At 66.8% G+C, this 56,384-nt stretch carries 52 protein-coding genes and 1 riboswitch (2 of these 53 cut by a window edge); of the genes, 29 read left to right on the top strand and 23 right to left on the bottom strand.

Annotated features, from left to right (window positions below; translation table 11 throughout):
• A protein-coding gene (locus ASE66_RS08085; protein ID WP_057189105.1) for an acyl-CoA dehydrogenase family protein crosses the window boundary here: on the bottom strand, positions 1-1,523 show its 5' portion. 127 nt of this gene lie to the left of the window's left edge; only the first 1,523 of its 1,650 coding nucleotides appear in the window; its start codon is at positions 1,521-1,523; its stop codon lies beyond the left edge, outside the window.
• Positions 1,520-3,052, bottom strand: coding sequence for a 4-hydroxyphenylacetate 3-hydroxylase family protein (locus ASE66_RS08080; RefSeq protein ID WP_057189104.1), 1,533 nt, complete (start codon positions 3,050-3,052; stop codon positions 1,520-1,522). Before ASE66_RS08080 ends, ASE66_RS08085 begins: the two co-directional genes overlap by 4 nt.
• A gap of 81 nt (positions 3,053-3,133) precedes the next feature.
• On the opposite strand from ASE66_RS08080, the gene ASE66_RS08075 reads away from it, so the two are divergent.
• The 5 genes from ASE66_RS08075 to ASE66_RS08055 all read left to right on the top strand — a co-directional run bounded on the left by ASE66_RS08075 (position 3,134) and on the right by ASE66_RS08055 (position 6,428).
• Positions 3,134-3,766, top strand: a complete 633-nt coding sequence (locus ASE66_RS08075; RefSeq protein ID WP_057189103.1) for a TetR/AcrR family transcriptional regulator — start codon at positions 3,134-3,136, stop codon at positions 3,764-3,766.
• A gap of 6 nt (positions 3,767-3,772) precedes the next feature.
• Positions 3,773-4,303 (top strand): isochorismatase family protein, encoded by a 531-nt coding sequence (locus ASE66_RS08070; RefSeq protein WP_057189102.1) that lies wholly within the window; start codon positions 3,773-3,775, stop codon positions 4,301-4,303.
• Between the two features lie 7 nt (positions 4,304-4,310).
• Positions 4,311-4,946, top strand: a complete 636-nt coding sequence (locus ASE66_RS08065; RefSeq protein WP_057189101.1) for a 2-hydroxychromene-2-carboxylate isomerase — start codon at positions 4,311-4,313, stop codon at positions 4,944-4,946.
• 109 nt (positions 4,947-5,055) lie between these two features.
• Positions 5,056-6,063, top strand: a complete 1,008-nt coding sequence (locus ASE66_RS08060; protein WP_057189100.1) for a hypothetical protein — start codon at positions 5,056-5,058, stop codon at positions 6,061-6,063.
• Complete coding sequence (locus ASE66_RS08055) at positions 6,060-6,428, top strand: c-type cytochrome (protein ID WP_057189099.1); 369 nt, start codon at positions 6,060-6,062, stop codon at positions 6,426-6,428. Before ASE66_RS08060 ends, ASE66_RS08055 begins: the two co-directional genes overlap by 4 nt.
• Before the next feature lie 27 nt (positions 6,429-6,455).
• Here ASE66_RS08055 and ASE66_RS08050 read toward each other — a convergent pair whose 3' ends face one another.
• From ASE66_RS08050 to ASE66_RS08025, 6 genes are all read right to left on the bottom strand, one after another.
• Positions 6,456-7,445 carry a branched-chain amino acid ABC transporter permease gene (locus ASE66_RS08050; RefSeq protein WP_057189098.1) on the bottom strand — a complete coding sequence of 330 codons (990 nt, stop codon included), beginning with the start codon at positions 7,443-7,445 and terminating at the stop codon, positions 6,456-6,458.
• 19 nt (positions 7,446-7,464) lie between these two features.
• Positions 7,465-8,352, bottom strand: a complete 888-nt coding sequence (locus ASE66_RS08045) for a branched-chain amino acid ABC transporter permease (RefSeq protein ID WP_057189097.1) — start codon at positions 8,350-8,352, stop codon at positions 7,465-7,467.
• Positions 8,353-8,435: 83 nt separating this feature from the next.
• On the bottom strand, positions 8,436-9,638 hold the full coding sequence (locus ASE66_RS08040; RefSeq protein WP_057189096.1) for an ABC transporter substrate-binding protein: 1,203 nt from the start codon (positions 9,636-9,638) through the stop codon (positions 8,436-8,438).
• A gap of 56 nt (positions 9,639-9,694) precedes the next feature.
• The gene (locus tag ASE66_RS08035; RefSeq protein WP_057189095.1) at positions 9,695-10,453 is read right to left on the bottom strand and encodes an ABC transporter ATP-binding protein; all 759 of its coding nucleotides are present in this window, start codon (positions 10,451-10,453) and stop codon (positions 9,695-9,697) included.
• On the bottom strand, positions 10,443-11,207 hold the full coding sequence (locus tag ASE66_RS08030) for an ABC transporter ATP-binding protein (RefSeq protein ID WP_057189094.1): 765 nt from the start codon (positions 11,205-11,207) through the stop codon (positions 10,443-10,445). Before ASE66_RS08030 ends, ASE66_RS08035 begins: the two co-directional genes overlap by 11 nt.
• Positions 11,208-11,370: 163 nt before the next feature.
• Positions 11,371-11,988: a TetR/AcrR family transcriptional regulator gene (locus tag ASE66_RS08025; protein ID WP_057189093.1), complete on the bottom strand. Its 618-nt coding sequence runs from the start codon at positions 11,986-11,988 to the stop codon at positions 11,371-11,373.
• Positions 11,989-12,183: 195 nt separating this feature from the next.
• On the opposite strand from ASE66_RS08025, the gene ASE66_RS08020 reads away from it, so the two are divergent.
• The 3 genes from ASE66_RS08020 to ASE66_RS08010 are packed head-to-tail and all read left to right on the top strand — an operon-like array spanning position 12,184 to position 15,449.
• On the top strand, positions 12,184-12,645 hold the full coding sequence (locus ASE66_RS08020; protein WP_057189092.1) for a (2Fe-2S)-binding protein: 462 nt from the start codon (positions 12,184-12,186) through the stop codon (positions 12,643-12,645).
• A 3-nt stretch (positions 12,646-12,648) separates the two neighbouring features.
• Positions 12,649-14,823 (top strand): xanthine dehydrogenase family protein molybdopterin-binding subunit, encoded by a 2,175-nt coding sequence (locus ASE66_RS08015; protein WP_057189091.1) that lies wholly within the window; start codon positions 12,649-12,651, stop codon positions 14,821-14,823.
• The gene (locus tag ASE66_RS08010; protein WP_057189090.1) at positions 14,823-15,449 is read left to right on the top strand and encodes a hypothetical protein; all 627 of its coding nucleotides are present in this window, start codon (positions 14,823-14,825) and stop codon (positions 15,447-15,449) included. Before ASE66_RS08015 ends, ASE66_RS08010 begins: the two co-directional genes overlap by 1 nt.
• Positions 15,450-15,452: 3 nt before the next feature.
• On the opposite strand, the gene ASE66_RS08005 is transcribed toward ASE66_RS08010, so the two are convergent.
• Positions 15,453-16,907, bottom strand: coding sequence for an AMP nucleosidase (locus ASE66_RS08005; RefSeq protein WP_057189089.1), 1,455 nt, complete (start codon positions 16,905-16,907; stop codon positions 15,453-15,455).
• Positions 16,908-17,018: 111 nt separating this feature from the next.
• Here ASE66_RS08005 and ASE66_RS08000 point away from each other — a divergent pair, with 111 nt between their 5' ends.
• A complete protein-coding gene (locus ASE66_RS08000) occupies positions 17,019-17,678 on the top strand; it encodes a GntR family transcriptional regulator (protein ID WP_057189088.1) in 660 nt (219 codons plus the stop codon).
• A complete protein-coding gene (locus tag ASE66_RS07995; RefSeq protein WP_057189087.1) occupies positions 17,678-18,160 on the top strand; it encodes an OsmC family protein in 483 nt (160 codons plus the stop codon). The genes ASE66_RS08000 and ASE66_RS07995 overlap by 1 nt, the downstream gene beginning before the upstream one ends.
• A gap of 37 nt (positions 18,161-18,197) precedes the next feature.
• Here ASE66_RS07995 and ASE66_RS07990 read toward each other — a convergent pair whose 3' ends face one another.
• On the bottom strand, positions 18,198-19,415 hold the full coding sequence (locus ASE66_RS07990) for a glycosyltransferase (RefSeq protein ID WP_057189086.1): 1,218 nt from the start codon (positions 19,413-19,415) through the stop codon (positions 18,198-18,200).
• Complete coding sequence (locus tag ASE66_RS07985) at positions 19,364-19,984, bottom strand: MarR family transcriptional regulator (protein ID WP_082613280.1); 621 nt, start codon at positions 19,982-19,984, stop codon at positions 19,364-19,366. Before ASE66_RS07985 ends, ASE66_RS07990 begins: the two co-directional genes overlap by 52 nt.
• 324 nt (positions 19,985-20,308) lie before the next feature.
• Here ASE66_RS07985 and ASE66_RS07980 point away from each other — a divergent pair, with 324 nt between their 5' ends.
• The 16 genes from ASE66_RS07980 (at position 20,309) to ASE66_RS07905 (ending at position 41,628) form a co-directional block, all read left to right on the top strand.
• Positions 20,309-22,051, top strand: coding sequence for a type I secretion system permease/ATPase (locus ASE66_RS07980; RefSeq protein ID WP_057189085.1), 1,743 nt, complete (start codon positions 20,309-20,311; stop codon positions 22,049-22,051).
• Complete coding sequence (locus ASE66_RS07975; protein ID WP_057189084.1) at positions 22,048-23,403, top strand: HlyD family type I secretion periplasmic adaptor subunit; 1,356 nt, start codon at positions 22,048-22,050, stop codon at positions 23,401-23,403. The genes ASE66_RS07980 and ASE66_RS07975 overlap by 4 nt, the downstream gene beginning before the upstream one ends.
• A 314-nt stretch (positions 23,404-23,717) precedes the next feature.
• On the top strand, positions 23,718-24,512 hold the full coding sequence (locus ASE66_RS07970; RefSeq protein WP_057189083.1) for a calcium-binding protein: 795 nt from the start codon (positions 23,718-23,720) through the stop codon (positions 24,510-24,512).
• A gap of 70 nt (positions 24,513-24,582) precedes the next feature.
• A complete protein-coding gene (locus ASE66_RS07965; protein ID WP_057189082.1) occupies positions 24,583-26,895 on the top strand; it encodes a glycosyltransferase in 2,313 nt (770 codons plus the stop codon).
• Positions 26,892-27,725: a class I SAM-dependent methyltransferase gene (locus tag ASE66_RS07960; protein ID WP_082613279.1), complete on the top strand. Its 834-nt coding sequence runs from the start codon at positions 26,892-26,894 to the stop codon at positions 27,723-27,725. Before ASE66_RS07965 ends, ASE66_RS07960 begins: the two co-directional genes overlap by 4 nt.
• Positions 27,722-28,975, top strand: coding sequence for a glycosyltransferase family 4 protein (locus tag ASE66_RS07955; RefSeq protein ID WP_057189081.1), 1,254 nt, complete (start codon positions 27,722-27,724; stop codon positions 28,973-28,975). The genes ASE66_RS07960 and ASE66_RS07955 overlap by 4 nt, the downstream gene beginning before the upstream one ends.
• Positions 28,972-29,739, top strand: a complete 768-nt coding sequence (locus ASE66_RS07950; RefSeq protein WP_057189080.1) for a hypothetical protein — start codon at positions 28,972-28,974, stop codon at positions 29,737-29,739. The genes ASE66_RS07955 and ASE66_RS07950 overlap by 4 nt, the downstream gene beginning before the upstream one ends.
• A gap of 4 nt (positions 29,740-29,743) precedes the next feature.
• Positions 29,744-31,924, top strand: coding sequence for a hypothetical protein (locus ASE66_RS07945; RefSeq protein WP_057189079.1), 2,181 nt, complete (start codon positions 29,744-29,746; stop codon positions 31,922-31,924).
• 2 nt (positions 31,925-31,926) lie between these two features.
• Positions 31,927-33,231: a glycosyltransferase family 4 protein gene (locus tag ASE66_RS07940; RefSeq protein ID WP_413814253.1), complete on the top strand. Its 1,305-nt coding sequence runs from the start codon at positions 31,927-31,929 to the stop codon at positions 33,229-33,231.
• 32 nt (positions 33,232-33,263) lie between these two features.
• A complete protein-coding gene (locus ASE66_RS07935; protein WP_057189077.1) occupies positions 33,264-34,469 on the top strand; it encodes a polysaccharide pyruvyl transferase family protein in 1,206 nt (401 codons plus the stop codon).
• Positions 34,466-35,668, top strand: coding sequence for a hypothetical protein (locus ASE66_RS07930; RefSeq protein WP_057189076.1), 1,203 nt, complete (start codon positions 34,466-34,468; stop codon positions 35,666-35,668). The genes ASE66_RS07935 and ASE66_RS07930 overlap by 4 nt, the downstream gene beginning before the upstream one ends.
• Positions 35,665-37,125, top strand: coding sequence for a polysaccharide pyruvyl transferase family protein (locus tag ASE66_RS07925; protein ID WP_057189075.1), 1,461 nt, complete (start codon positions 35,665-35,667; stop codon positions 37,123-37,125). Before ASE66_RS07930 ends, ASE66_RS07925 begins: the two co-directional genes overlap by 4 nt.
• Positions 37,126-37,269: 144 nt before the next feature.
• Complete coding sequence (locus ASE66_RS07920; RefSeq protein ID WP_057189074.1) at positions 37,270-38,304, top strand: GSCFA domain-containing protein; 1,035 nt, start codon at positions 37,270-37,272, stop codon at positions 38,302-38,304.
• 126 nt (positions 38,305-38,430) lie between these two features.
• Complete coding sequence (locus tag ASE66_RS07915) at positions 38,431-38,712, top strand: hypothetical protein (protein ID WP_057189073.1); 282 nt, start codon at positions 38,431-38,433, stop codon at positions 38,710-38,712.
• Between the two features lie 70 nt (positions 38,713-38,782).
• Positions 38,783-40,942, top strand: a complete 2,160-nt coding sequence (locus ASE66_RS07910) for a protein-disulfide reductase DsbD family protein (RefSeq protein ID WP_057189072.1) — start codon at positions 38,783-38,785, stop codon at positions 40,940-40,942.
• 47 nt (positions 40,943-40,989) lie between these two features.
• Positions 40,990-41,628: a thioredoxin family protein gene (locus ASE66_RS07905; protein ID WP_057189071.1), complete on the top strand. Its 639-nt coding sequence runs from the start codon at positions 40,990-40,992 to the stop codon at positions 41,626-41,628.
• A gap of 125 nt (positions 41,629-41,753) precedes the next feature.
• On the opposite strand, the gene ASE66_RS07900 is transcribed toward ASE66_RS07905, so the two are convergent.
• The 5 genes from ASE66_RS07900 to ugpB form a co-directional block, all read right to left on the bottom strand.
• The gene (locus ASE66_RS07900; protein WP_057189070.1) at positions 41,754-42,833 is read right to left on the bottom strand and encodes a sn-glycerol-3-phosphate import ATP-binding protein UgpC; all 1,080 of its coding nucleotides are present in this window, start codon (positions 42,831-42,833) and stop codon (positions 41,754-41,756) included.
• 7 nt (positions 42,834-42,840) lie between these two features.
• Entirely contained in the window at positions 42,841-43,689 is an 849-nt protein-coding gene (ugpE, locus tag ASE66_RS07895) for a sn-glycerol-3-phosphate ABC transporter permease UgpE (protein ID WP_057189069.1), read from the bottom strand.
• Positions 43,689-44,447 (bottom strand): creatininase family protein, encoded by a 759-nt coding sequence (locus ASE66_RS07890; RefSeq protein WP_057189068.1) that lies wholly within the window; start codon positions 44,445-44,447, stop codon positions 43,689-43,691. Before ASE66_RS07890 ends, ugpE begins: the two co-directional genes overlap by 1 nt.
• Positions 44,447-45,328 carry a sn-glycerol-3-phosphate ABC transporter permease UgpA gene (ugpA, locus tag ASE66_RS07885; RefSeq protein WP_057189067.1) on the bottom strand — a complete coding sequence of 294 codons (882 nt, stop codon included), beginning with the start codon at positions 45,326-45,328 and terminating at the stop codon, positions 44,447-44,449. Before ugpA ends, ASE66_RS07890 begins: the two co-directional genes overlap by 1 nt.
• A 130-nt stretch (positions 45,329-45,458) precedes the next feature.
• The gene (gene ugpB, locus ASE66_RS07880) at positions 45,459-46,778 is read right to left on the bottom strand and encodes a sn-glycerol-3-phosphate ABC transporter substrate-binding protein UgpB (RefSeq protein ID WP_057189066.1); all 1,320 of its coding nucleotides are present in this window, start codon (positions 46,776-46,778) and stop codon (positions 45,459-45,461) included.
• Between the two features lie 202 nt (positions 46,779-46,980).
• Here ugpB and ASE66_RS07875 point away from each other — a divergent pair, with 202 nt between their 5' ends.
• From ASE66_RS07875 to ASE66_RS07865, 3 genes are all read left to right on the top strand, one after another.
• Positions 46,981-48,159, top strand: coding sequence for a fumarylacetoacetate hydrolase family protein (locus tag ASE66_RS07875; RefSeq protein ID WP_057189065.1), 1,179 nt, complete (start codon positions 46,981-46,983; stop codon positions 48,157-48,159).
• Positions 48,156-49,178, top strand: coding sequence for a proline racemase family protein (locus ASE66_RS07870; RefSeq protein WP_057189064.1), 1,023 nt, complete (start codon positions 48,156-48,158; stop codon positions 49,176-49,178). Before ASE66_RS07875 ends, ASE66_RS07870 begins: the two co-directional genes overlap by 4 nt.
• 139 nt (positions 49,179-49,317) lie before the next feature.
• Positions 49,318-51,024, top strand: a complete 1,707-nt coding sequence (locus ASE66_RS07865) for a hypothetical protein (RefSeq protein WP_057189063.1) — start codon at positions 49,318-49,320, stop codon at positions 51,022-51,024.
• Here the strand turns inward: ASE66_RS07865 and thiE are convergent, their stop codons facing one another.
• The 7 genes from thiE to ASE66_RS07830 all read right to left on the bottom strand — a co-directional run.
• Positions 51,025-51,693 carry a thiamine phosphate synthase gene (gene thiE, locus ASE66_RS07860; RefSeq protein ID WP_057189062.1) on the bottom strand — a complete coding sequence of 223 codons (669 nt, stop codon included), beginning with the start codon at positions 51,691-51,693 and terminating at the stop codon, positions 51,025-51,027.
• Positions 51,690-52,427, bottom strand: a complete 738-nt coding sequence (locus tag ASE66_RS07855) for a hydroxyethylthiazole kinase (protein WP_057189061.1) — start codon at positions 52,425-52,427, stop codon at positions 51,690-51,692. Before ASE66_RS07855 ends, thiE begins: the two co-directional genes overlap by 4 nt.
• 14 nt (positions 52,428-52,441) lie before the next feature.
• Positions 52,442-54,355 carry a phosphomethylpyrimidine synthase ThiC gene (thiC, locus tag ASE66_RS07850; protein WP_057189060.1) on the bottom strand — a complete coding sequence of 638 codons (1,914 nt, stop codon included), beginning with the start codon at positions 54,353-54,355 and terminating at the stop codon, positions 52,442-52,444.
• A gap of 78 nt (positions 54,356-54,433) precedes the next feature.
• Positions 54,434-54,537, bottom strand: a riboswitch (TPP riboswitch).
• A gap of 103 nt (positions 54,538-54,640) precedes the next feature.
• A complete protein-coding gene (locus ASE66_RS07845; RefSeq protein WP_156412061.1) occupies positions 54,641-54,841 on the bottom strand; it encodes a hypothetical protein in 201 nt (66 codons plus the stop codon).
• A 68-nt stretch (positions 54,842-54,909) separates the two neighbouring features.
• Positions 54,910-55,191: a hypothetical protein gene (locus ASE66_RS07840; RefSeq protein ID WP_057189058.1), complete on the bottom strand. Its 282-nt coding sequence runs from the start codon at positions 55,189-55,191 to the stop codon at positions 54,910-54,912.
• Between the two features lie 151 nt (positions 55,192-55,342).
• The gene (locus tag ASE66_RS07835; RefSeq protein ID WP_057189245.1) at positions 55,343-55,705 is read right to left on the bottom strand and encodes an SPW repeat protein; all 363 of its coding nucleotides are present in this window, start codon (positions 55,703-55,705) and stop codon (positions 55,343-55,345) included.
• A 202-nt stretch (positions 55,706-55,907) separates the two neighbouring features.
• A protein-coding gene (locus tag ASE66_RS07830; protein ID WP_057189057.1) for an esterase-like activity of phytase family protein crosses the window boundary here: on the bottom strand, positions 55,908-56,384 show its final stretch. The gene runs 882 nt beyond the window's last position; only the last 477 of its 1,359 coding nucleotides appear in the window; its start codon lies off the right edge, out of view; the stop codon is at positions 55,908-55,910.

Here is a 56,384-nt window from a genome sequence, read left to right as displayed (position 1 = left end):
TCGGCGTGCTTTTTCAGCTCCGACGCCTGCAGCGCATAGGCCATCAGATTGGCGAGCCGGCGGCCATGGCCGTCATCGTTGCGCGGCTTTGCCGCCTCGTCGCCGAGCCGGTCGAGCCAGCGGTCGAGGGCGCGGTTGGCGCCGCGCGCTGCGCTGACTTCGGTCATGAAGGCCTCCTTGGTGCGCGGCTCGCGGTTGAAGGCGCGCAGCACGTCCATGCACATCATGTTCGAGGTGCCCTCCCAGATCGCGTTTAGCGGCGCCTCGCGATAGAGCCGCGCCATCGGGTTTTCCTCGATGAAGCCGTTGCCGCCATGGCATTCCAGGGCCTCGACGACGAAGGCGGCGGCGCGCTTGCAGTTCCAGAACTTCGCCAGCGGGGTGGTGACGCGGGCAAGGTGACGCTCCTCCTCGGAAGTCTCCATCGCATCGGTCGCGGCGGCGACGCGGAAAGCCATCAGCGTCGAGGCCTCCGAGTCGATGGCGAGATCGGCGAGGATGTTGGTCATCATCGGCTGCTCGGCCAGCGACGAGCCAAAACCGCGGCGGGACTGGGTGTGGTTCAGCGCCAGCGTCAGCGCCTGGCGCATCAGCCCGGCCGAGCCCACCGCGAAATCGAGCCGGGTGAGATGGGCGTGGCTGAGGATTTCCTTGATGCCCGCGCCCTCCTCGCCGACGAGCCAGCCCAGGCACTCGCGAAACTCGACTTCCGAGGAAGCATTCGAGCGGTTGCCGGCCTTGTCCTTGAGGCGCTGGATCTGCAGGCGGTTGCGGCTGCCATCGGGCAGGAAACCGGGGCAGAACAGGCAGGAAACGCCGCTCTGCGTCTGCGCCAGGGTGAAGAACCCGTCCGATTGCGGCACCGAGAAGAACCATTTGTGTCCGGTGATCAGATAGACCCGGCCTTCCGGCGTATCCTCGAGGAAACGGGCGGTGGTCTGGGTCTGGCGCAGGTCGGAGCCGCCCTGCTTCTCGGTCATCGCATAGCCGATGCTGGCGCCCTCTTTAAGCGCCACCGGCAGCGGGCGCTTGTCGTAGCGGGCCGATGTGATCTTCTCGCGCCAGAGTGCGAACTCCGGCTGGGCGAGGCCGGGGAAGGCGGCATAGGTCATGCCGGTCGGACACCCGGTCCCGTGCTCGATCTGGTTCCAGAGATAGGACAGCACGGCGCGGCCGAGATGTCCGTTCGGCTCGCTCGTCGTCCAGGCGAGCGAAGGCACCTCATGGGCGAAGGCGAGCGCCATCAACTCGTGCCAGGCCGGGTGGAACTCGATCCAGTCGGTGCGATTGCCGTAGCGGTCATGGCTCCGCAACTCCGGCCCGTGGCGGTTGGCGAGGCGGGCGAGCTCCTGCACTTCTGCGTCGCCGGCATGAGCGCCCAGTGCCGCCGCCTTGGCGGCAACCCAGGGAGCGCCGCGCGCGACGATGCCCTGCAGCACAGCATCGCCGGAGAAGGCATTCCAGCCGGTGGCGGGCCGGGCCTGGTTGAGGACCTGATGGGTGGCGCCCGCTTGGATGTTCATTCCGCCGCCTCCGATGTCGTCATGCGCTCGGGCACCTCGCAACCGGTCACGCAGCAACGGCCGGGCTGCTTCGAGACGCGCGAGCCGTCGGCGAGCACGCCGCGATCGAGCAGGCTCTCGACCAGCGCGACCTTTTCCATGACGGGATAGTTGCGCCAGATCTCACGCTTCATCGCCTCGGGCGAGCCGCCGCCATGCAGCGAGATCACCGAATACCAGCCAGCCTCCTTGGAGACGGTGAGGTCCTCGATGAAGCGGGCCACCTCGGCGCGCTGCTCATAGGGAATGTCCTGCCGCCCGGTCAGCACGGCCGAGAGCGAGGCCGAGGTCTCGGGGTTGTGGTCCTCGTCCGGGCCAGGCAGCGCCACGATCAAGCCTCCCGAGACGTAATGAGCGATCCTGTGCATGTCGTAGATCTTGGTAGCCAGCAGCAGCTTGCCGATATTGGCGAAAACTGCGTCCGGCATCGCCACCCCGGATTCGTCCTTGCTGCAATAGACGGAGGCAGCGACACCGCAGGCGAAGAAGCCCTCGGTGATGGTGATCAATTCGACGAGTTGCTCGCGGACATGGGTGTGCCTGTCGGCGTCGAGCCCGTTGGCATGGGTCATCAGCGCGCCGGCGCCGATCAGGAGGTCGCCGAAGCCGGCCCGGGCGGCGATGCAGCTATGGCGGTGATGGGTGGCGTAGCTGGTGGTGAGATAGCCGGCCTCCTCGATCTCACCAGCCATGAACACCCGCTCCCAAGGCACGAAGACATCGTCGAACATCACCGCGCCGGTCGACTGGCCGTATTTCGCCGAGAACTTCGCGGCCGGATCGCCCGGCCGCCCGGCCGGGCGCGCGACGATGGTGATCCCCTCCGCATCGCAGGGCACGGCGCAGCAAACGGCGAAATCCTCATCGCCTTTGGCGTGGGTGCGGCAGGGCATCACCAGGAATTCATGGACGTAGGGCGCGCCGGTGACGATCGCCTTGGTGCCGCGGATGACGATGCCGTCGCTTCTGCGTTCCTTGATGTGAACATAGGAATCGCGATTGGCCTGCAGGCCCGGCCGCAACGAGCGGTCGCCCTTGGCGTCGGTCATGGCGACACCGCAGGTCAGGTCCTCGTCCTGGATGTGGTGCATATAGGCGAGGAAGCGCTGCCGGTAATCGGTGCCGTGGGTGGCGTCGGCCCGCACCGTCGCCTGCAGGATGCCGTTGAAGGCGTCATGCGTCAGATAGCGCTGGGCGCAGCCGGAGATCTTGCAGACCAGGCGGACCGCCTCGAGCTTGGCGAGCAGATCGCTGGACGACGCGTCGATATGGAGCATGCGGTTGACGGTGCGGCCGGAGGAGCCCTGCACTGCGGTCATGATCGGCCGATAGGCCGCCGCATGCGCGAGGTCATAGGTCACGCCGATGCCGTTGATGCCCGGCAGCAGCATGGGCTCGTCAGCGACGCTCTCGACGCGCTGCCCGTTGACGAAAACGCGCGGAGAATAGGCGCGCAGGGATTCGCGATAGCCGGCGGCGTCCATCAGCATGCTAGCCTCCTCCCGAGCGGTTGTTGCTCCTAAAATTGAACGACGTTAGATTTTCGTCAAGAGGGTTGGAGGCGTTCCAGAGTGAGCGAGGGATCCGCAGAGCGGAAGCGCGGCCGCTATGCCGCGACAGATGCCAAACGCGAGGGCATTCTTGCCGCGGCGCGCACGGTGTTCGAGCGCGAGGGGCTGGACGGCGCCTCGCTGCGGGCGATCGCGGCCGAGGCCGGCTACACGCCGGCAGCGCTCTATTTCCATTTCGACTCGAAGGAAGCTCTCTATGCCGAGGTGCTAGGCCGTTCGATCGCGACGCTACAGGCGGCGGTCGACGCCGCAGTTGCTGCCGTTGCTATTCCGGCTGAACGCTTCTCAGCCGCCGCACTCGCCTTCTTCGATTTCTACGCCGAAAACCCGCGCGATCTCGATCTCGGCTTCTATCTGTTTCGCGGCGGCATGCGCCCGCACGGCCTCGGCCGGGAGCGCGACCGGGCGTTGAACGAGGCGCTGGAAGCGACTTTGGCGCCGATCCGCGAGGCGGCGCTAGCGCTCGGGGCAGATGAAACGCAAGCCGACTTGATCATGGCCGACGCCTTCGCCCATGCTTCCGGCGTGTTGCTCTTGGCGCATACGCGGCGCATCCGCATGTTCGGGACATCGCCGCGCGCGCTGATGGAGCGCCATGTCGAAACCGAGCTCGACCGGCTCCTGCGGAGATGACGCCCGATGCCCCTGATGAACGTCAACCGGTCCCGCCTCGTCATCATCGATTTCCAGGCGCGCCTGATGCCGGCGATCCATGACGGGCCACGCCTCATGGCCAATGCCCGCAGGCTGGTCGGAGCGGCGAAGCTCCTGGACGTGCCGATCGTGATGACCGAGCAGAACCCGGCCGGGCTCGGCGCGACGGTTCCAGACCTCGCCGAGGCCGCGCCCGCCATCGCCAAAATGAGCTTCGATGCCTGTGCCGCGCCTGATTTCATCGACGCCATCGCCGGCGACGACGACCTCATCCTGTGCGGCTGCGAAGCCCATGTCTGCTTCGGTCAGACCGCACTCTCGCTGCTCGAAAACAAGCGCCGCGTCTTCGTGGTGCAGGACGCGGTCGGCGCGCGCGCACCGGAAAGCAAGGAGGTGAGCTTGCGTCGGCTGGAGCGAAATGGCGCTGAGATCGTCACCACCGAGATGGTGGTGTTCGAGTGGCTGCGCACCGCCGAGCACCCGCAATTCCGCACCGCGCTCACGCTGGTCAAGTGAGTCGCCGGTGCCTCAGCCCGCCTTCTGGTATTTCGACATCATCTCGCCCTTCGCGCATCTGGCGCTGCCGCGGCTGGACAGTATCCGGGCGCAGCGATCGGTCCTGCTCAAGCCGATCGTCTTCGGCGGCGTCCTCAAGGCCTGGGGCCAGCTCGGGCCGGCGGAGATCGCGCCCAAGCGCGTCCACACCTACCGGCTCGCGACGCATCTGGCGCAGGCGCTGGGCGTGCCCTTCCGCTTTCCGCCGAGCCACCCCTTCAACCCGCTCGCGATGCTGCGCCTCCTGACCGCCCTCGACGGCGACGAGGCAGCAGTCACGGCCGCCTTCCGCCTCGTCTGGGGCGAGGGGCGCGACGCCAATGATCCCTTGGTGCTGCAGGAGGTCGCCGATGCCGCCGGCCGTCCCGATGCACTGACGCTGATCGGCGAGCAGGGCGTCAAGGACCGGCTGCGCCAGGCGACCGAGGAGGCCGTTGCTGCCGGCGTCTTCGGCGTGCCGAGCCTGGTGATCGACGGCGAGGTCTTCTGGGGCGTCGACGCGATGGCGATGGCGCATGACTATCTCGCCGATCCGGCCGCATTTCGCAGCGGCGAGATGGCGCGCGTTTCCACTCTGCCGGAAGGCATCCAGCGACAGCGCTAGAGCGAGCAGAGGGAACCGCCCGGCCGCAGCCACAGTTTCACGATGTTGTCGGTTTACGCCTCTCACCCGAAGGCGGATGATCCGCCGCCGACGACGAAAGGAGACGCCGATGCTGCGCCGTTCGTTCCTGAAATTCGGCCTTGCCGGCCTCGCCGCCCCGAACCTGATTCTGCGCAGCGCCGAGGCGACCGGACAGTCCCAGCCCGGCAGCCCGTTCATCGTCACCTATTTTGAGGTGCCGGAGATCAAGGGCTCGCGTGACGTCACTGATGCCGGCGACGGCACGATCTGGGTCTGCGGCCAGCGCAACGGCGTGCTCGGCCGCTTCGATCCCCGTACCGGCCAGACCAAGGTGATCCCGCTCGGCGACGGCGCCGCCCCGCATGGGGTGGTGCGCGGACCGGATGGCGCCGCCTGGGTCACCGAAGGCGGCCAGAACGCCATCGCCCGCGTCGACGACAAGACGCACAAGGTCGAGCTGTACAAGCTGCCTGAAGGGCGCGAGCGGGCCAATCTCAACACGCCGGTGTTCGACAAGGCCGGCATGCTCTGGTTCACCGGCCAGAACGGCATCGTCGGCCGGCTCGATCCCAAATCGGGCAAGATGGACATCTTCGACGCGCCGCGCGGCGCCGGCCCCTATGGCATGACCCGCACGCCCGCCGGCGAGATCTGGTTCGCCTCGCTCGCCGGCAACTATATCGCCAGGATCAACACCCAGAGCGGCGCCTTCAATGTGGTCGATCCGCCGACCGAGGGCCAGGGCGCGCGCCGGGTCTGGTCGGATTCGAAGAACCGGATCTGGGTCAGCGAGTGGAATTCCGGCCAGGTCTCGTCCTTCGATACCGAGAGCGGCAGCTGGAAGGGCTGGAAGCTGCCCGGCCACAAGCCGCGGACCTACTCGGTCTATGTCGACGACGCCGACAAGGTCTGGCTCACCGATTTCGCCCTCAACAGCATCGTCCGCTTCGACCCGCTGAGCGAGGCGTTCGACAGCTTCCCGAGCGACAAGCCCGGCGCCAATGTCCGCCAGATGGATGGGCGCAGCGGCGAGGCCTGGGGTGGTGAGAGCGGCACCAACCGGCTGGTACGCATCCAGACCGTGAAGCCGGCGTGAGGAGAGCGCTGGCGACGGCACTCGTCCCGCTCGGGCTGGCAACGACCGACATGGCCTGGGCGCAGGAGGGAGCGGCCGTGTTCAAGGCCTGCCAATCCTGCCACAGCCTCGACCCGGCCAAAGCCGGCATGGCCGGGCCGGACCTCGCCAAACTCGGCGGGCGCGTGCTCGGTTCGGCCGAGGGCTTCGACTACTCGCCGGCGTTCAAGGCGATGCGGGCGCAAGGGCTGGCCTGGGATCGCGAGCGGCTGCTCAGCTATCTCGCCGATCCCGATGCAGTCGTGCCCGGCGGCTGGATGAGCCCGCCCGCGGGCCTCAGCAGGGCGGATCGGGCTGCCGTGACGGACTACCTGCTCGGCCGTTAGCCTCGCCCCTCTGAGCGACTTCTTGCCTCAGAGCGGCTTCTTGATCCATTTGGAGATGACGCCGACGATGCCTTCGCGGAAGAGCAGGACGCAGGCGACGAAGATGACGCCCTGGACGACGAGGACCCAGGAGCCAAGGCCGGCGAGATAGTTCTGCATGGCGACGATGACCGCGGCCCCGACGATCGGGCCGAAGACGGTGCCGAGGCCACCGACCAGCGTCATCAGCACGACCTCGCCAGACATCGTCCAGTAGACGTCGGTGAGCGAGGCGAGCTGGAAGACGATCGCCTTGGTCGCGCCGGCTAACCCTGCGAGCCCGGCCGAAAGCACGAAGACGGCGAGCTTGTACTGGCTGGCGCGATAGCCGAGCGAGATGGCGCGCGGCTCGTTGTCACGGATCGCCTTGCAGACCTGGCCGAATGGCGAATGGATGATCCGGTAGATCAGCAAGAGCCCGCCCATGAAGATCGCGGCGACGAGCCAATAGAGCGCGCGATCGTCGGCGAGGCTGATGAGGCCGAAGAGCTTGCCGCGCGGCACCGCCTGGATGCCGTCCTCGCCGCCGGTGAAGCGCGGCGTCTGCAGCGAGAAGAAGAAGGCCATCTGCGCCAGCGCCAGGGTGATCATGGCGAAGTAGATGCCCTGGCGGCGGATGGCCAGCGCCCCGAAGACCAGGCCGAGAGCAGCGGCGACGGCCGTGCCGAGCAGGATCGCCAGCTCCGGCGTCAGGCCCCAGTTCTTCGCGGTATAGGCGGAAACATAGCTCGCCATGCCGAAATAGGCGGCGTGGCCGAAGGACAGGAGCCCGCCATAGCCAAGCAGCAGGTTGAAGGCGAGCGCGAACAGCGCGAAGCACAGCACCTTCATCACGAAGACGGGGTAGGCGACGAAGGGCGCGATCGCGAGCAGCACGGCAATCGCGATGAACAGGTTGCGGTGCAGGCGCGCGGCGCTGTCGTCGGTCTCGGCGACGACAGCGGCGGACGGGGTAGCGCTGGAGGCAAGGTCGGTCATGTCTTTGGTCCTTGCGTCGTCAGGCGGCGCGGCCGAACAGGCCGGCGGGCTTCACCAGCAGCACCAGCACCATGATGATGAAGATCACGGTCGAGGACGCCTCGGGGTAGAACACCTTGGTCAACCCCTCGATCAGGCCGAGCGAGAAGCCGGTGACGATCGCGCCCATGATCGAGCCCATGCCGCCGATGACGACGACGGCGAAGACGACGATGATCAGGTCGGCGCCCATGTTCGGGTTGACCGCGTAGATCGGCGCGGCGAGCACGCCGGCGAAGGCGGCGAGCGCGACGCCGAAGCCATAGGTCAGCGTCACCAGCAGCGGCACGTTGATGCCGAAGGCCTGGGTCAGCGTCGGGTTCTCGGTCGCGGCACGCAAGTAGGAGCCGAGCTTGGTCTTCTCGATCATGAACCAGGTGGCGAGGCAGACGATGAGCGAGGCGACGACGACCCAGCCGCGATAGGTCGGCAGGAACATGAAGCCGAGATTCTGACCGCCGGTCAGCTGCGGCGGGATGCCGTAAGGCAGGCCGGAGGAGCCGTAATAATTGCGGAACAGCCCCTGGATGATCAGCGCCAGGCCGAATGTCAGCAGCAGCCCGTAGAGATGGTCATACTTTGCGATGCGGGCAAGTAAGAGCCGCTCGATCACGATGCCGGTGGCGCCGACCAGGATCGGGGCGACAACCAGCGCGGCCCAATAGTTGATGCCGAGATAGTTCAGGCACATCCAGGCGACGAAGGCGCCCATCATGTACTGCGCCCCGTGGGCAAAGTTGATGATGTTGAGCAGGCCGAAGATCACCGCCAGGCCAAGGCTGAGGATCGCGTAGAACGAGCCGTTGATCAGGCCCAGAAGGACCTGGCCGAACAGCGCCTGCGGCGGCACGCCTAGAAGTTCGAACATCGGATCGACCGTTCCGTGAAAACTGGTCCGGGGCCGGTTGCGGCCCCGGAAAAAGATGTCATGCGGACTTTTTCAGTCCGTCATCACTTGACGAGCGAGCAGCCGGTCTCAGCGAGCGGCTGGAAGGCCTCTTCGCCCGACAGCACCGCGAGCTGCTTGTAGTAGTCCCACGGCCCCTTCGACTCGGACGGCTTCTTGACCTCGTAGAGATACATCGAGTGCATCTTGCGGCCATTGACGCGGATCGTGCCCTTGCCGAACAGCGGATCGTCGGTCGGCATCTCCTTCATCTTCGCCATCACCACGGCGGAGTCCTTGCTCTTGGCCGCCTCGACCGCCTTCAGATAGTGCAGCAGGCCGGAATAAACGCCCGCCTGCACCATGGTCGGCTTCTTGCCGCCATTGAGCTTGGCGAAGCGCTCCGACCAGGCGCGGGTGCCGTCGTCGCGATCCCAATAGAAGGATTCGGTCAGCACCAGGCCCTGCGCCGCCTGCAGGCCGAGGGCATGCACGTCGCTGGCGAAGGTCAGCAGGCCGGCGAGCTTCTGGCCGCCCTGGGTGATGCCGAACTCGCTCGCCTGCTTGACCGAGTTGGTCAGGTCGCCGCCGGCATTGGCAAGGCCGATGACCTTGGCCTTGGAGGCCTGGGCCTGCAGCAGGAAGGAGGAGAAGTCCGTACCCGGGAAGGGCGTGCGCACCGCGCCCAGTACCTTGCCGCCGGCCTTGGTGACGACGGCCGAGGTGTCGCGCTCGAGCGCATGGCCGAAGGCATAGTCGGCGGTGAGGAAGAACCAGCTGTCGCCGCCGGCCTTGACCATGGCGCCGCCGGTGCCCTGGGCGAGCGCGTAGGTGTCGTAGGTCCAGTGGATGGTGTTCGGGCTGCAGGCCTTGCCGGTGAGGTCGGAGGTGCCGGCGCCGGAATTGATGAGGATCTTGTTCTTATCCTTGGTGATCTGGCTGACCGCCAGCGCCACCGAGGAGGTCGGCACGTCGAGGATCAGGTCGACGCCGTCCTGGTCATACCATTGCCGGGTGATGGTCGAGCCGACATCGGGCTTGTTCTGATGGTCGGCCGAGACGATCTCGACCTTGATGCCCTTCTCCGCCGCCTTGAAGTCCTCGACCGCGAGGCGCGCGGCGATCACCGAGCCTTCGCCGGAGAGGTCGGCATAGATGCCGGAGCGGTCGTTGAGCACGCCGGCCTTGACCGAAATCTGCTGCGCCAGCGCCGGCGCCGCCATCAGCGCGCCGAGCGCCGTGGCCGCGAGCAATGTCTTGAGCTTCATGGTTAGTCTCCCTGGGGATCTCTGGAATTCTGACGGTTCTTGTTGGACGCCCTGCGTCACACCCCGAGATAGGTGTGGAGCTTGTCGATGTTGGCGTCGAGTTCGACATTTTGGATCATGTCGATGACCTTGCCCTGCTCGATGACGTAGTGGCGGTCGGCGACGGTCTGGGCGAAGCGGAAGTTCTGCTCGACCAGGACGATGGTGAAGCCCTGGCTCTTCAACATGCGGATGGTCGCGCCGATCTGGTCGATAATAACAGGCGCGAGCCCTTCCGTCGGCTCGTCGAGCAGGAGCAGGTTGGCACCGGTCCGCAGGATGCGCCCGATCGCCAGCATCTGCTGCTCGCCGCCCGAGAGCTTGGTGCCCTGGCTCTTCAGCCGCTCCTTCAGGTTGGGAAAAAGCGTGAAGATCTGCTCGACGGGGAGCCCCCCCGGCTTCACCTGCGGCGGCAGCATCAGATTCTCCTCGACCGAAAGGGTCGAGTAGATGCCGCGCTCCTCGGGGACATAGCCGATGCCGAGCCGCGCGATGGTGCGCGACGGCAGCGCAATCGTCTCCTGCCCGGCGAAGGTGATCGAGCCCTTGCGCTTGCCGATCACGCCCATGATCGATTTCAGCGTCGTGGTCTTGCCAGCGCCGTTGCGGCCGAGCAGCGTCACCACCTCGCCCTCGCCGACATCGAGTTCAATGCCGTGCAGGACATGGCTCTCGCCATACCAGGCCTCGAGCCCGCGCACCGCCAGCAGCGGCTTGCCACCCGCGGCAGCCGGGCGCTCCAGCACCGCCCCAGTGGCCGCTCCTTCAGTGGCCATGGCCGACTCCCGATCCGATATAGGCTTCGACCACGCGCGGATCCTTCGAGACGGAGGCATAGTCGCCCTCGGCCAGGACCTGGCCGCGGGCGAGCACGGTGATGCGGTCGCAGAGCGAGGCGACCACCGAGAGATTGTGCTCGACCATGAGGATGGTGCGGTTGGCCGAGACCTTGCGGATCAGGGCCTCGATCCGCTCGATATCCTCGCGGCCCATGCCGGCCATCGGCTCGTCGAGCAGCAGCATCTCGGGATCGAGCGCCAGCGTCGTCGCGATCTCCAGCGCGCGCTTGCGGCCATAGGAGAGCTCGCCCGCCGGCAGTTCGGCAAAGGCCGAGAGGCCGACTGCGTCGACCAGGCGCAACGCCTCGGCGTCGAGCGGGGACAGCGCCCGCTCGGAACGCCAGAAGTCGAAATTGTCGCCGCGCTTGCGCTGCAGCGCGACGCGGACATTGGTCTTGACCGAGAGCTGCGGGAACACCGCCGAGATCTGGAAGGAGCGCACCAGCCCGAGCCGGGCGATCTCCGCCGGCTTCTCGCCCGTGATGTCGCGGCCATTATAGACGATTTGCCCCCGTGTCGGCGGCAGGAACTTGGTCAACAGGTTGAAGCAGGTCGTCTTGCCTGCCCCGTTCGGCCCGATCAAAGCGTGAATCGACCCGCGCCGAACCTTCAGATCAACACCATTGACGGCTGTGAAGCCGGCAAATTCTTTCGTGAGGCCTGAGGTCGAGAGAATAGTATCCTCAGACATCCCTAGCTAACCTTACCCATTGCTCGATTGTTCGTTTCCCGGCCGGCATGCTGCACCGCGCATATCGCCCATGTCAACGGCGCGGGCGTGCGGGTTTGGGCCTCCCGGCGAGGCAAAACGCAGGCTTAGACGAAAGGCCTACACAGAAATAAGGGTCCAACCATCAGCGCGTGACCGCCGCCGCGAAGACCACCGCAATCTCGCGCAATCGCACGAGATAGGTCTCGCAGGAGGGCTGTTCACCATATTTCGCGCCGGCCGCGGCACGCATGATCGTCGCGATCAGGGTGTCCAGCGGAAGGCCGCTGCGTTCGATCGAAATCTCGCCTTGCGCGGCGGCGTCTTCGAACAACTGGCGGGTGATCGCGACGAAGATCGCCTCGAAGGCGGCAAGCTCGGCACCGGCGATGGCAACCATCACCGCCTTGAGCTCGCCGAGATGCTCGCCGGCGCTGAAGGCGCTGAAAGCTGTGCCGTGATGGGCCTCCATCAGCGCAGCCAGCCGCTGCGCGAACGGGCCGGGCGTTGCCAACGCCTCGCGGCAACGTGTCTCGACTTGGTTGCCGAGCCCCGCGAGCATGGCCCGGAAGACGTCGTCCTTGCCTTTGAAATGGAGGTACAGCGTGGCGCGGGCGACCCCGGCCTCACGCGCGATATCGTCCATCGAGGTGCGCTTGTAGCCATAGCGGGCGAAGAGACGCAGAGCCGCCTCCGCAACCTGCTCGATGCGGCCCTTGCCGTCCTCGCCGGACGTTGCGGAACTTTCGCTGCGGTCGCTCATTTGCAGTCTTGACAGAATCCAAACTGTCGGCGACTATCCTAGTTAGACGCAAATCGTCTAATTCGTCTAGTCGCACGACCCCAGACGACGGATCATTCGCCCGCTTCTGATATGTCAGAACGGGCCTTCGAGCGAGCCTCGATCCGGCTGCCATGGTGCCGTGCTGCGTCATGACCGCGATCCCGCGAGGCAGCCATGGTCCATTCAATCAATATCAACGGAACGACGCATCGCGTCGATGTCGACGACGACACCCCCCTGCTCTGGGTATTGCGCGACAATCTCGGCCTGACCGGCACCAAATTCGGCTGCGGCGTTGCGCAATGCGGCGCCTGCACCGTCTACATGGATGGCCAGCCGCTACGCTCCTGCTCCCTGCCGGTCTCGGCTCTCGGCGAGGCCAAGATCACCACGATCGAAGCGCTCGCCGGCAAGGAAGCCGAGGCCATCCAGGCCGCCTGGGTCAAGCACGACGTACCGCAATGCGGCTACTGCCAGTCCGGCCAGGTGATGAGCGCGATCGCGCTGCTCAAGGAAATCCGCAAGCCGAGCGACCGCGACATCGACCTCGCCATGAACGGCAATCTCTGCCGCTGCGCAACCTATGTCCGCATCCGCGCCGCGATCCACGACGCCGCACGCACGCTGGAGGGCTGAGCCATGACCGCGCACGACATCTCCCTCTCCCGCCGCAACCTCCTGAAGGGCGCCGGCGCCCTCGTCATCGGCCTCAGCCTGCCGCAGTCGGGCCGGGCGCAATCGGGCGCCGCGCAGGCCTTTCGGCCGGGCGGTGCCGCGACTTTCGCGCCGAACGCCTTCGTCAGGATCGCCGCCGACGACACGGTGACCGTCCTCATCAAGCATATCGAATTCGGCCAGGGCCCATTCACCGGCCTCGCCACCCTCGTCGCCGAGGAACTCGACGCCGACTGGGCCCAGATGCGGGCCGAGCACGCCGTCTCCGATTCCAAGCTCTATGCCAATCTCGCCTTCGGCATCCAGGGCACCGGCGGCTCGACCGCGATCGCCAATTCCTACGAGCAGATGCGCAAGGCCGGCGCGACCGCACGCGCCATGCTGGTGCAGGCGGCGGCCGAGGCCTGGAAGGTGCCGGCTGGCGAGATCAGCGTCGAGAAGGGCGTGCTGAAGCATGTCTCCGGCAAGCAGGGCCGCTTCGGCGAGTTCGCCGAGGCCGCCGCGAAGCTGCAGGCCCCGGCCGAGGTCAAGCTCAAGGATCCCGCGCAGTTCAAGCTGATCGGCAAGGAGGGCACCGCCCCGCGCCTCGACAGCCTGGACAAGTCGACGGGCAAGGCGCAGTTCACCATCGACATCCACACGCCCGATATGCTGACCGTCGTCGTCGCCCGGCCGCCGCGCTTCGGCGGCAAGGTCGCTTCCTTCGACGCCAGCGCGGCGAAGACGGTGAAAGGCGTCGTCGACGTCCAGCAGCTTCCGTCCGGTGTCGCCGTCTACGCGACCGGAACCTGGCCGGCCCTGAAGGGCCGCGAGGCCCTGAAGGTAACCTGGGACGAGAGCGGCGCCGAGAAGCGCGGCAGCCGCGAGCTGATCGCCGAGTACCGCAAGCTGGCGCGGACGGAAGGCACGCTCGCCGGCAAGCATGGCGACGCTGAGGCGGTGCTCGCCAAGGCCGACAAGGTGATCGAGAGCGAGTACGTCTTCCCCTATCTGGCGCATGCGCCGATGGAGCCCCTCGACGGCTATCTCGAATGGAACGCGCAGGGCGCGCTCGCCCGCCTCGGCAGCCAGCTCCAGACGCTCGACCATCAGGTCATCGCCAAGGTGCTCGGCCTCGGACCCGAGAAGGTCCAGGTCGAGACCCTGCTCGGCGGCGGCAGCTTCGGCCGGCGGGCGCAGCCGACCGCCGAGCTCGCCGCCGAACTCGCCGAGGCGGCCAAGGCGATCGGCCCCAACCGGCCGGTCAAGCTGGTGCGGACGCGCGAGGACGATCTTTCCGGCGGCTATTACCGCCCGCTCTTCCTGCATCGCATGCGCGGCGCGGTGAAGGACGGCAAGATCACCGCCTGGAGCGCGGCGATCGTCGGCCAGTCCTTCCTGAAGGGCTCGCCCTTCGAGGCGATGATCAAGGATGGGATCGACCCGGTCATGGTCGAGGGCGCCAACGAGCTGCCCTATGAAGTCGCCGATTTCCGCTGCGACCTCCACACCGTCCCGGTCGGCGTACCGACGCTATGGTGGCGCTCGGTCGGCCACACCCATACCGGCTATGCCGTCGAGTGCTTCATCGACCAGTTGCTGCAGGAAGCCGGGCAGGATCCGGTTGCCGGGCGGCTCGCGCTGATGGGCAAGCATCAGCGTCTTGCCAATGTCCTCAAGGCGGTCGCCGATCTGGCGAAGTGGAATGGCCCCGGACCGGTGGACGGCCGCGCTCGTGGCGTCGGCGTGGTCGAGAGCTTCGGTTCCTATGTCGCGCAGATCGCCGACGTCTCGCTCGGCGAGGGCGGCGAGCCCAAAGTGCACAAGGTCTGGTGCGCGATCGATTGCGGCGTCGCGGTCAATCCCGACATCATCCGCGCCCAGATCGAGGGCGGCATCGGCTTCGGGCTCGGCCACGTCCTCTATGGCGAACTGACGCTCGACCAGGGCCGGCCGGTCCAGACCAATTTCGACAGCTACCGCTCGCTGCGCATCCACGAGATGCCGGAGGTCGAGGTCAGGATCGTGTCCTCGACCGAGAAGCCGACCGGCGTCGGCGAACCCGGCGTGCCGCCGATCGGGCCGGCAGTCGCCAACGCGCTTGCGCGGCTCGGGCGCGAGCGGCCGCTCTCGCTGCCGATGGTCGGGGGAACGGTGTGATGCGTCAGGTCGCTCTCGCTTCCGCAGCTGCCGCCGTCACTTTGCTGCTCGGCAGTGCCTTGACGCTGGCGCAGACCGCGCCGGCGCCGCAACCGGGCGGCACCCCCCTGCGCCCCGCTGCGAGCTTCTCCAACATCGCCAATCAGCGCGACCGCTCGGTCGCGCTGTTCGCCGAGATCGGCAAGGTGCTGCAGCATCCGCGCTGCATGAACTGCCACCCGGCGACGGAACGCCCGCGTCAGAGCGATGCAAGGCGGCTGCACCAGCCCATGGCGGTGCGCGGCAAGGACGGGCATGGCGCTCCCGGCCTCGCCTGCACCACCTGTCATGGCAAGCAGAACTTCGACCCGGCCGGCATCCCCGGCGACGGCCACTGGGCGCTGGCGCCGGCCTCGATGGCCTGGGAAGGCAAGACGCTCGGCCAGATCTGTGAGCAGCTCAAGGACCAGAACCGCAATGGCAGCCGCGACCTCGCGGCAATCGTCAAGCATGTCACCACGGACACGCTGGTGCTCTGGGGCTGGAACCCCGGCAAGGGCCGCCAGCCGGCGCCCGGAACGAATGCGCAGTTCGGCGAACTCATGCAGGCCTGGGCCGACAGCGGCGCGGTCTGCCCGGCGGCGTAAACGCTAGCGGAAAGGCGGCTCGTCAAAACTCCTGAGCTTGCGCGAATGGATCGATGAGCCGGCTTCCTTGAGCTTCTCCAGCGCGGCAAGGCCTATCTTGAGGTGCTCGCCGACAGCGCGCTCATAGAAGGCGTTGGCGGCGCCCGGCAGCTTGATCTCGCCATGGAGCGGCTTGTCGGAGACGCAGAGCAGGGTGCCGTAGGGCACGCGCAAACGGTAGCCCTGCGCGGCGATCGTGCCGGATTCCATGTCGACCGCGATGGCGCGCGAGAGGTTGATGCGCTTGCGCTCCTTGCTCCAGCGCAGCTCCCAGTTGCGGTCGTCCTGCGTCACCACCGTGCCAGTGCGCAGGCGCTGCTTCAGCCGGTCGCCCTTCTCGCCGGTGACCTCGGCCGCCGCCTGCTGCAAGGCGACCTGGACCTCGGCCAGCGCCGGAACGGGCACGTCCGGAGGCACCAGCTCATCCAGAATGCCGTCCTGGCGGAGATAGGCGTGAGCGAGGACATAGTCGCCGATGATCTGCGTCTGGCGCAGGCCGCCGCAATGGCCGACCATCAGCCAGCAATTCGGTCTCAGCACCGCAAGATGATCGGTGATGTTCTTGGCGTTGGAGGGGCCGACGCCGATATTGACCAAGGTGACGCCTTCGCCGGTCTCGCGGATCAAATGATAGGCCGGCATCTGGAAGCGGTGCCAGGGCGCCGACATCACCCGCTCGGCAGCACTGACGTCGATGCCGTCGCGGTCGATGCGGATGCCGCCCGGGGCGACCAGCACCTGCGCGGTGCCGGCCTCGATCTCGGCCAGAGCGAGCCGGACGAACTGATCGACATAGCGATGATAATTGGTCAGCAGCACCCAGGGCTGCACGGCGCGCCAGTCGGTGCCGGTGTAGTGCACCAGCCGCCGCAGCGAATAGTCGACCCGGACCGCGTCGAAGAGCGAGAGCGGGCGCGGCTCGCCCTCGACGATCTCGAAGGTGCCGTCGGCGATCTCGTCGCCGACCAGCGCCAGCAGGGGCGTCGGGAAATGCCGGGCGAGCTCGGCCGCCGTGACCGTGCCGCGGCCGAGCTCGTCGCCACCGTCGAGCGCGTAGGGGTAGGGGATTTCCTGGCTGCTGACGCCGGTCTCGATCGTCGCACCGTATTCCTCGACCAGCGGCTGGAGCTGGTCGAGCAGATAAGCGCGGAACTCGGCCGGCTGCGTCACCGTGGTCGAGTAGATGCCCGGCACGGAAAATTTCGCGTAGCCACGCCGCGTCGCCGCCGGCAGCTTCGACGGCTCATAGGTGACGCGCAGCATCGGGTAGCGATAGAGCGCGCGCTCCTCCAGCGTCGGCGGCTCCGCGGTCGTGAAGAAGCGCTGCAGGTCGTCGCGCAGCGCCGTGCGCGCCTGCTCGTAGAGCAGTTCCAGCCGGTCGACGGCCTCCTGCGGCGTGGCGGCGATCTCGAATGTCATGCGCGAACGACCTCTCGTTCGGCGTGCTTGTAGCTGGGCGGGCGAGCCCCTGACAACAGCGCCGACACCAGCGGTACTTGAAGTCGGGAAAATTTTGGATACAATTATCCTATGCTTGTCACCCGCCTCGCTGCCGCCACGACCGCGTCCGCCCTCGCCCAGCGCCTGCGCGAGGCGATCGACGCCGGGCAGTGGCGTCCGGGCGAGCTGCTGCGCCAGGAGCAGATCGCCGCCGAATACGGCGTCAGCCGCATCCCGGTGCGCGAGGCATTGGCCCAGCTGCAGAACGAGGGCTTGCTCGACGTCGCGCATTATCGCGGCGCGCGGGTGAGCCGGCCGCGGGCTGAGGAGATCGACGAACTCTTCGATCTCAGGCTGATGGTCGAGGGCGATCTGTTGGTACGGGCGCTGCGCCAGCACGACCCGCGCTCGCTACGCGAACTGAAGCGGCTGCAAGACGCGCTGGAGGATGCGGAGGACCGGCTCGGCTGGATTTCCGGCGACATCGCCTTCCATGAAGCGCTCTACGGCCCGGCCGGACGCCCGCGTAGCCTTGCCCTGTTCCGACAACTGCGTGCCCCGATCGACCGGTTCAGCGTGCAGGCGCTCGGTCCCGGCACGCGCAAGCAGGGCTGGGCCGACGAGCACCGCCAACTGATCGCTGCTGTTGCAGCGGGCGATGCAATCACGGCCCGAACCATCCTCGAAGACCATCTGCAGGCGACGCGGGCAGTCGTGCTCGCGGCCTGCGCCGAACAGGGAGAGAGCTGATGGCGACGCATGGCGCGGTGATCACCTGGCAGCGCGGCGAGGAGGCCTTCCTCGACAACCGCTACAGCCGCGCCCATCTCTGGCGCTTCGACGGCGGGCTGGACGTACCGGCCTCGAGCTCGCCGCATGTGGTGCGCGTGCCGTTCTCGAACCCGGCCAATGTCGACCCGGAGGAGGCTTATGTTGCGGCCTTGTCGAGCTGCCACATGCTCTGGTTCCTCAATCTGGCGGCTTTGCGCAGCTTCCGGATCGACAGCTATGTCGACGCCGCCGAAGGCGCGATGCGGAAGAACGTCGATGGCAAGGAGTGGGTCGAGACGGTGACGCTCAGGCCGCATGTCGTCTTCAGCGGCCCGAAAGCGCCCGACGAGGCCGCCGTCGCGGCGCTGCATCACGAAGCCCACGCCAACTGCTTTCTGGCCAATTCGGTGCGTTCGACGATCGAGACACTCGGCAGCTGGGACTATCAAGGCGCGCCATGAAGCCGAGGGCTCAAGCTCCCCGCCGATGGATGCGCGATCACTGCGCCGCGAGCAGATCGTCCTCGGCGACGAGCCGGCCGATGAAGCCGAGCTGGCGGTCGACGCAGGCCTCGCGCTCATAGCGCGCGAGGACGGTCTGGCGCGCGGCCGCCCGCAGCGGCGCCAGCTCGGCCCTCCTGTCGAGCGCGGCGATCACGGTCTTCGCCAGCCTGGTCTCGTCGAAGAAGGGGGCGAGCAGGCCATTGACGCCGTGGCGGATGACCTCCTGGACCGGTGGCGTCGCCGAGCCGACGATCAGCGCGCCGCAGGCCATCGCCTCCAGCATCGACCAGGACAGCACGAAGGGGACGCTCAGATAGATATGGGCGGCCGAAACCTGGAACAGCCTGACGAGGTCGGCATGGGCGAGCCAGGGGAGATGGACGATGCGGTCGGCGAGACCTGTCTCCTCCAGCATCACCTCGCGCCAGAGCCGGCCGTCCGGACGCGGGCGGCCATAGCCCGGACCATCGCCGCCGACCGCGACGAACAGCACATCGGGGCGCTCCCGCGCGATCCGTGCCGCCGCCCGCATGAACTGCGGATAGCCGCGATAGGGGTCGAGATCGCGCGCGGCGAAGGTGACCACGGGATCGCCGGGGCGCAGCACGCGCCCATCCGGCAAGGTGAACACCGCCTGCGCATCCGGTCGGCAAAAGTGAATATCGATGCCGTCATGGCAGACCGCAATGCGCTGCTGCAATGCGCGGGGATATTGCTGCTGCTGCCAGCGGGTCGGCGCATAGGCGAAATCGAGCGTCTGCAGCGTCACCAGCTGGGCGGCGTTGCGCATGCGGATGCGCCGCCGCTCGGCTTCCGGCACGGCGAAATCCGGGTCGAAATCGAGATCGGAACCGGCGGCGTTGTAGAAATACTCGCAATAGCCGATCAGCGGCACGCCGGGCATCGCATCCTTGGCGAAGAGCATGCCGCCCCAGCCCACATGGCCGAGGATGGCGTCCGGCCGGTCGTGCCGGTGCAGTCGCGACAGTTCAGCCGCGACCGCCTCGCCGGTGCGGACATGATAGTCGGTCGCCGCCAATGTCGCGTGCGTGGTCGCAGGCTCGCCTATCGAATAGGCGATCTGCCTCAGCCCTGGGCGCTCCGGCTCCGGCCGCTCCGTCACCAGCGTGACCTCGCCGCCTTCGGCGACGAGGCGCTGGATCAGGTGAGCGAACTGACCAGATCCTGAACGATGAACGAATAAGACGTGCATGAAGCCAGCAGGATCCCGCCATAGCGCAGCGCGTCGCCCCACCATTGTTCGAGGCGGCGCAGCGTGTCGTGAGTGGTCTGGAGGTCAGCCTCGGTGTCGATATCCTGGCCCTGCCCGAACTGGCTGGTCTCGTCGAGGAGCTTCAAGCGCTCGACGAGAAGCTGGCCCTTCGGCGAGAGCGAGATGCGGGCGAGACGGCGGTCGCGAGGCGAGGCGCCGCGCTCGAGATAGCCGCTCTCGACCAGCTGCTTGAGGTTATAGGACGCGTTCGAGCCGACATAGTGGCCGCGATCGAGCAGGTCGCGCACTGCGATCTCGCCGGAGCCGATGGTGAACAGCACCATGACCTGCGAGGGCGAGATGTCGTCGACGCCGAGCTTGGTCAGCTCGAGCCTGAGATAGTCGAGGAAGCGCCGGCTGGCCCGCTCGATCATGCGCGCGAGATCAAGCTGCGACACCGACGACCGGGGCGGGCCTGATTCGGGCTCCGCGCGGCGTGGGTCGACTCGATGATCTCCATTGAAGGCATTGCCTAGGAATCGAGCGCCGTCATGGGGTTTTAGATGCATTCCCTACTCCGCCTGATCTCGAAATGAGCAGTCAGCCCTCCGAGCCCCTCTGGCTGACGAATAGCCTATACGCAAAGCACATGCCACCCCGAACGGAATGAGATTAAGATTTTATAGGAATCAACATAGTCATGAACTGTTTCAAAATTTGAAATTTAGCACGTTTCTGCCATATTTCCCGTAATTGCCTATATTTCATAAGGCTTCATCTGTCATATTATAGACACCACTTGTGTGGCACCCTTTATATAACGTTCAGAACTTGCCGTACCGGCACAGGCGTCGACAGCGCCATCTGATGGCCGCCCCCATTCGGAGATCTGCATGAAGGTTGCGATCCAGCCTGCCGACGCCCTGATTCGAGGTCTGCAGCGCGGTTTTGCCGGTGGGCTGGCCTATGCCGCCTTCCTCAGCTTCTGCGTCAACATCCTGCTGCTGACCGTGCCGATGTTCATGCTGCAGGTGCAGGATCGCGTCATCGTCAGCCGCAGCTACGACACGCTGACCATGCTGCTCGTGATCGCCGTCGGGGCGCTGGCGCTCTACGGCACGATCGAGTTCATCCGCTCGCTCACCTTCCAGGCCATGGCGAGCATCCTCGCCCGCCGGCTCAACCTGCCGGCGCTGCAGGCCGCGGTCTCGACCTCGCTGGAAAAAGGCTCCGGCCAGGCGACGCAGGCCATCCGCGACCTCAACGAGCTCCGCTATTTCATCGCAAGCTCAGCGATCGCGACCCCGCTGGAAGCGATGTGGTCGCCGATCTTCCTCGCCGTGCTCTTCGCCTTCCACTGGATCTACGGCCTCGTCGGCCTAGCCTCGCTGCTGATCCTGCTGCTGCTCGGCGTCGTCTCGGACATGTTGACCCGGCGCGCGCTGAAGGAGGCGAACGAGGAGGGCGTCGCCTCGATCAACGAGATCAGCGCCACCCTGCGCCACGCCGAGACGATCGAGGCGATGGGCATGCTGCCGGCCCTGTCCAGCCGCTGGCGGACCAAGCAGATCGCCATGCTCGAGCATCTCGACCTGGGCACGCGCCGCGGCAAGTTCATCGCCGCCATCACGCGCGCCAGCCGCATGACCATGCAGCTCGCGATCTATGCGACAGGCGCGGTGCTGATCATCAGGCACGAGGTCTCGGCCGGCACGCTGATGGCGGCGAGCATCCTGCTTGGCCGGCTGCTGGCACCGTTCGATTCGATGATCACCGACTGGCGGCAATGGGTGCTCGCCGCCGCGGCCTGGAAGCGCGTGCGCGACCTCCTGCAGTCGCAGAGCTCGCAGCGCCAGAGCGTGCCGACCCCGGCGACGGAGGGCGACCTCGTCATCGACCGGCTGGTCTACGCCCCCAAGGGCGGCGAGCAGACCGTGATCAAGGGCGTCTCCTTCACGCTCGAGCCGGGCACCGTGCTCGGCCTGGTCGGCCCGTCCGGAGCCGGCAAATCGACGCTGGCGCGCCTGATCGTCGGCGTGCTCAAGCCGAATGTCGGTGGCGTCTATCTCGACGGCCACAACACCTATCTGTGGGAGCGCGGTTCCTTCGGCGAGATGGTCGGCTATCTCCCGCAATCGGTCTCGCTGCTCGACGGCACCATCGCCGAGAACATCGCCCGCATGCGCAAGCCCGATCCGCACGCGATCCTCGAGGCGGCGCGCATCGCCGGCGTGCACGAGCTGATCGGCCGGCTGCCGCTCGGCTACGACACCAATGTCGCCGACAGCGACTTCAAGCTCTCGGGCGGCCAGCGCCAGCGCATCGGCCTGGCGCGGGCGCTCTACGGCATGCCGCGCCTGATCGTGCTCGACGAGCCCAATGCCAATCTCGACACCGAGGGCGAGCAGAGCCTGATCCGCGCGATCAACGCCGCGCGCGAGAGTGGCGCGATCGTCATCCTGATCGCGCACCGGCCGTCGGTGATGCAGGTCGTCGACAAGATCCTGGTGCTGCGCGAGGGCCGCGTCGCCCAGTTCGGCCCGCGCACGGCGGTCGCCGGCATGATCACTCCCGGTGGCGTGGTCGAGCTCGAGCCGGCGAAACAGCCCTCTGCCCCGCGTGAGGTGAGCGCATGAGCGAACTTCCGATGCTGCGCCGGCCCGACCGCGCGCTCGTGCCGCTGACGATCGAAGCGGAGCCCGAGGAGCGCATGCCCTCGCTGCGCAATCTCGTCCTCGCCGGCGTCTGTGCGGTGGCGATCGGTTTTGGCGGCTTCGGCGCCTGGGCGGTGACGGCGCGGCTCGACAATGCCGCCGTCGCGCAGGCGACCGTGATCGTCGACAGCCGGCGCAAGACCGTCAGCCACCTTGAAGGCGGCATCCTCAAGACCCTGCTCAAGGCCGAGGGCGAACGTGTCGCCAAGGACGAGCCCCTGCTCAGGCTGGAGGATGCCCGCGCCCGCGCCGAGCTGCAGCAGCTCCAGGGCAAGAGCGTCGGCCTCGAAGCCCGGCTCGCCCGGCTGAGGGCCGAACAGAACGCTGTGACCGAGATCGATTTTCCTGACAATATCGAGCAATCGCAGTCGCCGATCGCCCGCGAGGTGATCACCGCCGAACGCGTGCTCTTCCGCGCCCGCACCCAGGTCTATGACGGCAAGACGCGCATCCAGCAGCGCGTGATCGAACAGCACCAGGCCGAGGCCGAGGCGCTGCAGGCCCAGATCGACGCTGTGCGCTATCAGCGCACATTGATCGACGAGGAAGTGAAGACGATCGCGGAGCTCTACGAGAAGCGCTACGCCAAGCGCTCCCAGCTCGTCGAACTGCAGACCAAGCAGAGCGAACTCACCGGGCGCGCCGGCGAGATGAAGGCGCGGATGGCCAAGGCCGAACAGGCCGTCGCCGGCGCCGAGCTCGAGATCAAGTCGATCAGCCTCGAGCGCCAGAGCGAGATCGCCAAGGACCTGCAGGACAGCCAGCTCCAACTCTCGGAAGTGGTCGAGCGGATCGTCCAGGCGCAGGATGTGCTGCGCCGGCTCGTGGTGACCGCGCCGCAGGAAGGCATCGTCGCCAATATCCGCATGCGCACGGCCGGCAGCGTCGTCGCCGCCGGCGAAGCGATCCTCGACATCGTGCCCGAGCAGGAGCCTTTGATCGTCGAGGCCAAGGTCGATCCCCGCGACATCGATTCGGTCCGCGTCGGCGCCGACACGCAGGTCCGGCTCACCGCCTTCAACGCCCGGCTCATGCCCCCGCTCCTGGCGAAGGTCAGCTATGTCGCAGCCGACCAGCTGATCGACGACAAGACGGGCAATGCTTTCTTCATCGTCCGCGCCGAGATCACGCCGCAGAGCCTGCGCGAGAACAAGGTGACGCTGCACGCCGGCATGGCGGCGGAGGTGCTGATCGTCAACGGGAGGCGCTTCGCGGCGGACTACCTGCTCTCGCCCATCAGAGACAGCTTCAATCGCGCCTTCAGGGAGGACTGAACCCGGCCCGGAGCTCCGCGCCGAAAAGGGCAGCGTTGCCACAACTCCATGAGCGCAGACAAAATACTTCGAAAATCAGAGCAACTCAAAATAATAATCCCAACTTCAATAATATATAATGCGACTGAAACTTTGCTGCATCGCAAAAAAGTCACAATAGATTGCTTGATACGACGTACTTCTTGGCTACTCTCTCGCCCGTCGACGATGGCGTCCTTTTGGCTCGCCGTCAGAACCGCACCGTGATCCAGCAACCGCGGAGAATAATTTCCGCAATTCTGGTGGTGCTTCTCTGATCACCGAGGAGGTGACAAATGGCCACGATCGAAGGCAGTGCATTCGACGATTTCTTGATCGGGACACGTTTCAGTGACGTGATTCTTGCAGGCGCAGGCGACGACATCGTCAAAGGCGGCGACCAGGTCGACTCGCTGTTCGGCGAGGAAGGCGACGACCTGATCTACGGCGACGGCGGCAACGACTTCCTGTCCGGCGGCGAGGGCAACGATTCGCTCTTCGGCGGCCTGGGTGACGATGTCCTTTCCGGCGGCGACGGCAACGACAACCTGTTCGGCGGCGAAGGCAGCGATGTCCTCGACGGCGGCGCCGGTGACGACATCCTGCGCGGCAATGCTGGCGACGACGTGCTGCGCGGCGGCGACGGCGACGATATCCTGCAGGGCGGCCCCGGCGACGACATCCTGCTCGGCGGCGCCGGTAACGACGTCCTCCAGGGCGGTGACGGAGCCGACGTGCTCGAAGGCGGCGCCGGCAACGACGTCCTCCAGGGCGGCAATGGCGACGACCTGCTCTTCGCCGGCGCGGGCGATGACATCCTCTCCGGCGGTGCCGGCAGCGACGTCTTCATCTTCAACGGCGGCGGCGGCAACGATGTCGTGCTCGACTTCGAAGCCGGCAACGATCTGCTGCAGATCTCCAGCGGCATCAACGGCACCGATATCGGCTCGGCCGAGGACGTGGCGGCGCGTGCCACCACCGTCAACGGCAACGCCGTCGTCGATCTCGGGGATGGTGACACCGTGACCATCGTCGGCGTCACCGCCGAAGACCTCCAGGCCGACCCGAGCTCGTACTTCTCGGTCGCCTGACGACAATGCGACGCCGGCCGGCCTGGTTCCGGCCGGCGTCACCTCCCTGCCCTCTCGGATCACGGTATTCATGCTCTCTCTCGCGCCTGCGCCGATCGCAGACGGCCTGAGCCCGCAGCTGCACCTATCCCGGCTGAGCGGCTCGGTCTTCCTGCTGAGCTGGACCATCGAAACGCCCGTGCTCTCTCGGCCGCGCATTGCGCTCGCGGCGCGCGAGAAGCGCCTCGCCTCGGCCTCGATCGTGCTTCCCCTCGGCGATGGGCGCATGCGCGTCGTCGTGGTCTTCCGCCATGGCGGGCCGGGCGAAGTCGTCGCGGCCCTGTCCGACGACAGCCCCGGCGGCGACACCACCGCACGCTTCGACCCCGATCTCGTCCACGGCATGGCCGATGCGGAGGATCTCGTCCGCGACGCCACGCCGGATGCCCGCCGCATGCTCGCCAACGCGCTGGTCGGCCACTGGCCCACTCTGTTCGGGCTGAGCCAGGCCGCAGGCTATCTCGGTTTCCTGCGCCAGTTCCTGCTGATCCTCGCCCGCAAGCCCTCGGCGGCGACGCCGGTCGCCAGGCTCACCGAAGGCAAGGTCCTGCTGGAATCGGCGGTCCCCGGCCGGCTCTCCGGCGCCCGCGCCGCCTATCGGCTCGATCCCGCCGGCCTCTCCCGCCTGCCCGGCCTGCCGCGGCTCGGCCGCCCCGATCGCGCCGGCAACCGGCCGTTGCACCTGGTCATCGACGAATTCCCGCCGCAGGCCGGCGGCCTGCTGATCCTGCAGGTCGAATCCGGCCTGATCGTCCGGGCCGTCACAGCCCGGCACGACATTCCCTCGCTGGGACGCTGGTGGGCCGGCAAGACGAGCCAGCGCGATGGCTTGCGCAGTTGGCTGGTCGAGCAGTTGTCCGGGCTCTCCGAGCAGGGTCGCCTGCTCGCGATCGAGATGCAAAGGCGCCTGCCGCTCGCCGTGCAGAGCGTGCGCCGCAATGACGACCTGCCCTCGGCCGAGCTCGACCTTGCAGTCACGACCCCGGCCGGGCTCCTGCTCGGCGGCTGGTATCGCGACGCCGAAGGGCTGCTCGACGAGATGCTGCTGCATCGCTCCGAGGGCGAACCGACCCCCGTGCTCGACCGGCTGGAGCGCTTTCCGGCGTTGCTGCCGGCCGGCTCGAAGGGCGACGCCCAAAAGGGCGACGTCATGCGCGCCACCGGCTTCGCGGCGTTGATCCCCGGCTACGCCGCAGGCGCGCCGGTGCTGCAGCCGCGGGTGGAGCTCAAGCTGAAATCCGGCACGGTCCTGTCGCTGCGCCCCAATGTGCAGCCGGCCGACGCCGTCGCCATCCGCGCCCGGGCGCTGGCCGCGATCCCGCCGCAGCACCTGACCGCACAGATGCTGGAGCGGACGATCGCGCCGATGCTGGCCGACTGCCAGAAGGCATTGCGCGAGAGCCTGCCGGAGCCGCGCATCAAGAGCTTCGGCAAGGGCCCGGCGCATCCCGCGGTCTCGGTGGTGATCCCGCTCTACCGCGTCTACGATTTCCTGCGCGTCCAGGTCTCGGCCTTCGCCGCCGATCGCTGGTTCGCCGAGAAGGCCGAGCTGATCTACGTGCTCGATTCGCCCGAGCACGAAGGCGAGGTCGCCCATCTCCTCGGCGGGCTCTTCCTCGCCTACGGGCTGCCGATGCAGCTCGTGGTGATGGGCCGCAATGGCGGCTTCTCGGCTGCCTGCAATGCCGGCGCCGCCGCCTCGCGCGGACAGGCACTGGCCCTCGTCAACTCCGACGTGATCCCCGAGAGCGAGGGCTGGCTGCCGGCGCTGCTGCAGCGGCTCGAGCCGCATCGGCGCACCGGCGCGGTCGGTCCCAAGCTGCTCTATGACGACGGCTCGCTGCAGCATGCCGGGCTCTTCTTCAAGCGCGACAGCAAGGGCACCTGGCTCAACCATCATTACTTCAAGGGCATGCCGAGCGGGTACGCGCCGGCCAATGTCGAGCGGCCGGTGCCCGGCGTCACCGGCGCCTGCATCGTCATGCCACGGGCGCTGTTCATGGAGATCGGTGGCTTCGACGACGCTTACGTCATCGGCGATTACGAGGACAGCGATCTCTGCCTCAAGATCGCCCGGGCCGGGCTCGGCATCGTCTATGTCCCGAGCGTCCAGCTCTACCATCTCGAACGCCAGTCGATCTCGAAGAGCCTCGACTACACGCGCGGCGTCGCCTCGCAGCACAATTCCTGGCTCCAGACCAAGCGCTGGGACGTCCAGATCGAGGCGTTGATGGCGGCGGTCGACACGCCCGCGGCGCAGCAGCCCATGCCGGCGCCGACCTCACGCCCCGATCCCGATTTTCTTCTCTCCCGCGCCAATCTCAGAAGGGCGACAGCGGCATGACGGCGACCCTGGCCTTGCGACAGACCACGTCGGAACCGGCTCCCGCGATCGCACCGGCGACGCCCGAGCTCGCCTGGCTGATGGCCCATGTCCAGACGAACCGTTTCCTGCCGCATCCGCCGCCGGATTCGATCTTCGTCGGCGATGGCGACTATCGCGCCATCGGCGCCGAGTTCCTCGGTCATTTCATCCGAATCGGCCGGCTGCAGCCGCATGAGCGCGTCTTCGACATCGGCTGCGGCATCGGCCGCATGGCGGTGCCGCTGACCCAGTATCTCGACCCCGAACGCGGCAGCTATGACGGCGTCGATCCGGTCATGGACGGCATCCTCTGGTGCGCCCAGACGATCTCCCCGGCCTATCCGCGCTTCCGTTTCCAGCGCCTCGACATCGCCCACCCGCTCTACAATCCGCAGGGCTCGCTGCCCGGCAACGAGGTGCGCTTCGGCTTCGCCAACCAGAGCTTCGACTTCATCACCATGACCTCGGTGGCGACGCATCTGCCGCCGGACGAGCTCGTGGTCTACCTCAACGAGGCGGCGCGCCTGCTCGCGCCGGGTGGGCGGCTCTTCCTCACCGCCTTCGCTCTCGACGGGCAAAGCACCGGCCAGGAAAGGCTCAAGTTCCGGCGCTGGGGCGAAGGGCCAGGCTGGTATGCGATCGAGGAAGCGCCACTCGCCGCCGCCGGCATCGATGCCGACTTTCTCCTGGAGCATGCCACCCAAGCTGGACTTGCGGTCGAACGGCTCGATCCCGGCCATTGGCGCGGCCAGAGCGCGGCCCATTACCAGGACCTGCTGGTCGCGGTGAAGCCGGGGGTCCAGCGATGAGCCGGCGCATCCTCGTCGTCGCGCATAACCACCCGGACCTGCATCCGGGCGGCACCGAGATCTTCGCCCACGATCTGGCGAAGGCCTATCGCGGCGAGGGCTGCGAGGTGCTCTTCCTCGGCGCGACCAATGCGATCCACCGCCAGCCGCATCCGGGAACCGCCTTCCAGGCGACCGGAGCGGATGGTGACCTCTTGTTGTGGAGCGGCCATTTCGACCGCTTCCATCTCAGCCAGATCGACCATTACGGCACCTTGCAGGATCTCGGCTCGCTGTTGACCGAGTTCCGGCCGGACGTGATCCACGTCCACCATCTCGTGCTGATCGGCGCCGAGTTCCTGGCGCTGGCGCGGCGGCTCCTGCCGCAGGCGTCGATCGTGATGACGCTGCACGACTATTATTCGATCTGCCACCATGACGGACTGATGGTGCGCGCCAGCGACAAGCAGCGCTGCACCGGCGCGTCGCCGGGCAAATGCCATGGCTGCTTCCCGGAGATCGGCCCGGATCGCTTCCTGCTGCGCGAGCGCTTCCTGAAGACGCATCTTTCCGCGGTCGACCGCTTCGTTTCGCCGAGCCGTTTCCTGCGCCAGCGCTATATCGACTGGGGCCTGCCCGGCGAGAAGATCGAGGTCGTCGCCAATGCCAGGCCGGCGCAGGTCCCGGTGCCGCATCGGCACACCCATGGCGCCCGCAACCGCTTCGGCTATTTCGGCAATCTCAACCCGTGGAAGGGCGTCCTGCCGTTGCTGCAGGCGGCCAAGCTCATGCGCGAGCTGGGTGCCGGCGCCTTCGAACTGCGCATCCATGGCGGCGCACCATTCCAGAGCGAGGCCTTCACCAGCGCGCTCGACAAAGCCTTGTCCGAGGCCGGTGCGGAGATCGTGCATTGCGGGCCCTATCGCCGCGACGAGACGCCGGCGCTGATGGCCGAGGTCGATTGGGTGGTGACACCCTCGATCTGGTACGAGAATGCTCCCCTCGTCATCCAGGAAGCCTTCCAGCACCGGCGGCCCGTGATCGCCAGCAATATCGGCGGCATGGCCGAGATGGTGCGCGACGGCGTCGACGGGTTGCACGCCCGCCCCGGCGATCCCAGCCATCTCGCGCAGGTGATGGCCCGCGCCGCGAGCGAGGACGGGCTCTGGCGCCGCCTCGTCGACGGCATCGATCTTCCACCGGGCATGGACGCCTGCGCGCAGGCGCATCTTGCCCTGTTCGATCAACTCAAACTGGCGGAGGCGGCATGACCAGCATGACGACGATGCACAGTCCGGACGGAACCGTGAGCGAAGCGAGCGTGACCCCGGCAAAACTCAACGGGCGCGTCGACGCGCTCGACGGCAACCGGCTGCATGGCTGGATCTGGGACGAAGCGCGTCCCGAGGAACGGCTGACCGTGCGCCTGATGCGGGGCGGCCTCAAGGTGCAGGAAGTCGTGGCCGACCAGGGCCGCATCGACCTGCGCCGCAACGGCATCGGCGACGGCAGGCACGCCTTCGCCATGGAGCTGGACGACCAGACCACGGCGGCACGCGAGGCACTGACCATCGTCGGCGTCTCGCCCAGCACCGGCGCCGAGCTCGAACTGCGCCTGCCGCCGCCGGCAGAGCTTGCGGCGGAAGCGGCGATCGCCGTGCCGCTCGCCCGCTTCTTCGACCGTGTCGAGGCGCTGATAGCGCTGCAGCGGCGCTCGCAGCTGACCCAGAAGGAATTGCTCGACAAGGTCGGCGAACTTGGCGTGCAGCTGGCGCAGCACCGTCAGCGCGAGGCCGAGGCGAAGCAGTCCGAGGAGGTCGAGGGCAACGGCGCAATCGCCTCGCGCCTCGCAGAGATCGACGTCTTCCAGATGCGCTTCGACCAGACGCTGCGCGCCTTCGACGACCGGCTGGTCGCGATCCGCAAGGAGGCGAAGGCGCCGCTCCGGCAGGTCACTGTCGTGCTCGGCTTCCTCTCGGGTCTGTCGGCCGTGCTCTCCTTCGTCACGCTCACCGTCATGCTGACGGGCAGGTGAGGCGATGAACGAGGTCATCATCCCCGAGCGGACCATGATCACCCCGGCGCCGACCGTCGCCTGGACGCCGCTCGGCGAGAACGCGATCCTGGTGATGAGCGCCTGCGATGCGCTGCCCGGCAAGGTGCCGGTCGCGGTCGACGGCAATCCGCGCAACCGCGTCGAGACCATGGCCCTGACCTGGCGGAGGCCGCAGGCCGACGCCGCGCACGCCGTCGGCTTCCTCTGCCTGGCGCCCGCCCCGTCGCCGGACCGCGCCGGCTCGGGCGCGATCCTGCTCGGCCGGCCCGGCCGCCCCCTGCGCCTGATCCTGGCGCCGAAGCCGATGCCGCTGCAGGCCTTCCTCGCGGCGCTCGCCGACGAAGCCGGACAGGCCTTCCCGACCGTGGTCGATGGACTGCTGGAGGTCCTGCTCGCCGGCAAGTCGAATCCGCGCCGCCTGCGCGCCGTCGGCATGTTGCTGCAATCGGTCGCCAAGCCGGGCGGCTTCGTCGAGGTCATGGGCCCGCTCGACGACGGCATCTTCCTGCAAGGCTGGACCTCGAACTTCTCGGCAGGGCGGACCAAGCTGCTGATCGCCCATGGCGGTCTGTCGCCGGCCGTGCTGGAGGCCGGAACCTTCGAGCGCGACGATCTCGGCGAGGGCGCCTGCGGCTTCTTCGGCCTGCTGGAAGACTGCGCCATCCGGCACCCCAGCGAGATCGAGCGGCTGTTCTTCCGGGCCAATGACGGCTGGCGGGCGCTCGAGGTCTATGACCGCCACGTCCTGCTCGAGCAGATCACCGTGCCCGGCCATCTGCGCGACGGGCTGCAGCGCGGCAGCGCGCCGCCGGCGACCACCGAGAAGCTGAAGCAAGCCTCGCAGCGCTTCGACGGTCGCGACACCATCTCCTTCCTCGAGCAGCCGGTGCGCGCCGGCATCGACGACGCTACCATCGTCGAGGGCACCGGCGTCCTCATCATTGGCTGGCTGTTCGACCCCGAACGCCAGGTCGGCAATGTCGTGCTGCGCAGCGGCACGCAGTCCTGCGCCCTCGACGCGATCTGGACGCGCGCCGTACGGCCGGACGTCACCGCCGCCTTCGCCGAGGATCCGCGCTTCGGTCCCGCCATGGCGAGCCGGCGCAACAGCCACGGCTTCATCGTCTTCGCACCCAAGCTGCTGCCGGAGCCCGGCCAGCCGCTCTATCTCGAATTCGAGGTCGAGGGTCACGGCCCCGCCTTCCTGCCGCTCTCACCCGGACGCAACCCGGCGCGGCGCGCGTTGGAGCGGGTCTTCGGCCTGCTCGATCCACGCTCGTCGACCGCCACGGCCGTCGTCGAAAAGCAGATCGCGCCTGCCCTGCAAGCCGCCGAGATCGCGCCGCCCAAGGCGATCGAGACGCATGACATCGGCCGTTTCAACGCCGATGCAGCTCTCGGTCTGGTGATCGGGCTCGATCATCGCCAGCGCGAGCTTTCCAGCCTGTTCGCTTTGCTCGCGATCGATCCCGAGATCAGGCCGCTGCCGATCGTGGTCGCCGCCCCCGGCGAGAGCTTCGACCGGCTCGGGGCGGAGGCGCGCCGGCTGGCACGCTTCTACGGGCTCCAGGTCCGGCTCGTCCTGGTCGAGGGCGTCGAGGACAGCTGCGATGCGCTCGAAGCCGGCGTGCGCGCCTCCCGCTTCCAAACGGTGGCGCTGCTCTCCGGCGCCGCCCAGATCCGGATGCCGGGCTGGCTCGGGCGGCTCGAACGCGCCTATCGCGGCCGTGGCGGCCATTGCGTCGCCAGCCCGACCCTGCTGTTCGAGGACAACTCGATCCGCTGGGCCGGAGCCTGGCTCGAAGGCGAAGGCGCCAATCGCCGCGTCTACAACCGCTTCGTCGGCTATCCGCTGGATGCGATCGGCAGCCTCGGGCCGATGGAGGTCGCCGCCGGAGCGACCGAATGCTGCGTGATGTCGCGCAACGCCTTCCTCGAGGTGGACGGCTTCTCGCGCAGCTACTTCACCACCGGCGAGAAGGGTCTCGACCTCTGTCTGAAGCTCCGGATGAACGGCGTCCCGTCGCTCTGGGTGCCGGAGGTCGAGGTCTATGTCGTCGAGGACGCCGAGACCCGCCCGCATGTCGGCGCGCTGATCAACCTTGCCGACCGCACCAGCTTCGACCGGCGCTGGGCGCTGGCCATTTCCAACATGAGAGGATGAGCATGCGTATCCTCGTCGTCTCGCACGGCCACCCTTCCTTCTCGCTGGGTGGCGCCGAGATCGCCTCCTACAATCTGCACAAGGGCTTCCGGGCCAAGGCCGAGCTCGACACGCACTACCTTGCCCGGGTCGGCGCGCCGACGCCGCGCCATGCCGGCACGGCGCTGATGAGCCTGCGCCAGCGCGGTGGCGAACTGCTCTACTATGCCGAGGAGTACGATCACTTCCTGCTGTCGAACCGCGCCACCGACGAGATCGAGCGCGACTTCGTCCGCGTGCTGCGCGACCTCAAGCCCGACGTGGTGCATTTCCACCATTTCATCGGGCTCGGGCTCGAATGCATCTTCGCCGTGCGCGACACGCTGCCGGATGCGCTGATCGTGGTCACCTTCCACGAATATCTCTCGATCTGCCACCATCACGGGCAGATGGTGAAGACCGGCGCCTTCAAGCTCTGCTACCGGTCCTCGCCCAGCGACTGCAACGCCTGCTTCCCGGATATCTCGCCGGCACGCTTCCTGGCGCGCGAGACCTTCATCAAGGGCATCCTCAACCTCGCCGACCATTTCGTCTCGCCGAGCCGCTTCCTCGCCGAGCGCTACCAGCAATGGGGGCTCGCAGCCGAGCGCTTCTCGGTGATCGAGAACGGCATCGACGTCGCCGAGGTCGCGCCGCCACGGCCGCTGCCGGACCCCGAGAGTCGGCGCTCGCGTTTCGCCTATTTCGGCCAGCTCACCCCCTATAAGGGCGCGGACGTGCTGCTCGACGCCGTCACCCGCATCCCGGATTCGGTCTGGGGCGAGGACAGCGTGCTGATGGTCTATGGCGGCAATCTCGACAGGCAGCCGGAGGCCTACAAGAAGAAGTTCGCCGACCTGGTCGAGGCGGCCGGGCGGCGCGTGCGCTTCTGCGGCGCCTTCCAGAACCACGAGATGCCGAACCTGATGCGTTCGGTCGACTGGGTGGTGATGCCCTCGGTCTGGTGGGAGAACTCGCCGATCGTGATCCAGGAGGCCTTCTTCCACGGCCGCCCGATCCTCTCCAGCAATCTCGGCGGCATGGCCGAGAAGATCACCGACGAGGTCGACGGACTGCATTTCCGCTCCGGCAGCCCGGAGGACCTCGTCGACTGCATGACCCGGGCGCTGAGCGAGCCCGGGCTGTGGGAGCGCCTGCGCGCAGGCATCAAGAAGCCGCTCAGCCATGTCGACTGCGCCGACCAGCATCTGGCGCTCTACCAGCGCCTGATCGCCGAGCGGGGCATGCCGGCTCCGGCCAATCGCGCCGCCGCGCCGATGATCGCGTGAGCAGCGCAGAAACAAGAAGGGAGAACGCGACCATGGCCCGCATCCTCGTGATCAGCCCGTCCGGCGAGGTCTACGACCACGACAATGTCCGCTGGTACCGCCACGCCGACCTGCAGAGCCACATCAACCACTACCACAATATCGGCGACGCCTTCGTCTTCGATTCCTCGCTGAAGCTGCTCAACTTCGAGAAGCTCGAGGAATTGCCGATCACCAGCATCGACCCCCAGCAGATCGACCGGTTCAACGCCGAGTTCGACTACGTCTTCCTGCGCGGCTCGAACTATGTGCACGCCGGGATGAACTGGAGCCGCACCGCCGAGGTGCTGCGCCGGCTGAAGCTGCCGGTGCTGGCCTTCGGCATCGGCGCGCAGGCGCCGGTCAGCGGCAAGCTGGAACTCAGCGAGGACAGCAAGACCGTCCTCAAGCTGATCTCGGACTCGACCGCCTCGCTCGGCGTGCGCGGCACCTATTCGGCCGAGGTGATGAATGAGCTCGGCATCAAGAATGCCCGGATCATCGGCTGCCCGACCGCCTTCCGCAACAACCGGGCGGACCTCGCTATCCGCCTGCCGGCGCTCGACAGCGTCAGCCAAGTCGGCGTCACGCTGCGCCGCGAGGTCTCCAAGCACTACGCCAAGGACATCAAGCGCTACCTGACCTTCCACCGCGACCTGGTGAAGGCGATGGCGGATCGCTTCGAGGTCACGCTGATGTCCCAGGGCGAGGTCGAGGAGAAGAAGCTCGCTCTCGGCACGCCCGAGCAGAAGCTGGAGGGCATGGCCGCCCTGCGCGAGAATGGCTGGGCGACCCAATGGTATCTCGATGAGCAGATGGAAGCGCTCTACCGCGACCGGATGTTCTATTCGGACGTCGTCGCCGGATACGAGCAACTCGTCCGCAAGCTCGATCTCGTGCTTGGCTACCGGCTGCACGGCAATCTGATGGCACTCGCCAACGGCACGCCCTCGATCTACTTCACCTATGACAGCCGCACCGTCGAGTTCGCCGAGACCTTCCAGATCCCGAGCGTCGACGTCTTCGGCGACAAACCGTTCAAGCTGGAAGAGTACTGGAACCAGGCGCTCTTCGACCGCTTCAACGCGGCCTATGCCCGGACCTATGGCGCGATGAGCGCCTTCCTCAGCGAGAACAAGGTCGACCACAAGATGGCAAAGCCCGCTGCGGCTGCCCCGTCGGCGCCACCGGCTCCCGAGCCGGAAAGGAAGGTGGCATGAGGCGCGTCCGCAGCGCCTTCGCCTGGCTGCCGGCTGTCCTGCTGGCAGTTGCGGCTCCGGTCGCCGGCTTCGCCCAGCAGGCGCCGAGCCCAAAGGGGGCCGGCTATCGACTGGAGATCGCTCCCGACGCTAAGGAAGAGACGGTCGTCTCCTGGGCACGCGAGCGCTGCGAGGAATGGGATCTGCCGGATGCCCCTTTGCGCGCCTTCCGCGACAACAAGGGCGAGGTCGTCGCCTTCGCCAGCCATTATCGCAGCCGGCCGCTGATCGGTGGCGACCTCGCCTCGATCCGCAAGAGCTGCGCGGTCTCGTTCGAGGCGAAGAGCAGCCCGGATCCGAGCCAGTTCAGCGACAAGAGCTGGATCGCCGCGACCTGGACCGGCGATGGCCGCAATGTCGAGGCGCTGGTGCACGCCGAATTCCATGCCGACAAGCATCCCGGAGCCTGCCGCTTCAAGGATGCGATGAGCTGCTGGTACAATGTCGTCACCGCCGCCCATTCGAAGGATGGCGGGCTGAGCTTCAAGACCGATGAGCCGCGTCCGCTGGTGGCGGCGCCGCCCTATAAGCAGGATGTCGGCCAGGGCCGGCATCGCGGCTTCTTCAACCCGTCCAACATCGTCCAGGAGGACGGCGCCTGGTACGCGCTGATCGCGACCACCGGTGGCGAAGGTCAGAAGAGCGGCGTCTGCCTGTTCCGCAGCAGCGAAATCAAGGACCCGACCGCCTGGCGCGCCTTTGACGGGCAGGATTTCACCATCCGCGCCGTCGATCCCTATCGCGACGACCTGAGCCAGGCGCGGCCCTGCCAGCCGCTCAAGCCACTGCCGACCACGGTGGGATCGCTGACCCGGCACGAGGCGAGCGGAAAATGGCTCGCGCTCTTCCATCTCGGCCCCGACCCCAGCCAGAACATCACTGGGGGCCGCGTCGCCTATAGCTGGTCGGATGACCTCATCCGCTGGTCGCCGCTGCAGACGCTGATGGTCCACCCGACCATGTGGAGCAAGAACTGCAGCGACCGGCTCCGCTACGGCTACGGCGCGCTCGCCGATCCTGCCTCGCGCTCGCGCAATTTCGAGACGACCGGCGACGAGGCCTATCTCTTCATGACCAAGATGAAGGTCGCCGACTGCAAGCTCGGCCCCGACCGCGACCTGGTCCGCCTCAAGGTTCAATTCGTCAAGGAGGGGCCATGAACGCGCCCGTGCTCAATCTCGGCTCCGTGGTCTCGGCTGAGAACGCCATCAAGATCCTGCGCGCCACCACCGGCGAGGTCGTCGTCGCCATCGGGCGCCGGCCCGACCGGAGCTGGCCGGTGCTCAAGCTGATGCTCGACGGGCAGGACTACGCCACCATCCATCCCGGCGCGATCGTCACCGGCGAAGCCGATGTCGCCGAGCTGACGATCCCGCTGCCAGGTATGCCCAATGGGCGCCCCCACTCGGTCGCGATCGCCGATGCAGCCACGGGCACGCTCGCCCCGGGCTCGAATCTGCGTCCGATCGCGACCGAGACCAAACTGCGCGCGCTGGTGATCTATCCGGCCGGCGAGGTCCATGAGCACGACAAGGTGCGCTGGTACCGCGCGCCGATGGAGAAGCTGCTCTCCGACTACTTCAACATCGGCGACATGATCGTCTATGATTCGACACTGAAGCTCCTGCGCTACGCGCATCTGGAGCCGATGAAGATCATGGCGCCGACCGAGGCCGACATCGAGCGCTATGCCAACGAGTTCGACTTCGTCTTCGTGCGCGGCTCGAACTTCATCCACGAGAACATGGAGTGGTTCCGCGCCGTCGAGGTGCTGGAGCGGGTGAAGCTGCCGGTCTACGCCATCGGCGTTGGCGCCCAGGCGAGCCAGAACCGCAGGATCGAGCTTCCGGAGGCTTCGAAGCGCTTCTGGTCGATCGTCGGCGAGCGCTGTGCCTCGATTGGCGTGCGCGGCGCCTTCAGCGCCGAGACCCTGCGCCAGAACGGCATCCGCAATGTCGAGGTCGTCGGTTGTCCCTCGATCTTCCGGACCCGCAATCGTGACCTGAAGATCCGCATCCCCGACCAGCGCGAGATCCGCAAGGTCGCCTTCAGCCTGCGCCGCGAGGCCGACAAGAGCTACACCGCCGATCCTGAAGCCTATCTGCGCAACCAGAAGGCCGCGCTGCTCAAGGTCGACAGCCAGAGCGAGATGGTGATGTCCTCGCATGGCGAGCAGGAGGAGAAGGCCTTCTTCCTGCGCGATGGCGCCGCGAAGGAGAAGGCCGTCGCCGAGTTCGTCAGGACCAAGTGGTGGGACGGGCCGGACGATACCGCGATGCGGCGCATCTACGAGAAGCAGCTGTTCTCCTTCTTCGACGTCGAGCGCTATGACGAGTTCGCGAGGTCGATCGACCTTGCCGTCGGCTACCGCGTCCATGGCGTGCTGCCGGCCGTCGCGCACGGTGTGCCGGGCGTGCTCGTCGCCTACGACACACGCAGCCAGGAATTGGCCGAGACGCTGAAGATCCCGATCGTGTCGGAGGCGGCGCTGGCGGAAGGCGGCTGGCGTGCCGTCTACCAGGAGGCGGCGCTGGGCAATCTCGCGAAGAGCTATGCCGCCTCCTACGACCGGATGCGCGGCTTCCTCGACTACAACGGCATTCCCCACCGCATGTGACCCAAACCCGGCGCGGCGAAGATCGCGCCGGTCGGAGGAAACGCCCCGGGGGCCGCCGGGTCATCAGCGAGCGCGGCGAGCATGCAAGGCTTTCGAAGCCCGCAACGTCGAGCCCGAGAGGTTCCACGAACGCAGGAGACGATCATGAAGATCGAATACAATGCAGGCACCGCCCTCTCCATCATGCGCGGCAACCCCGTGCGCGGCTGGATCTCGGGCAAGCCGGAGAAGATGGCCAAGGAGCGCCTGACGACCGGAAATTACCTAGCCGTCGAGCACAAGCCGAAGTTCAAGATCGACCCGTCCTGGCCGATCTTCACCATGGGCTCGTGCTTCGCGCGCGAGGTCGAGAACATCCTGATGATGCGCGGCCTGCCGCTGCTGCTGCGCGGCCATGGCGTGCCGGCCGAGCATTTCGAAAGCTGGGACGAGGAGACTGGCCGCGGCGGCGGTGCCGATCGCGGCCAGCTTTCCCGCGGCGCGCTCAACAAGTACTCGGTCCGCTCGATGACGCATGAGCTCAGGCGCGTGCTGCGCGGCGAGAGCTACCCCAATGACGGGTTGATCGAACTCGCGCCCGGGCAGTGGTTCGACCCGCATGCCAGCGGCCTCAAGCTGCTCGACCGCGACACCGCCTTCGCCAATCGCAAGCGGCTGACCGAGGCGACGGCGACGATCAAGCAGGCGCGCATCTGCTTCTTCACGCTCGGCCTGACCGAGACCTGGCTCGATGCCGAGACCGGGATCGCCATGAACGCCCATCCCGGGCCGAGCTGGCTGCAGCGCATGCCGGAGCGCTTCCGCTTCGTCGACTACGGCTATGACGCGACGCTGGCCGACATGCTCGACATCATCGGTTTGATCCGCGAGCACTGCAATCCCGAGATGCGCTTCGTCGTCACGGTGTCGCCGGTGCCGTTCGGGGCGACCTTCAAGGATGCCGACGTGATCGTCGCCAACAGCGCCTCGAAATCGCTGCTGCGCGCCGTGGCCGAGGAGCTGTTCCGCCGCTTCGACTATGTCGACTACTTCCCGAGCTACGAGATCGTGCTCAACTCGCCGCGCACGATCGCCTTCGAGGACGACCAGCTCCACATCGCCCGCGAGATGGTCGCGCATGTGATGACGACCTTCCAGGGCGCCTATCTGCCTCCGGCCGAGCAACCGCAGGCGGCCTGAACAGATAAGCTGGTCGCCGCGGCCGGCTGACCATGTCAAGATGCGCCGGGCGCCGGAGAGCGGCCCCGGCACAGGCTTGCCCGGTGGCCGTCCGACCGCCCGATCGATCAGCGTCGGGAGGACGAGATGAACGTCGCCAATCTCCAGCTCGAAGGCGTGCTGCTGGCCTTCACTGCCGTTCTACGCTCACTGGTGGCCTCAGGCGCTCTCAGCGATGGGCAACTCAAGGCTGCGCTGGCGGACGCCGAACGAACCGGGCTCGCCGACCGGCAACGCTGCGACCAACTCAGTCCGAGCCAACGCGACTCGCTCGCCTTCGCTGCCCGTTTCCTTTCGATCGCAACCCGGCCGGAAAGCGGGATGCGTCCCTTCTCGGACGTCGCGCGCGAGGTCGGCCGGACCACCTGACCTGCGACCTCGCGCCGCCCTCACCCGCTTGTCATTGGCTTTTCGCGGCGGAAGGGGGCATCTGATCGGCATGACCGCGACAAGTCTTCCGCGCCGGACCGCAATCCGGCTGTTGCAGCGCGCCACCATGGCGCTGGCCTTGCTGGCGCCCACGCCGTTGCTCGCCGCCGAATCCGCTCCCGTGACCTCGCCGCGTGTCACCGCCACCTTGCTGTCGAGTCGCGACGCCGTCGCGCCGGGCGAGCGCTTCCAGGTCGCCCTCACCCAGAAGCTCGCGCCGGGCTGGCACAGCTACTGGCAGAACCCCGGCGATTCCGGCGAAGCGACCCGTATCGAGTGGACGCTGCCGGAGGGGGTGAGCGCCGGCACGATCCAGTGGCCGACGCCCAAGGCGATCCGGGTCGAGCCGCTCGTCAATTTCGGCTTCGAGGACAATGTCGTGCTGCCGGTCGAGATCTCGGTCCCGGCCAATGCCAAGCCGGGCGAGACGCTGACGCTCTCGGCCAAGGCGACCTGGCTGGTTTGCGAGAAGATCTGCATTCCCGAAGAAGGCGCGTTCAAGCTCGACCTGCCGATCGCGGCAGCCGGCACTGTCGACACCGCTGCCGAGGCGCGGATCGATGAGGCCCGCGCCGCCCTGCCGAAGCCGGCAGGTTTCACTGGCAAGCTGACGGCGAAGGGCGAGGACAAGCTCGCGCTCACTTTGCCCGGCCTGCCGGCCGGCGCCAGCGATGTCCGCTTCTTCCCGGTCCTGGACACGCTGATCGAGCATGCGGCCGAGCAGCCCGTCGAGAACGGCGCGCTTACCCTCACCCGTTCCACCGCCTTCAAGGTCGGAACGCCGGCGACCGACGGCGTGCTCACCTTCGCGGAGGGCGGCAACAAGCGCGCCCTTGCGCTCAGCGCCGAAGTCGAGCCGGCCCTGCTGCAGGCAGTAGCCGCTCCGGCGCAGGCGCCGGCCAAGGTGACGCTGCCGCCGCCTCCGGCCGAAGACCTGACGATCTGGCTGGCGCTGGCCTTTGCTTTTGCCGGCGGGCTGATCCTCAATCTGATGCCCTGCGTGCTGCCGGTGCTGTTCATCAAGGCGCTCGGCTTCGCGCAAGTCGCGCAGGCGAGCCGCAGCGAAGTGCGCCAACAGGGCCTGCTCTTCCTCGCCGGCGTGCTCGCGACCTTCTTCGTGCTGGGTGCAGCTGTGATCGCACTCGGCGCCGGCTGGGGCTTCCAATTGCAGTCGCCGCCGCTCGTCATCCTGCTCGCCGTGCTGATGACGCTGATCGGCTTCAACCTGATCGGCGCCTTCGAGATCGGCGGCAAGCTGCAAGGCGTCGGCGACGGGCTCGCCAGCCGGAGCGGTCCGGTCGGTGCCTTCATGACCGGCGCGCTCGCCGTCGTCGTCGCGACGCCCTGCACCGCCCCGTTCATGGGCGCGGCGATGGGCTATGCGCTGACGCAGCCGCCGGGCGCGGCGCTGTCGATCTTCATGGCGCTGGCCCTCGGCTTCGCCGCGCCCGTCGTCGCGCTCTCCTTTGCGCCCGGCCTGCTGCGGCTGCTGCCGAAGCCGGGCCGCTGGATGCTCATCCTGAAGCAGGCCTTCGCCTTCCCGATGTTCGCGACCGCGATCTGGCTGATCTGGGTCGCAACCATGCAGGCCGGTGCCGACGGGGCGCTCGCGGCGCTGGTCGCGATCCTCGTCGCCGGTTTCGCGCTCTGGCTGGTCGGCGTGACGCGCGGCAGTGGCCGAGCCTTGCGCGCCGTCGCGGCTGTAGCCGCCATCCTGCTCGTCGGCGCGACCTCGGCCTTCGTGATCGAGAGCGCGACGCCATCGGTGCAGCCTACCGCGCAGGCCGGGACGGATGCGCCCGGCGTCTGGTCGCCGGCGCGGGTCGTCGAATTGCAGGGGCAGGGCAAGCCGGTCTTCGTCAATTTCACCGCCGCCTGGTGCATCACCTGCCTCGCCAACGACCGGGTCGCGCTGTCGCGGCAGGAGGTGAAAGACGCTTTCGCCAAGCTCGGCGTCGCCTATCTCAAGGCCGACTGGACCAATCGCAATGCGACGATCGCCGCGACACTGGCCGAGTACGGCCGCGCCGGCGTTCCGCTCTATCTGTTCTATCCGGGTACGAAGGGTGCACAGGCGGAGGTGCTGCCGCAATTGCTGACGCCTGAGACCGTGGTGAGCGCCGCCGAGCGCGCCGCCGGCCGCGAGGTGAAGACCGCCACCGCACGATAAGATCACGCCCACGCCGACCCATCTGCCACCGACCCATGGAGACAGACATGACAGACGTGACCAGACAGATCTTCATCGCCGGCCTTACCGCCACCGCACTGGCGCTCGCCTCCGGCGCCGCTTTGGCCCAGAACGCGGCGAAGCCCGGCGCCAAGGCTCCCGATTTCTCGGTCGTCGACGTCGACGGCAAGCTGCAGAAGCTCTCGGACTATGCCGGCAAGACGGTGGTCCTCGAATGGACCAACCATGACTGCCCCTATGTGCGGAAGCACTACAACAGCGCGACCATGCAGAGCCTGCAGAAGGACATGGCCAAGGACGGCATCGTCTGGCTCTCGGTGATCTCCTCGCCCGCCGGCGAGCAGGGCCATGTCGACGCGGCCAAGGCCAGGGAGCTGACCAAGACGCGCGACGCCGCGCCGGCCTCGATCCTGCTCGACCCGAAGAGCCAGCTGGCCCGTGCCTATGGCGCCCAGACGACACCGCACATGTACATCATCGACCCCAAGGGCACGCTCGCCTATGCCGGGGCGATCGACGACAAGCCGTCATCGAGTGCCTCCAGCCTGACCGGAGCCAAGAGCTATGTCCGTCAGGCGATAGCCGAGCTCAAGGCTGGCAAGGCCGTCTCGGAACCCGCGACCAAGGCCTATGGCTGCGTGGTGAAGTACGCGCCGGTGAGCTGAGCGAAGCTGCCGTCATTCTCGGGCGGAGCGAAGCGCAGACCCGAGAAACTCTGGACGAGAGGCGCCTACTGGCGCCCCATGCTGGCTGAGATGCTCGGGTCTTCGCCCGAGCATGACGCCTGATCTCAGGCCTTCCCCAGCCTGACGCCGCTATCCGCGTCGAAGACGTGGACCTTGTCGGGATTGACCGAAATCCACAGCCGCCCGGCCTGCGCTGCGACTTCGCCGGTCGCCGCCTGCATGACGAAGGGCTTGCCGGCGAGCTGACCGTGGAAAAGCTGGGTCGCGCCGAGTTCCTCGATGAACTCGACATCGAAGGGCAGCGAGCCTGCGGCGCCCTCCGAGGCGATCTCGATGTCCTCCGGTCGCAGGCCGACCTCGACGGCGGTGCCGGCGGGCAGGTCCTCGCGCAGATCGCGCGCCTGCAGGAGGGCATCGCCGAGCGCGATGATGCCGTGCCCATCGACCTTGGCCGGCAGCAGGTTCATCGGCGGTGAGCCGATGAAGGTCGCGACGAAGCGGCTCGCCGGCTTGCGGTAGACTTCCGATGGCACGCCGATCTGCTCGACCTGGCCGCCATTCATCACCACGAGCTTGTCGGAGAGCGTCATCGCCTCGACCTGGTCGTGAGTGACGTAGATCGCGGTGACGCCGAGCGCGCGCTGCAGCTTCTTGATCTCGACGCGCATCTGCACGCGCAGTTTGGCGTCGAGGTTGGAGAGCGGCTCGTCGAACAGGAAGACCTGGGGCTTGCGCACGATGGCGCGGCCCATGGCGACGCGCTGGCGCTGGCCGCCGGAGAGCTGGCGCGGCCTTCGCTGCAGGAAGGGCTCGATGGCGAGGATGCGCGCCGCTTCCTGCACGCGCTTGTCGATCTCGTCCTTGGGCGTGCCGCGGTTGCGCAGCCCATAGGCCATGTTGTCGTAGACGCTCATATGCGGATAGAGCGCGTAGTTCTGGAAGACCATGGCGATGTCGCGGTCGGCCGGCTCGACCTGGTTGACGACGCGGCTGCCGATCGCGACCTCGCCGGCCGAGATCGTCTCGAGCCCAGCGACCATGCGCAGCAAGGTCGACTTGCCGCAGCCGGAGGGGCCGACGAGGACGCAGAAGCCACCATCGGGGATGTCGAAGGAGACGCCTTTCACCGCCTCGACGCCACCGGCATAGATCTTCTTGACGTTGTTGAGCGTGACCTGAGCCATGGGCGGGCTACTTCTCTGTCTCGACGAGGCCCTTCACGAAGAGCCTCTGCATGGCGATGACGACCAGGACCGGCGGCAGCATGGCGAGCATGGCGGTGGCCATGGCGAGCTGCCATTCGGTCAGGGCGTCGGAGGTGGTGATCATCTTGCGGATGCCGATCACGATGGTCTGCATCGAGTCCTTGGTCGTGATCAGCAGCGGCCAGAGATACTGGTTCCAGCCATAGATGAACTGGATGACGAACAGCGCCGCGATCGTGGTCAGCGACAGCGGCAGCACCGTATCCTTGAAGAACTTGAATGGGCCGGCGCCGTCGATCTTGGACGCCTCCAGCAGTTCGTCCGGAATGGTCATGAAGAACTGCCGGAACAGCAGCGTGCCGGTCGCCGAAGCGATCAGAGGCACGGCCAGGCCCTGATAGCTGTCGAGCATGCCGAGATCGGAGACGACCTTGAAGGTCGGGAAGATGCGGACCTCGACGGGGAGCATCAGCGTGACGAAGATGATCCAGAACGCCGCCATCCGGAACGGGAAGCGGTAATAGACGATGGCGTAGGCCGAGAGCACCGAGATGAAGATCTTACCCAGCGCGATCGTCATCGCCATGATGAAGGAGTTCAGCATCATGCTTGCCACCGGCTCGCGGGTGGAGCCTGAAGTGCCGACGAACAGGATGCGGTAGTAGTTCTCGAAGAAGTGCGGCCCGGGATAGAGCGGCAACTGCCCGTTGATGATGGTGGCGTTGTCCCAGGTCGAGGCGACGAAGGTCAGCCAGACCGGAAAGGCGCAAATGAGCACGCCGATCGTCAGGATGATATAGGCGATCGCATCGCCGAGGCGGCGGTCCTCGACCATCAGCCTTGTCCTCCACGCTCACTGAGGAGCTTCGCCAGCGCCTCCGCCGAAGCCTCCAGGAAGGCATTGCCCTTCTCGGGCGTCGCCTTGCGGGCATCGCCGATGACGCCGGTCTCGGTCATCTGGCGAAAGGGCTGGTAGCGGCCGACGGTTGGACGCGTCAGCGCGGTGAGGTCAGCGCCCAGCATGCCGAACGCCTCGGCGAGCCGCTCGTGCCTGATCATCTCCGGCGCCAGCGCCATCATCATCGAGGTCTCGACCTCGCAGGCATGCAGCACGCTGACCTGATCCTGCATGAACGGCGCCATCGCTTCCTGCGCCAGCAGGAAATAGGTGGTGGCACGGACCTGGAGCGAGGTCTCGCGGGCGAAGTCCGGCAGGAAAGCGGCGAGCGCGGCGATGTTGCCGCCATGGCCGTTGACGATGACGACACGGTGGAAGCCGTGGCGCTCTATGCTCTTCAGCAATGCGAGCAGGACGGCGCGGTAGGTCGGGATGTCGAAGGTGAAGGTCCCGCCGAAGGCCATGTGGTGCTCGGCCATGCCGCACCAGAGCGTCGGCGCTACGACGACATCGACATCGCCGGCGCGCTCGGCTGCGAGCTTGCAGACTCCGCCGCACAGGATGGTGTCGACGCCAACCGGCAGATGCGGGCCGTGCTGCTCCATCGACGCGACCGGCAGCACGACGACGGCGTCCTTCGCCGCCTTCTCGCGCAATTCCTCGGCGGTGAGCTCCTGCCAGAGTACGGAGCCCATCAGTAGTTCACCTTCCGCTCGATGAAGCGGAACTGGAACGCGGTCATGCCGATGACCATGATCAGCAGGATCACCGACTGCGCTGCCGAGCCGCCGAGATTGGTGCCACCCTTGCCGTCGGAAAAGACCTTGTAGACCAGGGTAGTGGTGGCCCCGGAAGGACCGCCGCCCGAGACGGTGTCGATGATGCCGAAGGTGTCGAAGAAGACATAGACGAGGTTGACGACGAGCAGGAAGAAGGTCGTCGGCGACAGCAGCGGGAAGATGATGGTCCAGAAGCGCCGCATCGGCCGGGCACCGTCGATCACCGCCGCCTCGATCACGCTCTTCGGGATCGATTGCAGGCCGGCGAGGAAGAACAGGAAATTATAGGAGATCTGCTTCCAGGTCGCCGCGAGGATGACGAGCGTCATCGCATCATTGCCGTTGAGGCGCGGGTTCCAGTTGACGCCGAGCGATTGCAGGCCGCGAGCGAGCATGCCGAGCGAGGGATCGAACATGAACATCCAGAGCACGCCGGCAATGGCGGGCGCGACGGCGTAGGGCCAGATCAGCAGCGTCTTGTAGATTTCGACGCCACGAAGCTTCCGATCGGCCATCACCGCAAAGAGCAGCGCCAGCGAGAGTGAAAACAGCGCGACGAAGACCGAGAAGATGCCGGTGTTGATCAGCGCCTTGTAGTATTCAGGCTTCGCGAACAGATCGCGATAGTTCTCGAACCAGACAAACTCGGTCGAGATGCCGAAAGCATCCTGCATCAGGAAGCTCTGCCAGACAGCCTGACTCGCCGGCCAATAGAAGAAGACGACGGTGATCGCGAGCTGCGGCAGGAGCAGCAGCAGCGGGATCGTCAGCCCCTTGAAGTGAGCGTATTTCTGCATCCGGCGGCCTGGTTTGCGCTTGTCGTCCCGGGTGACCGAAGGGAGACGTGGGACCCATGCCAGAATGCTTCGGGCATGGGTCCCGGATCTTCGCTGCGCTACGTCCGGGACGACTCGCGCATCGTGATGATCAACGGGCGGCAGTGCGCTCGAACTGGCGCAGCGCCTGGTTGCCGCGCTCATTGGCCGCGTCGAGCGCCGCCTTCGGCGTCTTCTGGCCGTTCAGGGCCGCCTCGATCTCCTCCGACCAGATATCGCGGATCTGGACCAGCCCGCCAAAGCGCACGCCGCGCGAGTTGTCGGTCGGCTCCTTGTTGTTGAGCTCGAGCAGCGGGGTCTCGAGATAGGGGTTCTGCTTGTAGAAGCCCGACGCCTTGACCTTCTCATAGGCAGCCTTGGTGATCGGCAGGTAGCCCGACTCGGTGTGCAGCTTCACTTGCCGATCGACATCCGAGAGGAAGGTGAAGAACTTGGCGACGCCCTTGTACTCATCGGCCTTCTTGCCGCCCATGACCCAGAGCGAAGCGCCGCCGATGATCGAGTTCTGCGGCGCGCCGGCGACTTCCGGATAATACGGCATCGGCGCGTTCGACCAGTCGAACTTGGCGTTGGCCTTGACGTTGCCGAAGAAGGCGGAGGAGGTCAGGAAGAGCGGGCATTCGCCCGAGGTGAAGCGGCCCTCGCCGGTGTTGGTGCGACCGGAATAATCGAAGGTCTTGTCCTTCTGCAGCTCGGCCAGATTGGTCAGATGCTTGACGAAGAGGTCGCCGTTGATGCGGAACTCGGTGTCGAAGCCGTCGAAGCCGTTGGCCTTGGTGCCAACAGGCACGTTGTGCCAGGCGCCGAGCTGCTCGATGTTGGCCCAGGTCGTCCATGCCGTCGAGAAGCCGCACTTGTCCCAGCCGGCAGCTTTAAGCTTCTTGGCCGCCTCGAACACCTCCGGCCAGGTCTTCGGCGGGGCCTCCGGCAGGCCGGCCTTCTTCAACGCGTCCTTGTTGTACCACATCACCATCGAGGACGAGTTGAACGGAAAGGAGAGCATGTCGCCCTTCGTCGTCGAATAGTAGCCGGTAATCGCCGGCAGATAGCTCTTCGGATCGAAGCTTTCGCCAGCGTCCTTCATCACGTCGGCGACGGGCTTGATCGCACCCTTAGCCGACATCATCGTCGCGGTGCCGACCTCGAAGACCTGCATGATGTGCGGGGCGTTGCCCGCGCGGAAGGCGGCGATGCCGGCGTTCAGCGTGTCGGGATAGGAACCCTTATAGGCGACGACGACCTTGTAGTCCTTCTGCGAGGCGTTGAACTCCTCGGCCAGCTTGACGACGACGTCGTTGTTGGCGCCGGTCATGGCGTGCCACCACTGGATTTCGGTCTGCGCCAGAGCCGGCGAAGCGGCGGCCAGCGCAAAGGCGCCGACGGCGGTCAGGGTCTTCAATTTGAAGGTCATGATCAGCTCCCTCTCAGCCCCCGGTATGCGCGGGCGTTCTTGTCGTTGGTGCGCAAGCTAGCATGAAGCCGGGGCGACAGTTCAATGACAAAACGATGACATTTCCGCCCCGCTGTGGACGCGCATCGGCGCACTTGCGATTTTGCGCGGAAGCGGCTGTTCTCCCTGGCGCCCTGTACACTGCACACAACCCGGATCAGCCATGCCGCCGCTCTCGCTCACGCCCGCCAACACATTGCCGGCCGATGCCGACCGCGCCGCGCTGGCGGGCCGCATCTGGCGGCCTGATCTCGCCGGCCCGTCCGTGGTCAGGCTGGAGGGCGACGCGGTCATCGACGTCACCGCGGCCTTCCCGACCATGCGCGACCTCTGCGAGGCGGCCGATCCAGCAGTAGCGCTACGCGCCGCCAGCGGCGAGAACCTGGGCTCGCTCGCCGATCTCCTTGCCAACAGCTCGGTCACCGCCCGCAATGACGGCAAACCCTGGCTGCTCGCCCCGGTCGACCTGCAGGCGGTCAAGGCCGCCGGCGTCACCTTCGCGGTCTCGATGCTGGAACGCGTCATCGAGGAGAAGGCCCGCGGCAACCCGGCGGCCGCCGCCGAAATCCGCACCGAGATCGGCAAGCTCATCGGCGACGACCTCTCCAAGCTGAAGCCCGGCTCGCCCGAGGCGATGAAGCTGAAGGAGGTGCTGATCGCCCAGAACAGCTGGAGCCAGTATCTCGAGGTCGGCATCGGGCCGGACGCCGAGATCTTCACCAAGGCGCCGCCGATGTCGGCGGTCGGCACCGGCGCCGATGCCGGCCTGCATCCGGCCTCGAGCTGGAACAATCCCGAGCCTGAGATCGTGCTCGTCGTCGCCTCGGATGGGCGGATCGTCGGCGCTACCCTCGGCAACGACGTCAACCTGCGCGATGTCGAGGGCCGCTCGGCCCTGCTGCTCGGCAAGGCCAAGGACAACAATGCGGCTGCCGCGATCGGCCCGTTCATCCGCTTCTTCGACCGCGATTTCTCGCTCGACCATATCCGCAAGACGACGGTGAACCTCACCGTCGAGGGCGAGGACGGTTTCACGCTCGAAGGCTCGTCCTCGATCGCCATGATCAGTCGCGACCCGGCCGATCTCGCCGCCCAGATGATCGGCCCGCACCACCAGTATCCGGACGGGGCAGTGCTCTATCTCGGCACCATGTTCGCTCCGATCAAGGATCGCGACTCGGTCGGCGGCGGCTTCACCCATAAATACGGCGACGTCGTCACCATCTCGGCGCCCGAGCTCGGCGCGCTGGTCAACCGGATGCGCCGCACCGACGAATGCGAGCCCTGGCGCTTCGGCGCCTCGCATCTGATGCGCAACCTCGCCAAACGCGGGCTGCTGTGACGCGGCTCGCTTACATCGACTACCACACCTGCGGCGAGCCGGTGCGCATCGTCACGTCAGGCTATCCCGCGCTCGACGGCGCGACGATCCTCGACAAGCGCCGGCAGGCCCGCGAGCGCTACGACCACTTACGCCGCGCGTTGATGCTCGAGCCGCGCGGCCATGACGGCATGTACGGCGTCATCCCGGTCGCGGCGAGCCATCCCGAAGCGGCCTTCGGCGTGCTGTTCACGCATAATGAGGGCTATTCGACCATGTGCGGCCACGCGACCATCGCGCTCGGCCGCTATGCGATCGAGCAGGGGCTGGTGAAGGCGACCGGGCCGGTCACCCGCTTCGCCATCGAGGCGCCCTGCGGGCTGGTGCGCCTCGCCTGCGAGGTCGAAGGCGGGAAGGTCGGAGCTGTCAGCTTCGAGAGCGTGCCGGCCTTCGTCGAAGCGCGCGACCTTTCCGTCGAGGTGCCTGGCCATGGCGAGGTTATCACCGACATCGCCTATGGCGGCGCCTATTACTGCATCCTGCCGGCCTCGCGCTTGCGGCTCGACCTGATGCAGACGCCGGTCGAGGAGATCGTCGCGGCGGCGAGCGCGCTGACCGACCAGGTCCGGGCGAGCGTCACGATCAAGCATCCCACCGAGCCCGATCTCGGCTTCCTCTATGGCACGATCGTCACCGACGAGGCCGGGCCGGATCAGGACAGCTTCAACCTCTGCGTCTTCGCTGAGCGCCAGATCGACCGCTCGCCGACCGGCTCGGGCGTCACCGCCCGGATGGCACTGGATCACGCCAAGGGGCTGATCCCGACCGGTCAGAGTCGCCGAATACGTAGCATCACCGGCGGCACCTTCACTGGAAAGGTGATCGGCCCAGTCGATTTCCCCGTCGCGGGCGCGGTGACGGTTGAGGTCGGCGGACAGGGGCACCTCGCAGGCGAAGGCAGCTTCGTCATCGAGGCGAACGATCCGCTCGGCCACGGCTTTACACTACCTAAGCGCTTCGCGGATATCGTGGATTCCTGATCCGTCTCCACCGAGACGACCTCGCGCCGGGGCCGCCGCGTCGCCTGTCCAATCGAGGTAAACCCGCTTTTCATCTTGTCGGGAAGGGGCGCGGTAAGATTCTTCTGCTACTTCGCCGTGCGTGACGATGGAACGGACCATGAGCGTGAGCACGGACCGGCCGGCCGCCGCCAGAGCCGCGCAGAGGCTCGTCGCCGCGCGCCCCTGGACCAGCCCCGCGCTCTGGCTGGCAGCCTTCCTCGCCTTCGTCCTGGCCGGCCTGCTGCTGCCGCTGCGTCTGCCGCTCGGGTCGTATTACTGGGATACTGCGGTCTATCTGGACGCGGCCCAGCGCATCCGCGACGGCCAAGTCCCGAACATCGACTTCTTCGCGCCGCTCGGCCCGCTCGGCTATTATCTCGTCGCCGGGCTCGACCGGCTGTTCCCGAACGCGCATCCGCTGCTGACCGCGAACTGGGGCCTGCTGCCGATCGCGCTGCCGCTGCTGGCGGTCCTCGTCTTCCATGTCGCGCGGTCTTCACGCAGGCTCGCGCTGGCGCTGCTCTTACCCTTCCTGCTTTTCGCCTCGCTGCCGATCAACCTGCACGAGGTCTATCCGCTGCCTGGCTTCGACGGCTATGGCCATTACAACCGTCATGCCTCGCTGCTGCTCTATGTGCTGATCGCGGTGTTGATGTTCGCGCGGGAACGGGCGCTGACGACGTGTCTCGTCGCGGCGCTGATGCTGACGCTGTTCCTGGTCAAGGTCACCGGCGCCGTCGCCGGGGCGATGCTGGTCGGCTATGCCGTGCTCACCGGCCGGATGCGCCTGCGCGACGCCTGTCTTGCCGCCGCTGCGGCGATTGGCGCGCTCGCCATTATCGATCTTGCGACGGGCGGGCTGACCCGGGCCTATCTCGACGACATCCTGATCCTGCTGAAACTCAACACGGGCGCGCTGCTGCCGCGCTTCCTCACGGTGGCCTCGTTCAAGTTCGAGGTGATCGCGCCGACGCTCGTCCTCATCGGCCTGCTCGCTTATGTGGCCTGGCGGGCGAAGCCGACAAGCATGGCGTCGTGGCTGCGAAGCTTCGCCGTCTCACCCGGGGGGTGGCTCGCCGTCGCCTTGCTGGCCCTCACCTTCTTCGAGACCCAGAATACCGGCAGCCTCGAATTCATCGGGCTCTGGCCGATCCTGCTCACGCTCCTGCTCGCCTGGCGCCGGCGCGACGACGGCTTGCGGACATGGGTGCTGCTTCTGCTCTGCATGGTCGCGGTGCCCTCCGCCCTGATCTTCGTCGAGCGCAGCGCCCGGGCCTCTCTCGGGGCCCCGACCTACCTGCCGCTCGATGTCGAGGATGTCGGCAAGCTCGGACGGGTGAGCGTCAAGGACGAGATCGCCGAGCGCGCGCCGATCATGCTGCGGCATTACGCCAGGCATCAGCCGGCCTATGCCGATCTCGCCGCGACGGGGCAGCAGCCCTCGCTGATGCCCTATTCGGAGATCGACCACCACGCGATCTGGCTGCTCGAGATCGAGCAGGGGCTCAAAGCGATCAAGGCCTGGGAGCAGGCCAACAAGCGCGAACTCAACGGTGTCTTCACGCTCGATTTCGTCGATGTGCTAAACTACCTGCTCGACCGCCGACCGCCCCGTCATGTTCCGATCGGCATCGACCCGACGCGCAGTACCCCGAGACTCGAGACGCAGATGCTCGAGAGCCTGCGCCAGACCGATGCGATCCTGGCGCCGAAATGTCCGCTGACATCAAATCGCGCGGCCATTTTCGAGCACTTCGCCCGGGCGCTGGAGGGCCGCAGCAAGGTCGCGCTGGCGCCCTGCTGGGATATGTATCTGAAGCCCTGATCAGGCGCTCAGCGCAACCCGCTCCGACAGGGCGGTCTCGACCGCGAGCCTGAGATCGCGCGCCGCCGCCACGATATCATCGCCACCGAAGAGCGCGCCGATCACGGCGACGCCGTCGGCGCCAGCTGCGATGGTCAGGCCGGCATTGGCGGCGGTGATGCCGGCAATGCCCCCGACCGGCAGGGCGCCGAGCGCACGCGCTGCCGCCTGGCGCAAGGCGGCGAGCCCGTCGAGGCCGAGCGCCACACCGGCATTGTCCTTGTGCGCGGTCGCAAAGACGCCGCCGATGCAGGCATAGTCGATCTTCGCGGCGGCGAGCTCCGGCAACTCGCCCTCGTGCTTCAGCGTCGCGCCGATGATGGCGCGCGGGCCGAGCAAGCGGCGGGCATCGAGCAGCTTCATGTCGTCGGCGCCGAGATGGACGCCATCGGCGCCGGCGGCGAGCGCGACGTCGACGCGGTCGTTGATCAGCAGCGGCACATTGGTGCCGTGCAGGGCCGAGCGGATGGCGCGCGCCTCGCGCACCATCTCGCGCGTCGTTTCGGTCTTGGCGCGCAGCTGGATCAGCGTCGCACCACCCTCGACCGCGGCGCGCGCCATATCGGCCATGGAGCGGCCATTGGCGATCTGCGGATCGACGATGCCGTAGAGGGTGATGTCGACACTCATTGTCCGATTTCCATCCGTGCGGCCAGCGTCGCCGCGTCCATCGCCGCGACCGCGTCGATCAGCTCGACCTCGAAGCTGCCCGGGCCGCGACAGCGCTCGGCCGCGATTTCACCGGCAATGCCATAGGCGGTCAAGGCCGCCGCCGCCGCGACCGCCTTGTCGGCCTCGACGGCGCAGCAAGCCGCGATCAGCGCGCCGGCGGCGCAGCCGATGCCGGTGACCCTCGTCATCAGCGGGTGGCCGTGCGCGACGGAGAAGCTTCTCTCTCCGCTCTCGATCTGGTCGACCTTGCCGGTGGTGACACGGGTGACGCCCTCTGCCGCTGCGAGATCGAAGGCGAGCGCCGCCATCTCAGTCGCGTTGCCGCGCACCAGGATATCCGGCAGGCGCAGCACCTGCCCGGCGACATGCCGGCGCAGCGGCGAGAGCTCGACGAAGACCGGGTCGAAGATGACAGGCTTGGCCCGATCGCGCGCCACCTCCAGCAGCTTGGGGATGGCGAGCTCGCTCTCGGCGTTGATCGTGCCGATATTGATCAGGATCGCGCCGGCGCCCTCCGCCATCGCCGCGACCTCGTCGACATGGATCGCCATCGAGGGTATCGCGCCGAAGGCGAGGAGCATGTTGGCGGTGATATTCTGCGCCACCGTGTTGGTGAGGCACTGCACCCGGGGGCGGATTTCCGCAACGCGGGCGAGGACGGAGGCAACGCGGGCGGCGTCGAGCCGTTCCATGGACAATGTCGTTCTCATTCGGCCGCCGGCAGATAGAGATTGCCGCCCTTCTTCAAGAATTCCTCCGACTTCGCCGCCATGCCCTCAGCTCTCTGTTGTTCGATCCGCGCTGCCGCTTGATCGGTGGCCATCGCTTCGAGCGCCGCGCGCTCGTTGTCGCCCATCGCCAGCACCTCGGCGCGCAGGTCCTGCGTGATCTTCATCGAGCAGAATTTGGGCCCGCACATCGAGCAGAAATGCGCGACCTTGTGGGCGTCCTTCGGCAAGGTCTCGTCGTGGTAAGCGCGGGCCGTGTCCGGATCCAGCGCCAGGTTGAACTGGTCCTCCCAGCGGAAGTCGAAACGGGCGCGCGAGACCGCATCGTCGCGGATCTTCGCGGCCGGATGGCCCTTGGCGAGGTCAGCGGCATGCGCCGCGATCCGGTAGGTGATGACGCCGGTCTTGACGTCGTCGCGGTCCGGCAGGCCGAGATGCTCCTTCGGCGTGACGTAGCAGAGCATGGCGCAACCGAACCAGCCGATCATCGCCGCGCCGATGCCGGAGGTGATGTGGTCATAGCCCGGCGCGATGTCGGTGGTCAGCGGTCCGAGCGTATAGAACGGCGCCTCGCCGCATTCGCGCAGCTGCTTGTCCATGTTCTCCTTGATCTTGTGCATCGGCACATGGCCGGGGCCCTCGATCATCACCTGGCAGCCCTTGTCCCAGGCGATCTTGGTGAGTTCGCCCAAGGTCTCCAATTCGGCGAACTGGGCGCGGTCATTGGCATCGGCGATCGAGCCGGGGCGCAGGCCGTCGCCGAGCGAGAACGAGACGTCGTAGCGCCGCATGATCTCGCAGATCTCGTCGAAGCGCTCGTAGAGGAAGCTCTCCTTGTGATGCGCCAGGCACCAGCGCGCCATGATCGAGCCGCCGCGCGAGACGATGCCGGTCACCCTGGATGCAGTGAGGGGGACATAAGGAAGACGCACGCCGGCATGGATGGTGAAATAGTCGACGCCCTGCTCGGCCTGCTCGATCAGCGTGTCCTTGAACACATCCCAGTCGAGCTTGATCGGATCGCCGCCGACCTTCTCCAGCGCCTGGTAGATCGGAACCGTGCCGATCGGGACCGGCGAGTTTCTGAGGATCCAGGAGCGGATGTTGTGGATGTTGCGGCCAGTCGACAGGTCCATCACCGTGTCGGCGCCCCAGCGGATCGCCCAGACCAGCTTCTCGACCTCCTCGGCGGCGCCGGAGGTGACGGCGGAATTGCCGATATTGGCGTTGATCTTGACCAGGAAGTTGCGGCCGATCGCCATCGGCTCGAGCTCGGGATGGTTGATGTTGGCCGGGATGATGGCGCGCCCACGCGCGATCTCCTCGCGGACGAATTCGGGGGTGACGAATTCGGGCACCGAGGCGCCGAAGCTCTCGCCGTCGGCATGGCGCTCTTTGGCGCCCTCCAGCATGGCGGCACGACCAAGATTCTCGCGATGGGCGACATAGATCATCTCGGGGGTGACGATGCCGGCCTTGGCGAACTCGTATTGCGTCGCCATCTGGCCGGGCCTGGCCTCGAGGATGGGGCGCTGCGCCGGGCAGGCCGGGACAAGTTGCGCCTCGCTGATATGGCCGTTGTCGGCCGCCGTGACGGCCCGGCCGGGCGCGATCTGGAAGCCCTGCGCATCGAGCCAGGCGCGGCGCGGCTGCGGCAGGCCCTGGTTCAGGTCGATCTTGGCATCGGTTTCGGTATAGGGGCCGGACGGGTCGTAGATGCGCACCGGCGGCTCGGCATCGGTGCTGAGCATCACCTCGCGGAAGGGCACGCGCATCTCGGGATGCTCGGGCGGCGCGACGTAGATCTTGCGCGAACCGATGACCGGGCCGGTCGTGACGCTTTGCGGGGCGGCCTTGACGCTGTTCTTCTGGGGTTTGGTGTGGGCGTTCATGTCTAGGATCTCCTCCCTCTCAGGTTCAGGAGATCCGGGGCGTCTGACGGTCCAGTTGCTGTCTGCGGATGCATTTGTGGCGCAGCCGCGTTCCAGTCCCTCCGCCGGTATGACCCGGATCAGGTTCGATGGGTTCGGCCGTCAGGCCATCTCAGCTCTTGCGAGCACCCCTCGGAACAAGGCGGAGGTTAGAACCGTCGTGATCTGGGCGCAACTGGCAAAGGACCACGGCTTTGCGCCGCGCCGCCATGCGCGGCGGGCATTGCAAGCGCAGACGTCGGAAAATCAGGCGGTGATGTCGAGATTGGCGCCCTGGCCAGCGGGGAGCGTCGCCTGCTGCTGCTCGGACGCCTGCTGTAGCATGGCAACCAGCGCCTGATCGGAATCGGCGTTCTGCTTGACCATCTCGATCTGCAGCGCCTGCTGCGTCGCAGCCGACTTCATGCTGATCAGGCTTTGCGCGATCGCGACCGACATTTCACTCATAGGTAGGGCTCCTCGCCGCGACCATAGGCGGCGAGCCTTACCCGAATCTGAATCAGGAGCCGCGATCTCTAGCGGGCGGGCGCCATGATCGACGGCACCGGCTTCGGCATCGGAATCTCGCGATTAGGCTCCGGAGGCGCCGAGCGGTCGCGCGCCAGTTGCTGGCGCTCACGCCTCGCTTCGACGCGGTCGGAGCGCGGCTCAAGCTTCTGAACCTCGCTCGCATTCGGCGCCATCGGCACGCCCGGCGCCCGCTGACGCTGTGTCTGAGCGGGCTGCGCGGCAGCGGCTTCCGCCACGATGAGCGCGGCAACGATCAGACCGAGCAGGACCCAAGGGTTCTTGCGCATGACACCCTCCAATCGGGCAGGTGCAGGACGAGCCCGCCCGTTGGGGAAACAAGGGCGAGCGGCGATTGTTCCAAGGCCCGTCTATCAAGAATGGTGCGGAGCAGACGCAGGCCGCTCCGCACCGATATCGCCGCTGGTTCTGGCCGATCGTTCAGGCCGCGGCGTGCGGCTCGTGCCGGTAGTTCCAGACGGCCCAGGCTGAGACGAACGCCGTCAGCAGCCCGAGCACCAGATGCGTCCGGAAGGCGCCGGTATTGCCGGCGAAGCCGAGCACCCAGGGCGCGGCGATCAGCCAGAGGCCGAGCGCCAGATTCACCCATTCCTCCCATTCGGCGAAGGCAGAGAGCGCCGCGATCGCGATCAGGGCAAGGACGGCTCCGACCAGCCAGGCATTGCGGGTCGGCATGGTGTCGGCGAGGAAGCCCATCATCCAGGGCGAGATGAACAGGAGTGCGCCGAGGATCAGGTTGAGCCAGTCCTGCGGCCGTTTTCCACTCATATTCGCGGTCAACATGATCACCTCCATCAGTGACGATCATCCAACCACTACGCCTCGCGCACGAGGCGCTTGGTCAAAATCATTATACGCCTGCTACCGAAACGACTCAAGGACTACCCGATGAACGGACATGGCCGGCGCGAGCCGGCCATGAAACGCCTGATAACTTGATGAAGACGGGATTCGACTTCGCCGTGACTTCGGCGAGCCGCTTGGCTCACTTGGCCGTGAGCAGTTCCTTGACCGAGAGCAGCACCAGCTCGTTGTCATCCGCCTTCTTCGGATCGCGCGACGACGAGAACGGCAGGTTGTTGTCGTTGCCGACGACGATGATGCCGCCCGCGAGATCGACCACATCGACATTCTCGATGGTGAAGAACGGGAAGGGCAGCACGCCGTCGATCGCGCCCTGCTTCGCCTTCCTGTCAGGATCGGCGATCTTCATCAGGTCGATAAAGCCGACCTTGCGCACGCTCTTGCCGACATTGGCGTCGGTCATCTCGATCTTGACGATGCGCTTGAACTTGGCGAGGTCGTGGAAGCAGTCCGGCCCCTTCTGGTCGGCGGTGCAGGCGCGGTCGGCGGTGCCTTCGCCATTGTCGCGCTCGATGATCAGCGCGGTGGTCGCGTCGATCATGTTGAAGTCGCCGATGGCAAGGCCCCTCTGCTCGAGCGGGAAGAACCAGGAGCGGCC

This window comes from Allobosea sp. Root483D1 (assembly GCF_001429505.1).
In the GTDB taxonomy this organism is placed as follows: domain Bacteria; phylum Pseudomonadota; class Alphaproteobacteria; order Rhizobiales; family Beijerinckiaceae; genus Allobosea.
The sequence above is the reverse complement of the archived record's forward strand: the minus strand, read 5'-3'. Positions and strand labels throughout refer to the sequence as shown.

Excerpts from the sequence above, each read along its gene's own strand:
- ASE66_RS08080 (WP_057189104.1), bottom strand. The coding sequence starts at position 3,052 with ATGCTGATGGACGCCGCCGGCTATCGCGAATCCCTGCGCGCCTATTCT.
- ASE66_RS08070 (WP_057189102.1), top strand. The coding sequence starts at position 3,773 with ATGCCCCTGATGAACGTCAACCGGTCCCGCCTCGTCATCATCGATTTC.
- ASE66_RS08060 (WP_057189100.1), top strand. The coding sequence starts at position 5,056 with ATGCTGCGCCGTTCGTTCCTGAAATTCGGCCTTGCCGGCCTCGCCGCC.
- ASE66_RS08050 (WP_057189098.1), bottom strand. The coding sequence starts at position 7,445 with ATGACCGACCTTGCCTCCAGCGCTACCCCGTCCGCCGCTGTCGTCGCC.
- ASE66_RS08045 (WP_057189097.1), bottom strand. The coding sequence starts at position 8,352 with ATGTTCGAACTTCTAGGCGTGCCGCCGCAGGCGCTGTTCGGCCAGGTC.
- ASE66_RS08040 (WP_057189096.1), bottom strand. The coding sequence starts at position 9,638 with ATGAAGCTCAAGACATTGCTCGCGGCCACGGCGCTCGGCGCGCTGATG.
- ASE66_RS08035 (WP_057189095.1), bottom strand. The coding sequence starts at position 10,453 with ATGGCCACTGAAGGAGCGGCCACTGGGGCGGTGCTGGAGCGCCCGGCT.
- ASE66_RS08030 (WP_057189094.1), bottom strand. The coding sequence starts at position 11,207 with ATGTCTGAGGATACTATTCTCTCGACCTCAGGCCTCACGAAAGAATTT.
- ASE66_RS08025 (WP_057189093.1), bottom strand. The coding sequence starts at position 11,988 with ATGAGCGACCGCAGCGAAAGTTCCGCAACGTCCGGCGAGGACGGCAAG.
- ASE66_RS08020 (WP_057189092.1), top strand. The coding sequence starts at position 12,184 with ATGGTCCATTCAATCAATATCAACGGAACGACGCATCGCGTCGATGTC.
- ASE66_RS08015 (WP_057189091.1), top strand. The coding sequence starts at position 12,649 with ATGACCGCGCACGACATCTCCCTCTCCCGCCGCAACCTCCTGAAGGGC.
- ASE66_RS08010 (WP_057189090.1), top strand. The coding sequence starts at position 14,823 with ATGCGTCAGGTCGCTCTCGCTTCCGCAGCTGCCGCCGTCACTTTGCTG.
- ASE66_RS08005 (WP_057189089.1), bottom strand. The coding sequence starts at position 16,907 with ATGACATTCGAGATCGCCGCCACGCCGCAGGAGGCCGTCGACCGGCTG.
- ASE66_RS08000 (WP_057189088.1), top strand. The coding sequence starts at position 17,019 with ATGCTTGTCACCCGCCTCGCTGCCGCCACGACCGCGTCCGCCCTCGCC.
- ASE66_RS07995 (WP_057189087.1), top strand. The coding sequence starts at position 17,678 with ATGGCGACGCATGGCGCGGTGATCACCTGGCAGCGCGGCGAGGAGGCC.
- ASE66_RS07990 (WP_057189086.1), bottom strand. The coding sequence starts at position 19,415 with ATGCACGTCTTATTCGTTCATCGTTCAGGATCTGGTCAGTTCGCTCAC.
- ASE66_RS07985 (WP_082613280.1), bottom strand. The coding sequence starts at position 19,984 with ATGCATCTAAAACCCCATGACGGCGCTCGATTCCTAGGCAATGCCTTC.
- ASE66_RS07980 (WP_057189085.1), top strand. The coding sequence starts at position 20,309 with ATGAAGGTTGCGATCCAGCCTGCCGACGCCCTGATTCGAGGTCTGCAG.
- ASE66_RS07975 (WP_057189084.1), top strand. The coding sequence starts at position 22,048 with ATGAGCGAACTTCCGATGCTGCGCCGGCCCGACCGCGCGCTCGTGCCG.
- ASE66_RS07970 (WP_057189083.1), top strand. The coding sequence starts at position 23,718 with ATGGCCACGATCGAAGGCAGTGCATTCGACGATTTCTTGATCGGGACA.
- ASE66_RS07965 (WP_057189082.1), top strand. The coding sequence starts at position 24,583 with ATGCTCTCTCTCGCGCCTGCGCCGATCGCAGACGGCCTGAGCCCGCAG.
- ASE66_RS07960 (WP_082613279.1), top strand. The coding sequence starts at position 26,892 with ATGACGGCGACCCTGGCCTTGCGACAGACCACGTCGGAACCGGCTCCC.
- ASE66_RS07955 (WP_057189081.1), top strand. The coding sequence starts at position 27,722 with ATGAGCCGGCGCATCCTCGTCGTCGCGCATAACCACCCGGACCTGCAT.
- ASE66_RS07950 (WP_057189080.1), top strand. The coding sequence starts at position 28,972 with ATGACCAGCATGACGACGATGCACAGTCCGGACGGAACCGTGAGCGAA.
- ASE66_RS07945 (WP_057189079.1), top strand. The coding sequence starts at position 29,744 with ATGAACGAGGTCATCATCCCCGAGCGGACCATGATCACCCCGGCGCCG.
- ASE66_RS07940 (WP_413814253.1), top strand. The coding sequence starts at position 31,927 with ATGCGTATCCTCGTCGTCTCGCACGGCCACCCTTCCTTCTCGCTGGGT.
- ASE66_RS07935 (WP_057189077.1), top strand. The coding sequence starts at position 33,264 with ATGGCCCGCATCCTCGTGATCAGCCCGTCCGGCGAGGTCTACGACCAC.
- ASE66_RS07930 (WP_057189076.1), top strand. The coding sequence starts at position 34,466 with ATGAGGCGCGTCCGCAGCGCCTTCGCCTGGCTGCCGGCTGTCCTGCTG.
- ASE66_RS07925 (WP_057189075.1), top strand. The coding sequence starts at position 35,665 with ATGAACGCGCCCGTGCTCAATCTCGGCTCCGTGGTCTCGGCTGAGAAC.
- ASE66_RS07920 (WP_057189074.1), top strand. The coding sequence starts at position 37,270 with ATGAAGATCGAATACAATGCAGGCACCGCCCTCTCCATCATGCGCGGC.
- ASE66_RS07915 (WP_057189073.1), top strand. The coding sequence starts at position 38,431 with ATGAACGTCGCCAATCTCCAGCTCGAAGGCGTGCTGCTGGCCTTCACT.
- ASE66_RS07910 (WP_057189072.1), top strand. The coding sequence starts at position 38,783 with ATGACCGCGACAAGTCTTCCGCGCCGGACCGCAATCCGGCTGTTGCAG.
- ASE66_RS07905 (WP_057189071.1), top strand. The coding sequence starts at position 40,990 with ATGACAGACGTGACCAGACAGATCTTCATCGCCGGCCTTACCGCCACC.
- ASE66_RS07900 (WP_057189070.1), bottom strand. The coding sequence starts at position 42,833 with ATGGCTCAGGTCACGCTCAACAACGTCAAGAAGATCTATGCCGGTGGC.
- ugpE (WP_057189069.1), bottom strand. The coding sequence starts at position 43,689 with ATGGTCGAGGACCGCCGCCTCGGCGATGCGATCGCCTATATCATCCTG.
- ASE66_RS07890 (WP_057189068.1), bottom strand. The coding sequence starts at position 44,447 with ATGGGCTCCGTACTCTGGCAGGAGCTCACCGCCGAGGAATTGCGCGAG.
- ugpA (WP_057189067.1), bottom strand. The coding sequence starts at position 45,328 with ATGCAGAAATACGCTCACTTCAAGGGGCTGACGATCCCGCTGCTGCTG.
- ugpB (WP_057189066.1), bottom strand. The coding sequence starts at position 46,778 with ATGACCTTCAAATTGAAGACCCTGACCGCCGTCGGCGCCTTTGCGCTG.
- ASE66_RS07875 (WP_057189065.1), top strand. The coding sequence starts at position 46,981 with ATGCCGCCGCTCTCGCTCACGCCCGCCAACACATTGCCGGCCGATGCC.
- ASE66_RS07865 (WP_057189063.1), top strand. The coding sequence starts at position 49,318 with ATGAGCGTGAGCACGGACCGGCCGGCCGCCGCCAGAGCCGCGCAGAGG.
- thiE (WP_057189062.1), bottom strand. The coding sequence starts at position 51,693 with ATGAGTGTCGACATCACCCTCTACGGCATCGTCGATCCGCAGATCGCC.
- ASE66_RS07855 (WP_057189061.1), bottom strand. The coding sequence starts at position 52,427 with ATGGAACGGCTCGACGCCGCCCGCGTTGCCTCCGTCCTCGCCCGCGTT.
- thiC (WP_057189060.1), bottom strand. The coding sequence starts at position 54,355 with ATGAACGCCCACACCAAACCCCAGAAGAACAGCGTCAAGGCCGCCCCG.
- ASE66_RS07845 (WP_156412061.1), bottom strand. The coding sequence starts at position 54,841 with ATGAGTGAAATGTCGGTCGCGATCGCGCAAAGCCTGATCAGCATGAAG.
- ASE66_RS07840 (WP_057189058.1), bottom strand. The coding sequence starts at position 55,191 with ATGCGCAAGAACCCTTGGGTCCTGCTCGGTCTGATCGTTGCCGCGCTC.
- ASE66_RS07835 (WP_057189245.1), bottom strand. The coding sequence starts at position 55,705 with ATGTTGACCGCGAATATGAGTGGAAAACGGCCGCAGGACTGGCTCAAC.